This is a genomic window from Parabacteroides sp. AF17-28 (genome assembly GCF_003479205.1).
In the GTDB taxonomy this organism is placed as follows: domain Bacteria; phylum Bacteroidota; class Bacteroidia; order Bacteroidales; family Tannerellaceae; genus Parabacteroides; species Parabacteroides acidifaciens.
Window position 1 is genome coordinate 1 of record NZ_QUGV01000003.1, and the last position, 57,671, is coordinate 57,671.

Sequence of the window (57,671 nt, forward strand, 5' to 3'; positions counted from 1 at the left end):
CGACTTTGTACAACGATGGAAAAGGTTTAAAAATATAGTTCACAACTGACAAATAATGAAACAAACGGGGAGCCTTGTTTCACAACAAAACTCCCCTGTAAAAAGGAAAAATTGAGGGTGGCTGTATGAATAGCCGTACAAATGTAAACATTAAAGATCAAAGGTTATGGTTATATACAATAAAACAGGTCAAATTATACTTGATATTCCGTTAGATGATAATAGTTATCGTTACCGGGCTATCCGGCAGGGAGATAAGGTTTACCTTTATTTCTCCTTAACCCAGCACATTGAGATTCCGATCTATAGTTATATCGACTTCCAGGGACAACGATACACTCTATGGAAACCGGAGAACCTGACCAAACACGGGGAACGTAACTTGGAATATAATGTCGAGTTCGGTGGCTGGTGGGAACTTCTGAACCGGACGAAATACAAGCTGTTATCAGCGAAACCTCATAAATTGAAGTTTCCCCTTACTGCCAAGCCACGTCTGTTTATGCAACTGCTGGTAGATAATTTAAACCTGCATGATTCCGGATGGACGTTGGGAACTTGTATGGAAGCCTCAGAAAAGGCCCTGGCCTTTAACCATGAGACCTGTATGGAGGTTCTCAACCGGATGGCTGACGAATGGAACACTGAATTTGAATTTGTCGGCAAAACTGTAAATTTTGGAAAAGTCGAACGTTTCAGAGATGACCCGCTCCCGTTGTCATACGGCAAAGGTAACGGCTTTAAAACAGGTGTGGCTCGCCAGAACCAAGGCGAAAAGGTTCCTGTCTCCATCCTGTATGTCCAGGGAGGAGACCGTAACATAGATGTTTCGGCCTACGGTAGTTCAACCCTGTTATTACCAAAAGGGCAGGAAATAGAATACGAAGGGAGAAGATATAAAACGGATGCGGATGGGATGTTTATCACCCGTGCGGATCGTGAACTGACGACATACAACGAAGACGGTTATGACGCCGCAAACATCTATCCGTCCCGTGTGGGTACGATCAGCGAAGTGATCGCTGTCGACGCTACCAAGAACTTCTACGACTTCAAAGATAATACAATCCCGGATGCGCTTGATTATTCCCAATGCCGGATCGCCGGAGAAAAAGCGACGATCATCTTCCAGAGCGGGATCATGACCGGAAAGGAATTTGACCTCGAACAGACAGATGATGCTCTGACCGGTTATATTCACGCTGAACGAAGATTTAAGATCCGCCCGCAGGAAATCGACGGCACGATCATGCCAAACGACACGTTCAAGCCTGCTGTCGGTGACACATACGCGATCTTCCATATCTCTTTGCCGTCCGCCTATGTATGTGACAATACGACTCAAACAGGGGCGTCTTGGGATATGTTCCGCGAGGCGGTCAAATACCTGTATGAGCATGAAGAAGAGTGTTTCACATTCACCGGTGAACTGGATGGCATCTGGGCAAAAAAGAAATGGCTGGAGATCGGTGGCAGGCTGCAACCGGGCAGCTATATCCTGTTTAGCGATACGCAGTTCCAACCGGACGGCCTGCCGATCCGGATTACCGGGGTAAAGGATTACATCAACAATCCGCATGGCCCGGAGCTGGAACTGTCAAACACACCCGTCGCCGGTTTCCTTTCTTCCGACCTGGGCAAACTGGAAGGGAACGAAGTAAAAGATGAAGAACGGCATAATGAAGCGTTGTCTTTCACCAAACGTCGTTGGCGCGATGCCGTCGAAGCTTTGTCTATGTTAGAAGCCGCCATATCCGGATTCAGTGCCTCCATCAACCCGATCACGATCCAGACAATGGCGATGCTGGTCGGTGACGAAAGCCTTCAATTCCGATTTATAAACAGCAAGACAAACCCGTCAGAAATTATCCCGGATTTCAAATACAACCAACAAACGAAAGTATTCACTATCCCGACAACCATCTTACAACACATGACGTTAGGAGTTGATAAACTGTCTTCCTCTCATGCCGCATCTGAATATAAGTATTGGAACATGTCGGCCTATATATCGCCGCCCTTGGACGAAATAACCGCCATGTACCTGTATTCAAAATGTAGTAAATCAGGTACAACCGGTACATTCTTATTGAGTAAACCCCCTTATAAGATGGACCCCGGAGATGGTTACTATTATTTCCTGACCGGGGCATTGTCAAGCGAGTATGAAAACGAACGTAGTTTTGTCACGGTATACGGATTCACCGAGATACTGCCGGGACGCATAACGGTAGGCATGATCGTGAGTCCGGACGGACAGACCTATTTCAATGTCGCCCAGGGCGAATTTGGTGGAAAGTTTGTGTTCAAGTCTGCATCAGGCTATAACAACATTACAGACAAACCGGACCTCTCTATCTACGGTACCAAAGATTTACTCAATTCCATTAAGGATAATCTCCAGAACCAGATTGATGGAAAGATAGATACCTACTACCAATCGTCGAATCCCTGGAATAGTTGGCCTTCAGGAACGGAGCCGGAACACGTTGGAGATATGTGGTACAATACATCGACCGGAGTGCTGCAAACCTACATTGGTCCGTCTTCCAACATTTGGCGTGAAATCGTCGATCCGGCAGCAGTCGAAGCCGCTAAGGCAGCTGCCACCGCCGCCGACGTGAAAGCCGACAGTAAACGCCGCGTATTTACTGCAACCCCATATCCGCCATATGATGTAGGTGACCAATGGATCACATACGGGACAAAAAACAGCAGCATGTTTATTTGCAAGACATCCCGATCAGCCGGTTCAAGCTACAATCCTTCGGACTGGCAGAAAGCCGATATCGATGGCAATACGCAAGTCACAATCGACCGTGGAATTGTCACCGCTTCCGGATTCCTGACGTTCGGATCGACCGCCGGGATGCGTGCCGATGGGACGATCCGGCTATGGTGTGGCGGGACGAAAGACAACCCGACGTTCCAAGTCTCTAACGCCGGAGAGGTGATGGCAAAAACGGCCATCCGCCTGCAGAACAACATGGCCGGGCTTACCGGCGTAGGCACAGCCGCCACCTCTGTCCGTTTCTGGGCTGGCAGTTCAACCCCTGAGAGCGCCCCTTTCCGGGTTACGCAAAACGGCATGGCTTACATGTCAGGTGGCAAGATCGGACGTTTTTCAGTCGAAGGTATTGACAGTAATAGCCGAGGAGGCCGTTTAATTTGGAATCAGGCTGATTATTTTGGTGGCGTATCTCGTTCGTTAAAACTCGGGTATAGCAAAGATTACGAAGGTGTTGTTGACGTGTATTTCAATCCGGCAACAGACGGAAAGTTTGGGGTAAAGGCTGTTGGAGCGACTCTTGGGTCTGCTGCAATATATGGATCCAGCAAGTCCTCTCCGGCTTATCCAAGCTCTTTGGATAGCTGGGCCGGTTATTTCGACGGTTCCGCGTTCGCCTCAAAAATATGGTCTGACCAATATGTTGCAAAAAGTGCAAAAGGGCGTATGCTGTCGGGGCTTGATGGTGCTATCCGATTTGATAACAGTGACACATGGCTTGTATTCGCAAAAGGTTTATGCGTTGGTGCACGAAAGATGCGAGAATATGATCCAAACGCTGATACATAACAATTAAAACATTTAAAGTTTGCGTATGAAACTGACATTAAAAGACAGGGCATTGATCCTGAACACCGTGTTACCACAGTTTGACACGAGAAAAAACATGGAACTGAAAGTCTCGATCGATCGTAAGATTACCATTTCGGAGGTTGATCAGAAACGAATTGTCGTTAAAGACTTAGGAGGTAGCCAGATCAACATAGGTTTTACAGATGCAGCGGCCATAACGGAAACAACAGATATAGACTTGACAGATGAAGAACTGTCATATCTCAAAGAGCGAGTTGACTTCATCGACCGCAACGGGATGTTCTCCGAGTTCACGATGCCGACATATATCAAAATTTTGGACGAACCGCTATCGGAAGAACCTGCTTTGTAGTAAAAGCTGTTATCAATAAAACGGCGCTTAAACACCATATAGAGGATGTTTAAGCGCCAAATTATTTTTATACTTTTGGAATAAAAAAATTGTACTCTTGGTTTTGCCAATTATATCTGAATGAATTACAACGTCCGAACGGACTGTTCTATCATGCTTCCGATGTCCCTTATTTTTGGGCCAGAGGCAATGGATGGATGGCTGCCGGCATGGCAGAGTTGTTACTGTCTACTCCGAAAGACAATCCGAATCGTGCCCGGATTCTGGAAGGATACCGGTTGATGATGAAAAATCTGAAAGATTACCAGAGTGAAAGTGGCATGTGGAACCAATTGGTTGATAAAGCAGATTGTTGGCCGGAAACATCCGGTTCGGCCATGTTTACATACGCTATGATTATGGGCGTGAAAAAAGGTTGGCTGGATGCTGCGGAATATGGACCGGTGGCCCGGAAAGCCTGGATTGCTTTAGTCCCCTATATCAATAAGGATGGCGATGTGGAAGAGGTTTGCGTAGGAACGAACAAGCAGAATGATCTCCAATATTATTACGATCGTCCCCGCGTTGCAGGTGATTTTCACGGACAGGCTCCGATGTTGTGGTGTACATATGCTTTGTTATGTGAGTAAAAAATTATCCCTCTTCCGTTTTTCCGAACTGCAACCCGAGGAAGAGCGCGCCCGGTACCAGGATAATTCCGGCTGAAACCAGCAGGGCAATCCGGAGCGAGTACATATCATTCAGCCAACCGATAAAGGGGGCGATAGCAGCGAACATCAGGCGGATAATGAAGTTACGGATGGAAAGCACTGTCGCTCTCATGTCGGAAAAGGTCATCTGGTTGATGTAGCCTTTCAGGATCGGAGTGGCGAAACCGCGGAAAACGTAGAAGACGAGCAGGATGGCAAGTCCGGCGTAAGTCAGGTTGAAAGCCAGCGAAACATAACCGCCTACGATCACGACAAGGATCAGGATTCCCATCTTGCGCGGCCCGAAATAGCGGTCTACCCGGTCTGACCAGAGGGCAGCCAGACCGACTGTCAGGTTCAGGACCGTCCAGATGATGCCATACCAGGATATAGGGGTTTTCAGGAACATCAATATCGGCTGCACGAACCAGGCCATTGTCAGTGTTGCCGCCCCGATGATTCCGGAAAACATGATGTTGTAGCAAAGTTTTTTATTTGTGACCAACGAATATTTAATGATTCGCATAATCTCATTGACCGGATTTTGAATCTTGTTCGAACGGTTGACCTCCCTCAGTGCAAATGCCGCCGGAATACCCGTAAAAGCAATAACGGCCTGTGCGTAAAAAGGAAAACGAAGCGAATAAGCAGCTAACAGCCCGCCGAATATGCCGGCAACGGCCTCTGCAAAATTGCCGATCATCGTGATGCGTCCTTCATACCGGAGATATAAGTTCTCTTTTTTATATTGGGCGGTCGTATCGTACAACAAAGCCGAATCGGCACCGTTCACCAATGTTTGTCCGGTCCCCAACAGTAATTCGGCAAAAAGAAATGCGGTGAAAGTGGAGGTAAAGGAATAGCATAAGTACCCGAAAAAGAAAAGGATACACCCCAATATCAAACATTTGCGCCGTCCCCATACGTCAGCCAGGTAACCGGAAGGAATCTCTAACGCCACAGCCGCTACCGAATAGACACTTTTCAGAATAAACACATCCTGCAACCCTAATCCATGTTTTTCATAGAAAAGCACGATGATAGGCATGACCAATGTAAACCATTTGGAGAGTTTAATCAGATAGAGCGCCAGTATATTCCGTTTCATGCCTGCAAAGGTACGAAATGCAAATTAAAACAAAATACAATAACCCCCATTTCGTCCGTTTTTCTATTTCGTCCGAAATCTTGATCCATTTTGGATTGACTTTTTTCATGGTTTTGCCCTTTTTGTCTGACAACAGATGAAAAGAGGTGCCGAGGTTGTTCCGAAAAGCATGCAATTTGATTGCCGGAAACCGGAAAGGCTGTCAAAGTGATAAAGCTTAACTCCCGGAGAATCGAATATTTGAAAATAAAACGGACGGCGTCCCAAATATCGCAAGGAAATTCAGGTGCTTTTTTGCCCTAAAGACGGTCCTCTTTTCCATTACGACCGTCCAAATCGCCATTACGACCGTCCTAATCTTCGCGAGGTGCCGAGTGCACTACACATTAGCACGGTCACAATGGCAAAGAGGACGGTCATAATTGTTGAAAACGCTCAAAAAAGGCGGAAAAGTCCCTTTTTGAGGTCAAAAAAGCGGATTAACATTTATTTTGTTTCGGATGCCTTTTGATCTTGAAAAATACGTTTTATACAATAACCCCCCCTGCACGGGTGAGGGTGTGTCAAAACTGCCCTGTTCCCGCGCTTGACGCGGGATCGCATTAAAACCGACCGTATAAACAACTGATTGATAAGGCCTGTTCTTTTGCGGCCTCGCGTCAAGCGCGGGGACAAGGGTGTTTTGACACACCGCCACTGTCTAATTATTAGACAGTGGTGTACAAATATTAGACAGAATGGAAATTAAGACTTGTGTATAAGTACTTGTGTGTTAGCTACTTGTATCTTTTGGCATGTTTTTTGATTATTCTTCAATAGATATGGAATTAATGTCAAATCGATAAAAACAAACTGATATGAAAAACCTGAATATCGCATTGCGTTCCCTTTTCAAAAAAGGCAGGAGTAACGGGATCAAGATTTTATCATTGGGGGTAGGGTTAGCAATGGGCTTGGTGCTGATCGCCAAAGTCTGTTTCGAGCTTTCCTATGATGATTTTTATCCGGATAGCGAGTGCATCTACCAGATACGGGAGAATATGGAAGCGGGTGAAAAGAAAATGGACGATATGGACTTCGTCAGTGGAGGTGTTGCCCCGGGAATGAAGCTTGAGATTCCGGGGGTGGTCGCCGCAACCCGTTGTACTTTTTGGGTGGGTAATTCGGTGTTTTTCATGTCTGATAAGAATAAATATAAAGCCGATTTCCTGTTGGCGGATGAATGTTTCTTCGATGTCCTGCCGCGTAAAGTGTTAACGGGAGATGCGAAACAGATTCTATCAAGGCCGTTGTATGTACTTGTTTCCGAAAGTCTGGCCGAGAGGATAGGAGAGGGAAAGGATGTAACCGGAATGTCGTTCGAGCTGGCTTCTTTTCCCGGCCGGGTTATCACGATTGGCGGTGTGTTTGAAGATGTTCCTGAGAATTCACATTTAAGGTATGATGTCCTTCTGTCGTTATGCTCTATTAAGGATCTTATGGGGTGGACGCATGAAAATGGCTGGTTTGGCGGTGATAGTTATCATGGGTATATTAAGGTTCAACCGGAAGCCGATCAGGAGGCATTGGAGGCTGAAATGGCCAAGATGCTGGATCGTCATGTCCCTCCCGAAAAGTTGAAAGAGATGGGGATGACTTATCGTTTATCCTTAAAACCCCTTAAAGAAGTCTATGCAACTTCTTCGGCCGTAAAGGGTATGGCGGTCATGTTGTCTTTGATCGCTTTCTCTATTTTGTTTGCGGCTTTGATGAATTACATCCTGCTGATGGTTTCTTCGTTGGTTGTCCGTTCTAAAGAAGTTGCCATTCATAAATGCTACGGGGCTTCCGGTAAAAACATATCGGGGATGATCTTTTCCGAAACATTTGTGAACCTGTTTGCTTCCGTTCTACTTTCAGCCTTGCTGATACTTGCCCTTCGTGAAATGGTGGAGGAATTGTTGAAGGCATCTTTGGGAGCTTTGTTTACATGGCAGACAATATTGTTGTTGGCGGGTGTATGCCTACTGGTATTCTTGTTTGCCGGTCTGTTTCCCTCTTATTTGTTTTCCCGCGTACCGGTGGCGGTCGCTTTCCGTTCCTATACCGAATCGCGCCGTCTTTGGAAAAAAGGACTGCTGTTTATCCAGTTTGTTGCAGTCGGTTTTCTGGTTACGTTGCTGGCAATTATCGGTTTGCAGTACCAGAAGATGGTGACGGACAATCCCGGATACTCATACGACCGGGTTGTCTATACCTCTCTTTTCGGAGTAGAGAGTTCTGCCATCCGGATGGTTATGGATGAATTGGGGAAGTTGCCGGAAGTAGAAGCTGTTGCAGTTTCAAGCTCACTACCGGTTCGAGGTGGTGATGGAGGAAATATGATTTATCGGAACGGTTCTGACGATGTTGTTTTACATATTAATGACCTGGGACGTATGGATGCAGATTACATTTCGCTGATGGATATAAAAGTGATTGAGGGAAAGGCCTTTGACCGTTCTTATTCCGATTCGGCGCGTATCGTGATGGTCAGCCGGATGACAGCTGAAAAACTGGCGTTGACCTTAGGATGGAAAGACGGTGTGGTCGGTAAGAAACTTTATATAAGCGGACATGGCAAACCAAATGACTTTGAGATTATCGGGGTTTATGATGAAGTGCGTGTCGGAGCGATCAGATCTGAAATCATGCCGCCGACGGTCTGGTTCTATTCAAGTCGTCCGGGGAGTATCGTTTCAATGAAATTACATGGAGATATTACAGTTGAGAATATGAAACTCATAGAGAAAACCATTCAGAAGCTTCTTCCGGATAAAGATATTTCGGTAAACTCTTACGAAGTCAGTATCATCAATATGTATTCGGCTTCCCGGCTGTTCCGTAATTCCGTTATGCTGGGCGGCTTGGTTACTTTCCTGATCACTCTTGTCGGGCTGATCGGATATATTGCGGACGAAACGACCCGCCGCCGTAAAGAGATAGCGATCCGCAAGGTGAATGGTGCGACAGTCGTGAACATCATGGCTATTATTTCCAAAGATATACTCTATATGGCTATCCCGGCCGTGCTCTTAGGAGTCATGAGTTCTTATTGGATGGGGGAAAACTGGTTGCAACAGTTCTCCGAAAAGATACCGTTAAGCGTCTTTATCTTTGCGGGTTCTGCATTGGCAATCTGGCTGGTTGTCCTGGTTATGGTCGTAGCGCGTACCTGGAGTATTGCGAATGAGGACCCGGTGAAGAGTTTGAAGTCGGAATAGTATATATAAAAGGATAATAGATATGAGAAATTTGAATATAGCCATTCGCTCGCTTTTCAAGGGAGGAAGGCATAACATGATGAAGATTGTATCGCTGAGCGTAGGCTTGTCGGTGGCTTTGGTCTTAATTGCCAAAATCTATTTTGAACAGTCGTACGATACTTTCTACCCGGATGCAGACCGGACTTATCAGATTTATGAAAATTATAGCCAAGATGGCAAGGAGTCGGATTATTATAATGTAAGCGGCGCTGTAGCCCCCGGTATGCTATATGAGGTACCCGGTGTGGAGGCTGCTACCCGCCTTACTTATATCGGAGGGGATGAATCTTTGTTTTCAACCTCTGATAAAGAACGTTATTCGGCTCGTTTTATCATGATGGCGGATAGTAATGTGTTTGATCTGTTTCCGCGTCCTATCCTGTCCGGAAATCCGAAAAAAATATTGGCTAAACCCTGGTATGCGATGATTTCCCGCTCTTTGGCGGAAAAGATGGGCGGAATCGAGAAGGTCGAGGGGCTGACGATTATTCCCGATAATAATCCGGGAACGAAAGTGACGATCGGAGGCGTGTTCGAGGATATACCGGAGAACGCCAACCTGCGTTACGATATGTTGGTTTCCATGACTGGAATGGATAAGGAGAGTTTGGAGAACTGGTTGGGTAACGATCGCTATAAAGGGTATGTACGCCTGGTGTCGGGCGTCACTGCCGAAAGTCTTACGCCGGCCATACATGATATGGCGCTTCGCCATCAGAATGCGGAGGATATGAAGAGGTGGGGAATGGAACTGACCTATACATTGAAACCGATTCTCGATTTGCATAAGAAATCAGGCGAGGTGAAAAGCATGGTTATGATGCTGGCTATCCTGGCCTTAGCCTTGTTATTTACGGCTGTAATGAATTATATTCTGATTGCTATTTCTTCGATTGTGAACCGGACGAAAGAGATTGCCGTACATAAATCGTATGGGGCTTCGGAAGGGAATATCCACAATATGATGATGTCTGAAACACTGGTACACATGGTTTGTTCGATCGTGTTAGCGGTCTTTCTGATTTTCCTGGGCCGAGATATGATACACGAATTGCTGGATGTTTCTGTCGAAGGATTGTTGTTCTCGAAAGGAGCGTTGATCCTGCTGGCGGTATGTGTGGTTGTTTTTCTCGTGACGGGGTTTGTACCGGGAGCTTTGTTTGCACGTATTCCGGTGGCAGCCGCTTTCCGTAATTTCCGTGAAAGCCGCCGTGTCTGGAAACTCGGCCTGTTGTTCCTACAGTTTATTGCAGCCGGTTTTTTGGTCACGCTGCTTATCATTGTGGGGAGGCAGCACATGTTTATGGTGAACAGTAATCCCGGCTATTCTTATGACCGCCTGGCCTATTGCAGCATATCGGCGATCGACTCGACGACTCGTTACAAGGTGTTGGACGAATTGATGCGCATCCCGGAAGTGGAGGCGGTGACGACATCGACCATATTGCCTTTTTGGGATAGTCTGGCCGGTAATAATATTGCTTTGCCCGAATCTGATAAAGAGCTCTTTAATATCGCAGACCAGTATTGGTCCGGCAATGGTTTTCTGAAACTGATGGAGATTCCTGTCATCGAAGGACGTTCGTTTACGGAGAATATCCCGAAATCGGATGAAGTGATGGTTAACCGCGCTTTTGTCGAAAAGATGAAAGAGTTTACGGACTGGTCTGACGGTCCGGTCGGCAAATCCATTTATATTTCGGAACATGCCAATTATGATTCTAAGTTTTATACGATTTGCGGGGTGTATGAAAATTACCGTATCGGCTCACTTATCAGCCAGGACGATCGGCCTTCCGTATTGTTCTACCGGCAGCGGCCCCTGGATTACCTGCTGGTAAAATTCCATCAGATAACCCCGGATGCCGTTGCAAAAGTAAATGACAAGTTAGAGGAACTTATCCCGGATAAGGATATGAAGCTTTCGGTTTATTCGGTCTCGATGGTAGAGCAGTACAGCAGTTCCCGGAAGTTCAGGGATCAGGTCCTGATCGGCGGCATTATCACGTTGCTTATCTCCATGATCGGATTGATCGGTTATACGAACGACGAGGTGAACCGTCGCCGTAAAGAGTTGGCTATCCGGAAGGTGAACGGGGCTACATTGAAAGATATACTGACTATGTTCCTGACCGATATTTTATGGCTCGCCCTGCCTGCTATCGTGTTAGGATGTATCATTACCTATTATGTCGCGGAACGCTGGCAAGAGCAGTTTATAGAAAAGATACCGCTCAGTCTCTGGATGTTTGTTTCCGGCGGGTTGTTTGTCTGCCTGGTTGTTATCGTGTGTATTGTCTATCGAACTTGGAATGCGGCGAACGATGATCCGGTGAATAGCCTGAAGTCGGAATAGTGTCAAATATTTATACACCATTGTCAAATAATTGGACACTATTCGGGGATTAACTTATTTGTATGTGTCTGTGTTTTAGTGTGTTGTTCGTTTTGGCACGTTTTTTGAACCTGTATGTTCAGAAAATAATAAAATACAAGATATGAGAAACTGGAACATAGCAATACGTTCGCTTTTTAAGAAAGGGCGGAGTAATGGGATTAAGATTTTGTCATTAGGTGTCGGGCTGGCAATGGGGCTTGTCCTTATATCCAAAGTCTGTTTTGAAAGTTCTTACGATAAGTTCTATCCCGGCAGTGACCGTATTTACCGGTTGCATGAGAATGTCATCCGGGAGAATGAATATAAGACCTATCCGCAGGTAAGCGGCGGTGTCGCTCCCGGTATGCAGGCCGAGATTCCGGAAGTCGAGAAGGCTACCCGCCTGACATATATCGGAGGCGACAAGGAGATATTCAGGACGGAAGACAAGAACCGTTATTCGGCGCGTTACGTCGTAATGGGCGATACGAACGTCTTCGATTTGCTTCCCCGTCCGATCCTGATCGGTGATCCGAAAACGACGCTGGCGCGTCCGGGCTATGTGATGATTTCACGCCGTATAGCCGATTTGCTTGGTGGTGTAGAGAAGTCGATGGGACAGAAGTTCGAGTTTGAATCCAGTCCGGGACAGACCTATACGATCGGCGGCGTGTTTGAGGATGTTCCTGAAAACTCCCACTTACGTTTTGAGATTGTCGCTTCCCTGGAAGGCATGAATAAGTGGAGCCGGGAAAACTGGCTGGGGAATGACCGCTATTTGGGATATGTGAAGCTCTATCCCGGGACGGACCCGGAAAGCCTGACGAACGCTATCCGTGAGATGCAGGGGCGGCACTGTGACCTGGAAGAGGTGAAAAAGGCCGGAGTCGACTTGACTTACACGCTGGTTCCGTTGATGGATATGCATAGCAATAGCAGTGAAGTAAAGAGTATGAATTCCCTGTTGCTCCTGCTTGCTTTCGTTCTTATCCTGACGTCTGCCATGAATTATGTCCTGATTGTGATCTCTACGCTGATAAACCGGACGAAGGAGGTGGCTGTCCATAAATGTTATGGCGCCTCCGACAAAAATCTGTTCGGTATGATTATGTCGGAGACCTGCCTGCATATGCTGATATCCCTTCTGCTTGCGGCTTTCCTTGTTATCCTGTTCAGAGGAAAGGTTGAAGAATTGTTGGGAGCTTCTTTAGGGGCTTTATTTTCTTCGCAAACGGTCTTGGTTTTGGTAGGCATTTGTGTGATGATCTTCTTTATTACCGCGTTGATTCCGACATATATATTCCTGCGTATTCCGGTTGCCGCCGCATTCCGTAATTTCAAAGAGTCGCGTCGCTACTGGAAGCTCTGCCTGTTGTTTATACAGTTTGTGGCGACTGCTTATCTGGTAGCGTTGTTGTCTGTCATCAATAAGCAATACGATTATATGGTGAACGTCAGCCCTGGATATGCTTACGACAAATTGGTCTATTGCGATACGCAGGGTGCGGAAGAATCGGTTCGCAACACAGTGATTGAAGAGCTGCGTAAGATGCCTGAAGTTGATAAAGTTTCAGCATGCTACGATTTGCCGATTTCGGGTATGTCCGGAAATAATGTCTTGCTCCCCGGTGATGATCGCGAGTTGTTCAACATCGCCGATATGTATTGGGTAAAGGATGATTACTTCTCTTTGATGGAGATTCCGATCGTCGATGGCGAAGTGTTCCGCTCGGATGGCTCGGCTAAAGACAAAGTGATGGTCAGCCGCTCTTTTGTAAAGAAAATGGAGACGGTGGCAGGTTGGACGGGTAGCGCTGTCGGAAAAAACATCGTCGTAACGGAGCACAGCCAGAACGGAGAACCGCTTACAATTTGCGGTGTGTTTGAAGATGTATGCATCGGTAGTACCGGCAATCCGGATTTACGCCCGACAGTGTTATTCTATGACAAGTATGCACCGAAAATCCTGATTAAATTCCATGAAATGTCACCCGAAAACATAAAGAAAGCGCAGGGCGTGCTGGAAAGCATCATGCCGGACCGCAGTGTCAATGTGACTGCCTATTATATGGATATGATAGACCTGTACAAAGATTCCCGTACGTTCCGCGATTCTGTTTTGATCGGAGGTATCGTGACCTTGATCATCGCATTGATCGGTTTATTGGGATATACCAGCGATGAAACGAACCGCCGCGGACGCGAGATCGCAATCCGTAAGGTGAACGGGGCTTCGGCATGGAGCATCTTGAAAATGATTTCCAAAGATATTTCTTATATTGCGATACCGGCTATCGTGATCGGTATAACGATCGCCTATTTTTCCGGAACCGGCTGGCTGAAACAATTTTCCGGAAAGGCATCTCTCGGATTCTTCATGTTCCTGGCGGGGGCGATGTTTGTCTATCTGTTGATCGTCGTCAGTGTCCTTTGCCGTGCATGGCTTGTTGCAAATTCGAATCCGGTGGACAGTCTTAAATCGGAATAATTAGAGAAAAGAGATGTTACGTTTGCCCGATACGGGTGTCTTGTTTATAGAAATATATTATATCATGAAACAATTATTTTATACAGTCAGCTATTTGAAAAAAGCCTGGGGTAATAATCTGATTAAGATTTTCACCTTGACGTTAGGCTTAACGATCGGTTTGGTTTTGTTTGCCCGTATCGCATTCGATTTGAGTTATGATAAATTCTTGCCGGAGGCGGAGAATATTTATCAGGTACAAACGGTTTATACGACAGGCGTAGGGTCGGCCGAGGCTAAATCGAACGATTATGCTTTCACCTTCCAGCCGGTGGCTCCGACGATGCCACTCGAAATACCGGGAGCTATTGCCGGGACCTCTCTTCTCGAAAGTGGCGAGCGGGTTATTTTTGAAGGTGAAGACCGTTATTCCGTTAAGACGATCTATGCTGATACGATGTTTTTCAAAACGCTTCCTTATAAGATTCTTTCCGGTAGCGAGATGGGATTGAAGACGGGTGGGAATGTATTCCTTTCGGAATCGCTTGCCCAACGAATCTTTAAAGGAGAGGACCCGATAGGGAAGACGTTATTCAATGATAAAGCCCATAAGGAAACTCTGACTGTGGTCGGGACATTTGAAAATGTGCCGGAAAACTCGCACCTCGATTTCAATCTGATTTATTCGATTGCCCGGAATAGCCGGAATAGTTGGGACGGGGGAGACGGTTATAGAGGGTATGTCCGCATGCAGGCAGGTGTCGATATAAATGCGATCAATGAAGAAGCCATACCTGAGATGTTGGCACGCCATATGGACCGCGAGTCAATGAAAAAGGGCGGCTATGCTTTTGATTGCTACCTGAAGCCTATCACGACTCTGCATACGGACAATAAGGAAACGAAGCTGACTTTGCTCGTCCTTTCGCTTTTAGCAACGCTGATACTGGTGGCTGTCTCGCTGAACTATGTGATGATGTCTATTTCGTCATTGGCTACCCGCGCCCGTACGATGGCGATCTATAAAAGTAACGGAGCCAGTTCCGGGAATATCTTTATGATGAATCTGTCCGAAACGGTAATCCTGATCCTGCTCTCGTTGGTTTGTACGGCTCTGCTGGTTTTGGTTTCGGGAGATTTGATAACGGAACTGACAGGAGTGACGCTGGGTTCGCTTTTTTCCGGACGGCAATTGCTGGTATCGTTAGGATTGGTCTTCCTGGTAGTCTTGCTTTCAGGTGTTGTGCCGGCGCGTATCTTTTCGGCTATTCCTGTGACACAGGCGTTTCGTTTTTATAACTACAGCAAGCGCGGATGGAAACAGGGATTGTTAGGCGTGCAGATTGCTTGTGCGGCCTTTATGCTGACTTTCCTGGCGATCATCCTGCTGCAATATAATAAGGTCTTGAATAAGGACCTCGGCTATCATCCGGATAATATTGTCTATTGTGATCTTGACAGCATCCCGTCCGAGCGTCAGCAGATGGTAAGAACGGAGCTGATGCGTTCTCCGGAAATAGAGAATATTACGTTTGCCAGTTATCTGATCTGCAATTTTTTCAGCGGTACGCCTATGATCGATCCGGAAACACAGGAGGCGTTGGCTACACTGCGCTTCCAATTTGCAGATTCCAGCTATGTGAGCACATTAGGGTTGAACCTCGTGCAGGGTTCGAATATCCCCTCTTTTATGGCCGAACCGACTCCGGCTCTGGTTAACCGGAAATTCCTCGAACTTCTACGCTGGGATGACAATGCGATCGGGAAAGTCTATAAATGCAAAGGATTGTTCGATATTGTGATTGCCGGCGTGCTCGATGATTTCATAGTCGGTTCCATATTCGTTCCGCAGACACCGGTGATCATTGTCGGTATCGGAAGTGACTGGAACTCTTTATCCATAAACGTACGCCTTCGTGAGATGTCGCCCGAGTCTTTTTCGATGCTTGAAAACCGTCTTCGGGAATTGCTTCCGGAGCAGGATATCGTCTTGACCACCTATCGCGACAAGATACACGAGTCCTATCGCGACACCGAGCGGTTCCGTAATTCCGTAGCGGTGGCGGCCGTATTCATGTTGCTGATTACGCTGATGGGGCTTGTCGGATATGTCTCCGATGAGATACGCCGGCGGAGCAAGGAGATTGCTATCCGCAAGGTCAACGGGGCGACGGCGGTCGATGTGCTGAAATTGTTGTTGCATAATATCATTGTGATCGGTACGCCGGCGGTTATTATCGGCCTGATCGGAACTTATCTGGCTGGAGATAAGTGGCTGGAGAATTTCCCGGAAAAGATTTCGTTGAATGTCTTTATCTTTATATTGGGAGGCCTTGCCTTGCTGATTGTGATCGGGTTCTGCGTCGTCCTTCGCTCCTGGTATGTGGCGAACGAAAACCCGGTGAAGAGCATTAAGTCAGAATAATTTGCCAATTTGCCAATGTGGCGCTTCGCTAAATGTGCCAATGGAATAAAAAGACCTCATCTCAGTGAATCGTCTTTTATTTCATTGGCACATTGGCATATTAATAAATTGGCACATTATTCATGTTATGTTTGTCTAAGTCGCGTGTCTTATTAATAGAATGGAACAAGAACAGTTTAAAATAGAAGTCGTACCACTCAGGGGGAAGTTGTCGGGATGTGCCCGTCGCTTGCTGGACGATCCCGAAGATGTGGAAGATATCGTGCAGGAGGTTTTTCTCAAGCTGTGGTATATCCGTGAGGAACTGGAGCGTTATGATAGCGTGGAAGCGCTTGCCGTGCAGATCACCAAGCACCTTTGTCTGAACCGCCTCCGTTCCTTCCAGTACAGGCAGGAGAAGTTATCCGATTCGGCAATTATAACCGCAGACGATAATCCATACGTTTCGTTGGAACAGAAAGACAGTGTGAGCCATGTCATGAGCATTATGGAACAACTGCCCGGATTGCAACAGACGATACTCCGGATGAAACATGTCGATGGTTTCGAGGTGAAGGAGATTGCCGAGTTGACAGGCAGTACACCGGAAGCTGTCCGCGTGAACCTCTCGCGGGCACGTAAAAGAGTCAAGGAACTATTCTTAAAAATGTAACAGGATGAAATCAGACGAATATACATATATAGAAAATCTGTTGGAGCGTTTCTTCGAAGGGGAAACGTCCAATGTCGAAGAGCAGGAGCTATATGCCTTCTTCGCACGTCCGGATTTGCCGGAACATTTGAAGCCCTACAAACCTGTGTTCGGTTATTTTGAAACCGGAATCGCTCGCGAAGTGGAGGAGGAGAACTCCCCGAAACAGGTTCGTAAAGTCCCTTTTTACAAAAAGTGGTTATGGATAGGTACCGCTGTGGCCGCTTCTTTGTTGTTGTTCTTATTTTTGAACAAAGAGGATCGTAAGCAGGAAGATGATTTTAATCCGTACGCCGGAAGCTACATCATCCGCAACGGCGTAAAGACGGAAATACCGGAAAATGTGGCCAAGGATTTGGACAAGATGATCCGGCAAGCTGAGAAATCACATTATGAGAAGGAACGGATGGCATTGCAACCCGTACAACAGCACCGGCAAACCCTGCATGATATAAAAATGAAAGAACAAGAGGCGAAACAAATCGAATCCGACATAGAGATGTTGGAAGAGAGATATAAGGATAAATAATGATTTAATAACCATATAATAATAGAAAATATGAAAACAAGAAATCTTATTTTAACGGCTGTCCTGCTGATGGCGGGGAGCTGGGCCGGCGATTTATTGGCACAGACGAATTTGAATGCGCTGATGAAGAAGTGCGAGTCGAAGGATAAAGTGAACGTGGAAGTGATCTACGACAAAGATCGGAAGACAAAGAAACCCGTGAAGGAAGTGATCACGATCACTTTTTCGACGAAAGATAACCCGAAATTGCTGGATGAATTTATAAACGCTTTCCAGAAGGATAAAGAAGCGGCTTACAAAGTGATCGAATCGAAACAGAACGGAAGGGTGTTGCCCTCTTTTTACCGTTTTTCTTCCGGAACGAGCGACATATCCTATTCGTTGGATGATCTTAATCTCAAACCCGGATATAAGGATAATGAGTATCTGCTCAGGAACGGGAATATCCGGGTCACAAAGATCGAACGTTTCGAGTTCAAGGAAGAAAGCGAATGGGGATAAACCTCGAGCCATTTTTGTTCAAAGTGTCTAATATCTTTACACTACTGTCAAAAAATTAGACACTTTCGAAAAATATCAAATTCTTTATAGCGCTGTAAATAAATAATTTATGTACTTTGGCACGCTGTTTGCCTATAATTAGGCAAGAAGATGTAATAACAATAAAAACAGATACAGTCATGATTAAAATTGAAGGATTAAGTAAGTTTTTCCGCACTGAGGAAGTAGAAACAATCGCATTGAACGGCGTGTCGATGGAAGTGAAAGATGGTGAGTTTGTCGCAATCATGGGACCTTCCGGTTGCGGTAAGTCAACGTTGCTGAATATCTTAGGGTTGTTGGATAACCCGACATCGGGCGACTATTACCTGGCAGATAAAGAAGTCGGACACCTGAAGGAAAAAGAACGTACCCAGGTGCGTAAAGGGAATATCGGTTTCGTGTTCCAGAGTTTTAACCTGATCGATGAGCTGAATGTATTTGAAAACGTAGAGTTGCCGCTGACCTATCTGAAGGTCAAAGCCAGTGAGCGCAAGCAAATGGTAAACGATATCCTGAAAAGGATGAACATCAGCCATCGTGCCAGCCACTTCCCGCAGCAGCTCTCCGGAGGTCAGCAACAACGTGTAGCTATCGCACGTGCCGTCGTCTCCAATCCGAAGATCATCCTCGCCGATGAGCCGACCGGTAATCTGGATTCCAAGAACGGTGCGGAAGTGATGCAACTCCTGACCGAATTGAACAAGGAAGGCACTACCATTGTTATGGTAACGCACTCCAAACACGACGCGAGCTTTGCACACCGTGTGGTTAACCTCTTTGACGGTAGCATCGTTTCGTCGGTAAGTGAATTCATTTAATGTTTTGCAAGAATAACACATAGACACATTCAAATTGTTTTGTTGCAGATATATCCGGCTTGTGAAAGTCGGATATATTTTTAAAAAGGAGGAGTACGCATGAATAATATACTGAATTTTAAGTCTTTTCTGAAGTTCCTGAGTCGGAATATGGGATATACGGCAATCGATGTCTTCGGGCTTTCGGTGTCGCTGATGTTTGTGATCCTGATTACGGTATATACGTATCAAGAATTGGCGACGGACCGTTTCCAGGAGAATGGTGACCGGATTTGCGTGATTGGGAATGAGAAAGGCTTGGGAACAGCTATCCCTGTCCCTTACCGCTTGAAGGAACAGTTTCCGGAGATCGAGAAGGTTTGCCCGGTTGTTGTTCCGGGTAACTTCAGCAATATATTAGCCCTGTATGGCGATAATATGTTGCAAGTGGATATGATGTGTACCGACTCCACCTTCTTTGATTTCTTCTCTTTCAAACTTTTGAAAGGAAATCGTGAACTGGCATTGGAAGATCCTTATAGCGTGGTTCTCTCCGAGACTTTTGCCCGGAAGATGTTCGGTGGTGAAGAACCGATAGGTAAAAGTTTCCGGATCAGCGACTCGACAACGGTAATCGTGAGCGGAGTAATGGAAGACATACGCAGATCGGTGCTCCCTTCTTGCGACATACTGGCGCGTTTGGAACGTGCGAAAGAATTTAACGGAGGTCTATCGCTGACGAATGAAGGCAATGCCGGTTCTACAGCCGGTTTCTTAATGCTTCATAAGGGGGCGGATTTGGCTTCGAGGACTTCCGATATCTATGATTTCCTGAAAGAATCTTTCTGGCCTTATACGATCGATGTGTGGAAAGAGGTGAGGGTTATTCCTTTCAACGATATCTATTTTTCTTCATACGAATGGTCGGTGCTCCAGACCGGCGACCGTAATTTCGTGTTAGTGTTGATGTCTGTCGGCATCCTGATCTTGATCTTTGCCGTATTCAATTATATCAACCTGACTGTGGCGCAGGCCGGGCAGCGTGCTCGTGAGATGGCTACCCGCCGCCTGTTGGGGTCATCGCGCACGGAACTGTTCATACGGTTGATGATCGAGTCGACGATGCTGACGTTGTTTTCGTTTATCATCGGGTTGCTGTTAGCTGTGGCAGCGGTGCCTTATGTGAATGAATTGCTGGATACGAAGATCTATCTGGTCGATGCTTGTACGCCTGCCTGGATCGGTGTGGCGGTTGGGCTTATCCTGCTGATCGGAGTGCTGTCGGGGTTTTTGCCTGCTATGCTGATTTCGGCTTCGAAGCCGATCGACGTGGTACGCGGTACGTTCCGCAGGCAGACGAAGATGGTGTTCAGTAAAGTCTTCATCACTTTCCAGAATACGATTACGATCGCTACGCTGTCCGCAGCCTTGGTGATGGGATTGCAGATTTATCATATGATTGTCGCGCCGTTAGGCTATAATACTTCCAATATATTGGTCGTGGCGAATACTTTACGTTCGGATAGCGAAAAGGCTGCAGCGATCGACCGCATCCGGGAATTGCCTCATGTTAAGGCTGTCGGTTTCTCTAATGGGACTCCTTTCAGTGGAACGAACAACCTGACTGGGGTGTTTGAAGGGAAATCGCTTAGTTTTCAGCAAATGACACTCGATAGTGCGGCTTTTAAGATATTGGGGCTTCAGATTAAACATGATAATCAGGTCGCTTCGTCCAAGCCTTGGAGTTGGTATCTGACGGAACGCGCTTTCCGGGATATGGAGTTGCCGGAAAATGCGGAATATTTCGGGTTGAAGGATGACGAACCGGCTCAGATATTAGGTGTGTTGAAAGATTTCCACCTGCGGAATATCAATATGGAAAGTGCACCAGTCATGCTGCGCTTTCGTGATTTCAGCAAGCCGGACAGCCATCCCTGGAATGTTCTGATCGAGGTGGACGGAGAGCCCATGACGACTTATTCTGCCGTGCGCGAGATTTTTGAAGATGTGACGAAAGTTGATTTTGAGGGGAATTATCTCGAACAGAAGATCGAGAGTTCGTTTGATTCGCAGATACGTTTAGTCAAGATTGTGTTGCTCTTCGCCTGCGTTGCAATTCTGATTTCGATGTTGGGATTGTTGGCGATGTCGACCTATTTCATCCAGCAGCGTTCGCAGGAGGTTGCTGTCCGCAAGGTCTTCGGGTCTGACAACCGGGCGATCCTGAACCGTCTGGTAGGAACGTTCCTGATGTATGTGGTGATTGCGTTTGTGATTGCTGCGCCGATAAGCTGGTATATCATGGATAAATGGATTGCGGACTATTCTTACCGTATCACGCTTAGTCCGCTTATCTTTCTTGTGGCCGGTTTGTTTTGTCTGCTGATATCTTTCTTCGCGGTCTTCTACCAAAGCTGGCAGGCGGCGAATGCGAATCCGGTAGAGAGTGTGAAGGTTAGTTGAGTATTATGATCCATAATTCTAAGACATGAATAATATAGTAAATATCAAGTCTTTTCTGAAGTTTCTAAGTAAGAATAAAGCATATACGGCGATCGACGTCTTCGGACTCTCGGTATCGTTGATGTTTGTGATCCTGATTGCCGTGTATGTGGAACGGGAGCTGAATATAGACAAACAACAAGTTAATTATGACCGCATCTATGCGATCGGAAACGAGAACTTCCTGGGTACGGGTGTTCCTGTTCCTTACTGGCTGGAGGAGCGTTACCCCGAAATCGAACAGGTGTGCCCCGTCATCACCGACCAAGGAAAAGGGATGCAGGTCTTTTACGGTGAAAAGAAATATAAGGCGGATGTGGTCTATGCCGACTCCACCTTTTTCAGTATGTTTTCCTTTAAGGTCCTGGACGGCAATCGCGAGGAAGTTATGAAAAGCGCCTACGACGCGGTTGTCTCCGAGAGTTTTGCCAACAAAGCTTTCCCAGGCGAGAATCCTGTCGGCAAAAGTCTTCGGATCAGCGATTCGACCAGCGTCACTGTGACCGGTGTCATGGAGGATATCAACCGCTCCGTTATTCCTTATGCCGATGTCTTGTTACGTATCGAGCGTATAGCCGAGTTCAACAGCGGATTGACGAAGACCAGTGCCAACAACGCCGGCTCGGCTGTCGGTTTCATCCAGCTTAAACCCGGTGCCGACCTGAAGGCGCAGACCGATGACATCCTGGAGTTCCTGAAGGAACGTTTCTGGCTCTATGAGAGAGGATTTGCAAAAGACCTCTATATCGTTTCGATCCCCGAGATCTATTTCGGCAAGTGGAAATACTCGAATATGAACAGTGGCGACCGCAGTTTCTCGCTCGTCCTCATGTCCGTCGGTATCCTGATCCTGATCTTTGCCATTATCAACTATATCAACCTGACGGTTGCGCAGGCCAGCCAGCGTGCCCGCGAGATGGCTACGCGCCGCCTGCTGGGATCGCTCCGTAGCGATCTTTTTACCCGGCTGATGATGGAGGCTACACTTCTGACGGTCGTCTCGTTTGTGATCGGTCTGCTGTTGGCGATTGCGGCTTTGCCGTTTGCGAACGATCTGTTGCAGGTGCGCTTGACGCTCGACGTGCTATGGACGCCGCTTTGGGGTGGGGCGATTGTGGGCTTCATCCTGCTGACCGGTTTCCTGTCCGGGTTGCTACCTGCTATCCTGGTCTCGTCGGCTAAGCCGATCGATGTGGTTCGCGGCACGTTCCGCCGGCAGACGAAGATGGTATTCAGTAAGTTTTTCATTACATTCCAGAATATTATCACTATCGTTATGATTGCTGCATCGCTGACAATGTATCTTCAGATCAACCATTTGATCCACGCACCATTAGGGTATAACACGGAGAATATTATCCAGACGAATAACGTCTTCCGCTCGAGAAGCGAGATGGAGAAGGCGGAAGACATGCTCAGCCAGATCCCCTACGTCAAGGCCGTCGGCTACACAAACGGGACGCCTTCCGGCGGGACGAACAACATGAGCGGCGATTACGAGGGTAAATCGCTTAGTTTCCAGCAGATGCAAGTCGACAGCGCCGCTTTTCGGATCTTCGGCTTGGAGATTAAGACAGACAACCATGTGGCAAATTCCGACGGGGGCTGGTACCTGAACGAACTGGCGTTTAAACAGATGGACCTGCCGGAAGATGCTGCCACGTTCAAGATGTATGACCGGGAGACACCGATCCTGGGTGTAATCAAGGACTTCCATTTGTGGGACATCTCGCGGGAGAACTCTCCGTTGATGTTGCGCTTCAACCGGCATCATTCCGATTGGTGGCCGTGGAGCTACGTGATCGAAGTGCAGGGCGATCCGGTGAAGGCTTTTGCCGAGGTCCGCAAGGTCTTCGAGGAGGTTTCGGGTGTCAGCTTCGAGGGCGAGTTCATCGACCAGGACATACAGAGCCATTTTGAGACGCAGATTCGTTTGACTAAGATCGTGGTGATCTTTGCCTGTATCGCGATCCTGATTTCGTTGTTGGGGTTGCTGGCGATGTCGACCTATTTTATTCAGCAGCGTGCACAAGAGGTGGCAATCCGCAAGGTGTTCGGTTCGGACAACCGGTCGATTTTAAACCGCCTGGTGGGTACGTTCCTGATGTATGTCGGGATTGCGTTTGTGATTGCCACACCGGTCAGTTGGTACTTTATGAATCATTGGTTGGCAGACTATTCCTACCGCATCTCTCTGAACCCGCTTATATTCATTGCGGCAGGTCTGTTCTGTCTGCTGATCTCTTTCTTCTCGGTCTTTTTCCAGAGCTGGCGTGCGGCAAATGCGAATCCGATCGAGAGTGTGAAGGATAATTGATAATTAATAATAGAGAAATAAAAGAAGGGGGAGGAAATGAATAATCTGTTGAATTTTAAATCGTTTCTAAAGTTCTTGTCGAAGAATAAAGCCTATACGGCGATAGATGTCTTCGGATTGTCGGTTTCTTTGATGTTTGTAATCCTGATTGCGGTGTACACGGTACAGGAATTGTCGATCGACAACTTTCAGGAGAACAGGGAGCGGATCTATGTAATCGCCCATGAGAGCGGGGATGCGGTTGCCATCCCGATTGCTTACCGGTTGCAGGAGCGTTATCCGGAGATCGAGAGAGTTTGCCCTGTTGTCTTTAATAATATATCGGATTTGCAGGTTTTCTATGGAGACCGGAAACTGAAGGCAGAGGCTTGTTGTGCCGACTCCTCCTTTTTCAGCTTCTTTTCTTTCCGGCTGTTGGCCGGGAATAGCAAGCAGGTGTTGAATGACCAGTACGATGCTGTCCTCTCCGAGACTTTTGCCCGGAAAATGTTCGGATCGGAAGATCCGGTAGGGAAGAGCTTGCGGATCAGTGATTCGACTTCTGTGATTGTCACAGGTGTGATGGCCGATATACGCCGCTCGATCGTTCCCTATAAAGATATGGTGATTCGTTTGGAGCGTGCTCAGGAATTTAACGGCAGCCTGTCGATGACGAACGACGGAAACGCCGGATCGACAACCGGTTTCCTGATGATGCATGAAGGGGCGGACCTGCGTTTGCGGACAGATGACATTCTGGAGTATTTTAAGGAGTATTTCTGGCCCTATAAACTCGGCGTTTGGAAAGAGGTACGGATTATCCCGATGAAAGATATTTATTTCTCAGAGAAGCCCGGGTATTCGTCTCTCGAACATGGTGATAAGCTGTTTATCCTCGTCTTGATGTCTGTCGGCATCCTGATCCTGATTTTCGCTGTCTTTAACTATATCAACCTGACGGTAGCGCAGGCGGGGCAGCGGGCGAAGGAGATGGCTACGCGTCGCTTGTTAGGATCATCGCGTATGGAATTGTTCCTCCGGCTGATGATGGAGTCGACACTGATGACGCTCTTTTCATTCCTTTTCGGACTGTTGCTGGCAATGGCGGCAGTACCTTTTGCCAACAGTTTGTTAGATACGCGCATCGTCTTGTCGGATGCCTTTACGCCGGCCTATATCGGGGCGGCTGTGGTGCTGATCCTGCTGATCGGTGTCCTTTCGGGGTTGCTTCCGGCATTGTTGATTTCGGCATCGAAGCCGATCGACGTCGTACGCGGTACGTTCCGCAGGCGGACGAAGATGGTGTTTAGCAAGTGTTTCATCACGATCCAGAATATTATTACGATTGCAATCTTAGCGGCCGCACTTGTTATGGGACTCCAGATCAATCATATGATTGAGGCGCCGCTTGGCTATAACACGGCGAATATTCTGGCTGCGGATAACACGTGCCGTTCGGACAACGAGCGGGCGGCTGTATTGGACGGATTGCGCCAGTTGCCTTGTGTCAAGTCGGTCGGTATGTCGGAGGGAACGCCTTTCAACGGGGGAAATAACCTGACGGGTAAATACGAGGGCAAGTCGCTTAGCTTCCAGCAGTTGGTGGTCGACAGCGCGGCGTTCAATATGTTCGGATTGCAGATCAAGCAGGACAACCATGTCGCTTCGTCCGATAACTGGAGTTGGTATCTGACCGAAAGGGCTTTCAGGGATATGGAACTTCCGGAGGATGCCAAGGTATTCCATCTGAATGAGAATGCTGTTCCGATCTTAGGGGTGTTGAAGGATTTCCATCTGCACTCGGTCATTGACGAGAGTTCGCCTCTGATGCTCCGCTTCCGCGACTTCAACAAGCCTAATTCCTGGCCCTGGAATATATTGGTAGAGGTTCAGGGAAATCCTTATACGGCCTATCGGGAGGTGAGCGAGGTGTTCGAGCAGGTTACCAAGATCGATTTTGAAGGAAAATATATCGACCAGCAGATACAGGAGCGGTTCGAATCGCAGATTCGTATGGTCAAGATCGTAGTAATCTTCGCCTGTGTCGCAATCTTGATTTCATTACTGGGGTTGTTGGCGATGTCGACCTATTTTATCCAGCAGCGTTCGCAGGAGATCGCTATTCGTAAGGTGTTCGGTTCGGACGACCGGTCGATCCTGATTCGCCTGGTTGGTACGTTTCTGATGTATGTCGTGATTGCTTTTGTGATTGCTACGCCGGTGAGCTGGTATTTTATGAAGCAGTGGCTGTCGGACTACTCGTACCGCATCTCACTCAGTCCGCTGATCTTTATTGCAGCGGGGTTGTTCTGCCTGGTTATCTCTTTCTTCTCCGTTTTCTTCCAGAGCTGGCGTGCGGCAAATGCGAATCCGGTGGAGAGTGTGAAGGATAATTGATATAGATAGAAGGAAGCAAACGTCTGTAGGGGATAATTCCCGATATGCGACGTTTGCTTCCCGATTGTCGTCTTGTTATTTCTTTAATGCCTCCAACAATTTGTCGACAGCTTCGGCAGGTGTCGGTTCACTCTTTAATAATTGGATGAATTTGCTGCCGATAATGGCACCGGATGAGTTTGCTGCGGCTGCATCGAAGGTAGCTTTGTTCGAAATACCGAAACCGACGAGGCGCGGGTTTTGCAAGCCCATTCCGTTGATACGGCGGAAATAGGCCTGCTTCTGTTCGTTGAAGCTCTGTTGTGCTCCGGTGGTTGCAGCACTCGATACCATATAGATGAAACCATCGGTATGTTCGTCGATCAGACGGATGCGTTCTTCGGAAGTTTCCGGGGTGATCAGCATGATCATTTTTAGTTCATAACGTTCTGCGATGGCTTTGTAGTCCGCCATATAATCTGCGAAAGGCAGATCGGGGATAATCATCCCGTCTACGCCGGTTTCCACACATTTCCGGCAAAATGCTTCGAAACCGAATTGCATGATCGGATTCAGATAACCCATCAGGATGATCGGAATATGTACATCCCTGCGGATATCTTTTAGCTGGTCGAACAGGAGGCGCAGCGACATCCCGTTACGAAGTGCCTGCGTGGCAGCCTCCTGGATGACCGGGCCATCGGCCATAGGGTCTGAGAAGGGAATGCCCACTTCGACCATGTCTATTCCTTTTGCCTGTAACTCTTTTAATATCTTCGTCGTGTCGTCCAGTGCAGGATAACCGGCCGTGAAGTAGACGGAAAGGATTCCGTCCTTTTTTGTGTTGAATAAGTTTGTGATACGGTTCATATCTTTATGCTTGTTTAATATCATGGATAAATCGTTTTAATTTTTCTACGTCCTTCAGCCCCGGTTCGATCTCGAATCCGCTGTTTAGGTCGATTCCGGCCAGGCGGGGATGATGAAAACGGCGGATTGCCTCGGCGCTTTCCGGACGGAGTCCGCCGCTCAGCAGAAAAGGCGTTTCTCCTGTATAGGCTTCGAGGACAGACCAGTCGAACTGTTTGCCGGAACCGCCATAGTTGTCGCATTTGGTATCGAAGAGGAAGTAATCGACACGCCCTTCGTAGGCAGAAGTCCGTTCCAAATCGTCCGCCGTAGCAACGGAGAACGCCTTGATCAGCGAATAGCCACGCTTTTGGAGGGCATGGCAGTCCTCCGGAGTCTCGTTCCCATGCAATTGCAGATAATCGAGCCGGAAAAGTGCCGCTGTTTCTGTCAACTCTTCAAAAGAAGCATTGACAAAAACACCGACCTTTTTTAATTGACAATTGACAATTGACAATTGACAATTAGAATACCGCTTGTCGCAATTGTCCATTGTCCATTGTCCATTGTCCATTATTTTTCGCGGGCTTCCCGCGAAAAATATCAGTCCCATCCAGTCAATCCCCAGCCCTTCGACCTCCCGGATGTTTTCCGGATTGCGCATACCGCATACTTTGATGATCATGACAGCCCTCCTATGAATTGGGCGAGGGTTTCGCCCGGTTGTTCTGTCTTCATAAACGTTTCGCCGATCAGGAAGCCCCGGAATCCGGCTTTGCGAAGACTTGCGACGGTGTCTGTCGCTGAAATGCCGCTTTCCGATACCAGCAGAGGTGAGAGGTTTTTCTCCCGCGTAACCGTCTGCATCGCTTCTGCCAGACGGAAAGAGTTTTCGACATCGGTATGGAAAGTCCCGAGGTTGCGGTTGTTGACTCCTAACATATCGACAGAGGGGTTAAGGTGTTCTAATTCCGTTTCGCTGTGTATCTCGAGCAGTACCTCCATATTGAGAGTATGGGCCAGTTCCGCAAACGCAAGGCATTGTTCCGGGCTGAGACAGGCGGCGATCAGCAGGACAGCGTCGGCACCCATCACACGTGCCTGGTACAGCTGGTATTCATCGATGATGAAGTCTTTCCTAAGCAAAGGCAGGTTTACCAGGTTGCGAGCCTTACAAAGGTCACCAAGCGAACCTCCGAAGAAGTTCGAATCGGTCAGGACGGAGCAGGCCGAGGCGCCTCCCTTTTCGTAGGCGGGCAGCACACCGGCAACAGCGGCGTCGGGATGCAACCAGCCTTTGGAGGGGCTTTTGCGCTTAAACTCGGCAATAATACCGGACGGCGAAGCGGCAAGGGCTGCCCGCATGGAACGGGTAGGACGTTCAAGGCGTTCGCCGCCCAGTCCCAACAGGGTTTGCAGCTTGACGGCCTGTTTTTGCCGCTCCACTTCGATACGCTTATTAGCTACGATATCTTGTAATATATCTTTCATAATTATTTATTCAATTCGATAAACCTGTTGAACACATCCAACGCCTTGCCGCTCTCCAGCGATTCCCTTGCTTCGGAAATGCATTCTGCGATTCTCTTCTCCGGGCAGATCACCTGGATGGCGAAGGCCGAGTTGGCGATCACGCAGTTGGTTTGTGCCGGAGTTGCCCGGTTGTTCAGGACGTCATCGAAGATACGGGCGGCATCGGCAACTGTTTCCCCGCCGTCCAGTTCGGCTTCTGTGGCACGTTGGAAACCTAACATCTCCGGTGTGTAGAGCTTCTCTTTTTCCGGCATGGCGACCTTGAACTCCGATGTCAGCGAGATTTCATCGTATCCGTCGAGGCTGTGTACCACCGCGAAACGTGTTCCGCTTTCCTGATAGGTGTAGCTGTAGAGCCTCAGTAACGGCAAGTTGTACACCCCAAGTAACTGGTAGGCCGGCATCACCGGATTGACTAACGGACCGAGCATATTGAAGAAGCTGCGTACACCGAGGCTTTTCCTGACAGGGGCAACCGCCTTCAAGGCCGGATTGAACAGCGGCGCATGGAGGTAGGCGATGTGGCAGGCCTCCATCGAGCGACGCAACCGGTCGACGTCGTTGGTGAACTTTACGCCATGCTGTTCCATCACATTACTGGCGCCGCTGACCGAAGTCGCCCCGTAGTTTCCGTGCTTCACGACATTGTATCCGGCACCGGCGACGACAAAGCAGGAGGTCGTACTGATGTTGAACGTATTCTTCCCGTCGCCCCCTGTACCGACGATATCGATCGGCTTGAACTCCGACAAGTCGACCGGGACGCGCATCTCGAGCAGGGCTTCGCGGAAACCCGTCAGTTCCTCCACCGAAATGTTACGCATCAGGTAGACCGTTATCAGGCTGGCAATCTGGGAGTCGTTATATTTGCCTTCCGCCATATTCTGAAGGATCGTCCGCGCCTCGTCCCGTCCCAGATACTGGTGCTCGAACAATCTGTATAATATATCTTTCATCTTTTATAGTCTAACTTTTAATTTTCAATTCTCAATTTTCAATTCCCAGGACCCAGTTCCGGATAATCGTCTTCCCCTTCGGCGTCAGCACCGATTCCGGGTGGAACTGGATGCCGCAGACATCGTATTCGCGGTGGCGGAGCGCCATGATCTGCCCTTCCTCCATATCTTCCGCCGTAATCTCCAAGCAGTCGGGGAAGTTCTCTTTGGAGACAGCCCACGAATGGTAGCGTCCGGCACGGAAACCGGGCTCCAGTCCGGCAAACAGCGGATCTTTCGCCTTGATACGGATGTCGGAACAAACCCCGTGGTGCACATCCGTCAGGTTGATAAGTGTCGCTCCGAAGGCTTGGCCGATGGCTTGCTCTCCGAGACATACTCCCAATATACTCTTGGTCGGCGCGTAGCGGCGGATAAGTGGCAGAAGGATGCCTGCCTCCTCCGGGATGCCGGGGCCGGGCGACAGGAGGATCTTGTCGAAACGGTCTACTTCGTCCAGTGTTATTTTATCGTTGCGATGTACTTCTACATCTGCTCCCAATTCCTTTAATATATGTAACAGGTTGTAGGTAAAGGAATCATAATTATCAAATAGTAATACTTTCATCTTTCAATTAATTAATTTCGTTGCCAGATCGATCGCCTTCTTCAAGGCGCCCAGTTTGTTGTTCACTTCTTGCAGTTCCCTCTCGTCGTTGCTCTTGGCGACAATGCCGGCTCCGGCCTGGTAGTAGAGAACGTTGCCGCGGCTGACGAATGTACGGATCGTGATCGCCTGGTTCAGATCTCCGTCGAAGCCGATAAAGCCGATGCAGCCGCCGTAGGCTCCGCGGTTGTGCTTTTCTATCTCCGTGATGAGCTGCATGGCGCGTACCTTCGGCGCTCCGCTCAGCGTGCCGGCGGGGAAGGTGTCGATATAGGTCTTTACCGGGTTACTGTCTCGGTCGATCTCCCCGCTGACGCGTGAGACTAAGTGAATCACATGGCTGTAGTACTGCACTTCTTTGTAGAAGTCCACCTGTACGTTATGTGCGTTACGCGACAGGTCGTTGCGTGCCAGGTCGACCAGCATGACGTGCTCGGCGTTCTCTTTCGGGTCGGCCAGGAGAGCCTCGGTGCGCTGTTTGTCTAATGCGACGTCGCCGGTGCGGAAAGCAGTCCCCGCGATCGGGTCGATGCTGGCGTGCCCGTCTGCTACTTTGCAGTGTGTTTCGGGCGAGGAACCGAAGATGCGGAAGCCTCCGAAGTCGAAATAAAAGAGGTAAGGGGAAGGATTCACGCTGCGGAGCGCCCGGTAAACCTTGAAGTCGTCACCCTTGAATGGCTGTTCGAAACGGCGGCTCAGGACAATCTGAAAGACGTCTCCCCGGAGGCAGTGGCGGATTCCCTCGCGGACCATAGCCTTGTATTCCTCTCCCGTGATGGGCGATGTTTCAGGACCGGCAGCCTGGAAGTTATAGGAAGCGTAGTTGCGGTTTTCGATCAGTGTCTCGATCTCCTGCAGGTTGGAGTTTTCGCCCGGTTGCAGCAGCTCGACAAGCGTCAGTTCGTTTTTGAAGTGGTTGAACACGAGGATATACTTATATAGTATGTATAGCATATCGGGCGCGTCGTTCTCTTCGTGGTGTGCTTCGAGCACCGGGATGTTCTCGAAGTAGCGGACCGCGTCGAAAGCCGTGTATCCGAACAGTCCGCATACTTTCCTGTCCTGTCCTTTGATCGAGAAGCGGGCGAGGAAGGCGTTCATGGCGTCTGCCACATTGAACTGTTCCGTTAGCGGTGTGACCTCGCTTTTTCCGTCGGGGAAGGTTGCCGTGCATTCTCCATTATTGATACCGATACTTGCCAGCGGGCAGAGGGCGATGTATGAAAGGCTGTTTTCATTTCCGTGGAAGTCGGAGCTTTCCAGCAGGGCCGATTCCGGATAGATGTCTCGCACCTTCAGATAGATGCTGACGGGCGTGTGAAGGTCGCCGAGAACTTTTTTGCTTATTGTCTTGAATGTATAATTCATATATCCAGTTACTTTTTGTTCTTATAGTTGATGTATGTTTCCATATCCTTGTCCCCACGTCCCGAAACGGTCAGTACGACGACATCTTCCGGTTTGAAGTTGACCTTCGAGAGTGCTCCCAGCGCATGTGCGCTTTCCAACGCCGGGATGATGCCTTCGATGCTTGTCAGTTCGAATGCTGCCTCTAAGGCTTCGTCGTCGTTGACGGCAAGGATCGTTGCGCGGTGTGTCTCCGACAGGTTTGCGTGGATCGGTCCGATACCCGGATAATCCAGCCCGGCGGAGATGGAATAAGGTTCTTCGATCTGTCCGTCTTCGCTCTGCATCACCAGCGTGCGGGCACCGTGTATGATTCCCTTTTTACCCAGTTGGATCGTGGCGGCACTCTGTCCGGTCGTGATTCCTAAGCCGCCGGCTTCGGCGAGGACGATCTTTACCCGTTCGTCGTCGATAAAATGGTAGATTGTTCCGGCAGCGTTGCTTCCCCCGCCGACACAAGCGATCAGGTAATCGGGATAGTCGCGTCCTTCCTGCTCCAGCAATTGCTTTTTGATCTCTTCGCTGATCACGGATTGCAGGCGTGCCACCATATCCGGATAAGGATGCGGTCCGACGGTGGAACCGATGATGTAATACGTGTCGGAAGGGTGGCAGCACCAGTCGCGGATCGCCTCGTTGGTCGCGTCTTTCAGTGTCATATTGCCCGAAGTGACAGGTACAACCGTTGCCCCGAGCATTTCCATCTTCTGCACGTTGGCGTGCTGGCGTTCCACATCCGTCTTGCCCATGTAAACGATACATTCCATGTTCATCAGCGCACAAACAGTAGCCGTCGCAACGCCGTGCTGTCCGGCTCCGGTCTCGGCGATGATACGTGTTTTTCCCATCCGGCGTGCCAGCAGGATCTGCCCGATCGTGTTATTGATCTTATGGGCGCCGGTATGGTTCAGATCTTCCCGTTTCAGGTAAATCTTGCAGCCGTACTTCTCACTTAGCCGTTTGGCCAGATAAAGAGGAGAGGGGCGGCCTACATAATTGCGGAGCAACAGGTTGAACTCTTGCTTGAAGCTGTCGCTTTCCAGCACTTCCAGATACTTCTTTTGCAGGTCTTCCACACATTGGTGAAGTATTTCGGGGATATATGCCCCGCCGAACTCACCATAATAACCATTTTCATCAACTTGATACGTCTTCATTGTTCTTCTATACTTATTATTTTTCTATTCTTGATTTCTTTATTGCCTTAAACTAAAAAAGGCCTGCCGCAAGTGCGACAGACCTTTTATTATATCTCGGTAGTATATACATGAGGACTGGTTCCTTACGACCTTGTGAGTTGTACGGAGTGCCACCACCAATATGTATTTACTAAAATAGTTCTCATTTCTTTTTTTGTTATTACGGCAGCAAATATAGATATTCTCTGACAAACTGCAAATGATTTAGTGGATTTTTTGAAAAAATATTGTGATATATATGATTCTTGCTTTGTATGGAAAGCATATTTATCACGGAATATGCTTTCCATAGAGTGCAAAGCGGGTTTAAAAAAGCAGATTGCACTATAAAAGTGCAGAAAAGTGGCGATTCCTGCACTTTTATAGTGCAATTTTTTCCAGACAATGGAAGTAGACATTCCGCAGTATGCCAATATGAATACATCTACAGGACGAAAACTGAAGCAATTATTGGTGGTGGTGGCACGGAGTGTTCCTTTTAAGCCTGTCATGCAGAAACTGGCTGATTTTTTGATCGGAGATAAGACCTTTGAAGTGGGAGGAAAAGGAAAGGGGCAAAAACAAATAGCCGATGCGAAGGATTTATCGTGAAAGATAATATTGAAGCAGGATATGGTAATACGATTCCTCTTTGGAGTTTTGGACTGAATTATTAGTCTGGATTGAAAAACTATTAACATTCTTTTAGCCAAACCCAATAGTGAGTATCCTCGCTTTCCCTGTCTTTATCTTTGAAATCAATCATAAAAAGGGAAAGCATGGCAGCTGAACACGATCATATTGATAAGACACTGGATAAGCTTGTCGCCTCGACACGCTCGCCACGGGGGCGTTATTCCGCTTCGGAGAGCTGGAAGGTGTTGGAAAAACGTATTTCTCCTCCGGCAAGGAAGTTCAGGTTTTATCGGTTGGCGGGGGCTGTTGCGGCTTCGGTGCTTCTTTGCCTGGGCGGTTGGTTCGGGTACGATCATCTGCGGCCGGTGTCTATGCAGACCGCTTCGGCTGGTGCGGGAATATCGGTCGTAACGCTGCCGGACCGGACGAAAGTGACATTGAACCGCTATTCATCTTTGACCTATCCCGACCGCTTTAAAGGGGAAAAGAGGGAAGTCCGATTGCAAGGCGAAGCCTATTTTGAAGTGGAGAAAGACGCCGGGCGTCCGTTTATAGTAAAGGCGGAACCTGTTGATGTGCAGGTGTTGGGGACGCATTTCAATGTGGAAGCCTATCCCGGGGATGCAGATGTGAAAACGACTTTGCTGGAAGGTTCCGTTGCCGTCAGTGTGCCGGAAACAGGGAGCAGGATTGTGTTGTCGCCGGGAGAAAGTGCGGTCTATAACCGAGAAAGCCGGACATTGCAGGAGATAGAACCGGAAGAAAATGATATCACGGTCGACTGGCGCGATGGCCATTTCCGGTTCGATTACCTTCCTTTGCAGGAGATTGTGCGGGAGCTTTCGAATGCCTTTCAAGTAAAAATCAGGATTACAGATGAAGCAATAAAGAATTTCCGTATCAGGGCTCATTTTACGGAAGGCGAAAGTCTGGACCAGATGCTCGATCTGCTTCAGTCCGCCGGTAATTTCAGCTATACAAAAACAAACGATACGATCTTGATCCGTTCTAAACTTAACTAAGTTATGCATTATTACCTATATTGTCTCCGCCGGTTTACCCGGTTTATTCTTCTATTATGGATAGTCTTCCGGATCGCGCCGCTTGCCGCACAGGACAAGGCGGCGCGTCTGGACTTCCATATCCGGCAAGCGACGCTGGAAACCTTTGTCAGCCAATTGGAAAAAGCCACTGGTTTTTCTTTTATCTATGGCGAAAAGATACAACTGAAACAGCCTGTCACGCTCGATCTCCGGCAGCAAACAGTCGGGGAAATCCTGCAGAAAGCATTCGAGCACGAGCCGGTCACCTTTAAAATATCCGGTACTCATATTCTGCTCCACGAACGTCCGGAATCCCGGAAATATACGATCAGCGGATATGTGACCGATGCCGTGTCGTCCGAAACATTAATCGGGGCTAATATCCTGGAATCCCGCCGGCGTGTGGGAACGACCACCAATCCGTTCGGATATTACAGCATCACCCTGCCGGAAGGGGAAACGGAACTTTTCTTTTCTTATTTAGGATATGAGACGAGGCATGAACACTTCTTTCTCGGAAGTGATACATTGATGAATGTACGGCTGGCAACAAACAACCAGTTGGCAGAAGTGGTCGTCTTGTCCGACAAGAAAGAGACGGGTATTCATGCTACGGCCATGAGCGCACTGGAAATCCCGATGACGCAGATCCGGAATACGCCTGCAATCTTAGGAGAAGCCGATATTCTGAAAACAATCCAGCTGATGCCCGGCGTACAGGCAGGGACGGAAGGTTTCAGCGGACTTTATGTGCGTGGAGGCGGGCCGGACCAGAACTTGATTCTGTTGGATGGCATTCCGATCTATAATGCCGACCATATGCTGGGTGTTTTCTCTATCTTTACGCCCGAAGCCATGAAAAAGGTAACGCTTTTCAAAGGCTCTTTCCCGGCGCGTTACGGCGGACGCCTGTCTTCTATCGTGGATATCCGGACGAACGACGGCGATATGCAGAATTATCACGGAACGGTCAGTGTCGGACTGCTGACCAGCAAACTGCATCTGGAAGGACCGATCATAAAAGACAAAACCTCGTTCTGCCTGACCGGACGGCGCACTTATCTCGACCTGGTGGCAAGGCCTTTCCTGCCGGATGATAAGAAGTACAATTACTATTTCTATGATATCAATGCCAAGGTGAACCATAAATTCTCCGACCGCAGCCGCCTGTTCCTTAGTTTCTATAAAGGGAAAGATCATTACGACTACAAGCAAGACAAGGAATACGACGGCTACGACGGTGCCCCGCGCATGTATTTCTACAACAGCCGGATCGATTTCAACTGGGGAAATACGATTGCTGCCGGACGTTGGAATTATGTGTTTAATAATAAACTGTTCAGCAATACCACTGTAGCCTACAACCATTACCAGATGGTGATGGCCGACAGCTACCGGAAAGAGATTACCGGCGCGGACGAAGACGGCAACGTGACGTCAGACTATAATGAGTCGTATGTCTATAACTCCGATTACCGTTCAGGCATACACGATTGGAGTTTCCAGACGGATTTCGATTACACGCCGGCCCCCAACCACCATATCAAGTTCGGAGGCTCTTACCTTTTTCATACGTTCCGTCCCGAAATCACGACTTCCCGTGTGCGGGAGAATGAAAACGGACAGGCGGCACAGGATACGGTCTACAACGACTCGTCGAACAGTTTCCTGCACGGCCATGAATGTGCGCTTTATGCCGAAGACAATATCGACATCGCCGACCGTCTGAGCCTGAACGCCGGCGTTCATCTTTCACTGTTCTATACGGAGGGAAAAGGTTATCTTTCGGCGCAGCCCCGCTTCTCGGCCCGTTATCGTTTTGAACATGGTTTTGCGGCAAAGGCCTCTTTTACGCAGATGGAACAATATGTGCATTTGCTGTCATCTTCGCCTATTGCCCTGCCGACCGACCTGTGGGTGCCTGTCACCAAGAATATCCGTCCCATGCGCTCTTACCAGTATGCCGCCGGCGGATATTATACCGGTCTGAAAGGTTGGGAGTTCTCGCTCGAAGGTTATTATAAGGATATGCACAACGTATTGGAATACCAGGATGGCGCCTCCTTTTTCGGGACATCCGGCGGATGGCAGGAAAAGGTCGAGATGGGACGCGGCCGCTCTTTCGGACTGGAAATACTGGCACAGAAAACCATCGGCAAAACGACCGGGTGGCTGGGATACACGATCGCTAAAAGTGACCGCCTGTTCAAGGACGGGACGGTCAACAACGGTGAGCGCTTTCCGTATAAATACGACCGCCGCCACAATATCAATTTCTGTCTGAACCATGCGTTCAGCAAGAAGACTGATGTCGGCATCACTTGGATCTTCAATACCGGCGGGACGGCTACGGTAGCCGAAAAGCAGACCGGGACGGAGTGGGGCAATTTGATCGATTACATTTCCCATCGCAACAATTACCGCCTTCCCGTCAGCCACAGGCTGAACCTGAGCATCAATTTTCATAAGAAACTACACCGGGGTACGCAAACCTGGAACATCTCGATCTATAATGCCTATAATGCCATGACCCCGAATCTTGTCTATAAGGAAGAGGAATATATCGGACAACAGCATATCGGGCCGGACGGAAATCCCGAGACAATCTGGAAGCGGAAAACGAGGTTGATTAAGCAAACTTTGTTACCTTGCGTTCCTTCGGTTACCTATACATTCAGATTTTGAGTAAAGAATATATTATGGGAAAATATCTATCTATATTATTCATTGTACTGTCGGCTTTATTCTCCGCCTGTGAGAACGAGCTACCCTATCAGGAACGGCCGCAAGAACCGCAACTGTTGATGAACGCCTTTCTGGAAGTCGGAAAAGAAGAAAATGAAGTTAAATTGTTTATGATAAAACCCAATATAGATGCGACTACATCTGTCACGAATGGTTCTGTCATTGTATATGTCAACGGTGAAAAGACGGAAACGGTCGAAGTAGACCCCTATTCGAATTGGGGTCTTTGTACGCTGAAAAGCCAGTTCCGCCCGGGTGACCGTGTGCGTCTCGAAGCGACAGCCGAAGACGGGGAATATCAGGCTAATGCCGAAGTGGAGTTCCCTCTGCCGATCGAAGAAATGATCCGGGTAGATACTTTGCATACGCAACTTAAAGGTTTGTACGGCATGCAGGATTGTATGCGATACCGGATTGCCATTCACGACCGCCCGGGGGAGAAGAATTATTATCGCCTGATTATCCAGGAGAATACCTATCGGACTTCTTTGGAAGATGGAGTGACGTATGGTCCGTCTGTTTCCGAACCGGGCATTATCAACCAGGAAGATATCGTACTCACCGACGGTCATCTTACGACAGCGGATGACGATGAGTTCGGCATTCTCGACATGACGATACGGAATGTCCGGAATATATTTACCGATAGCCGCTTTACGAATGGTCCCTACACATTAAATGTTTATACCTCTTATCCTTATTTTCATGATTGGGGCAGTGAAGACTATAAAAAGCATATCCGGTTTGATGTTGTTGTCCGTCTCCAAAGCATAACCGAAGCGCAGTATCGCTATATGCGTGCCATGAACTGCCTGGACTCGGATGATTATAACGAGACGTTCATGGAGCCTGTCATCGTTCCCCAAAATGTTTCGGGCGGCCTGGGCTTTGTCGGAGCCTCTTCCGAACAACAGGTGACATTACGGATGCTCGACCGTCCGCCTTTATGGTAAAATAGCATTTGTAATAACATATTTCTTTCTATTTTCAGGCTGTTTCATCTTGGCATATATAACAAACAGACCTCGTAGGGGCGGTTCGCGAACCGCCCTTCGTGTCAACAAATATATCCTGTCGCTATCCGGGCAGTTCGCGAACTGCCCTTACGAAGCCTGCTCTTTTGATTCAAATATTCTTATATTTGGACCTTCTGCGAATTGAGAAATATACAATAACCCCCTGTTTCGACTGTTTTTCTATTTCGTCCGAAATCCTGATCGATTTTGGATTGACTCTTTTCACGGTTTTGCTCTCTCCGGCTGACATTAGCTGAAACGAGGTGCACAGACTATTCTAAAAAGCGTACAATTTGATTATCGAGAACCGGAAATACCGTCAAAGTGAAAAACCTTAACTCCCGGAGAATCGATTATTGGCGAACAAAGGCGGACAGCGTTCCAAATATCCCAAGGAAATTTTAGGGGCTTGTTGCTGTGAGGTGCGCAGAAAATAGCCTTGAAGTAACGCTTCATCGTTCTGAAGGTTGACTTCGTGCTATATGAAGTCCGACTTCAGAGCAACAAAGTTCCGGATTAGAGCGATAAAGTCCCTCTTCATGGCGATAAGGTGCCTGATCATAGAAAAAAGCTCCTTTTTGACAGTTGAAAAGTGGGTTGACATTTATTTTATTCGGGGTGTCTTTTGAGACTAAAAAACACGTTTTATACAATAAGCCCTCTACCGTAGGCTCTCTTTTGCCGTTTCGTTTCAACGAACGGTTTTAGAGCTTAGAGGCGAAGCCTCTTCCTCTGTGGACTTAAGTCCCTTTAATAGGATTACTTGTAGGTATTTGAAAGGGGGTTCAAACCCACAGAGGAATCCGGCAAAGCCGGGAATTTGTCAACCCGTTGATTGAAATCAACGGCAAAAAAGAGCTTGCGGCAGGGGGGGCTTATTGTATAAAACGGATTTTTTAGTTCCAAAAGACATCCGAAACAAAACAAATGTTAATCCACTTTTTTGACCTCAAAAAGGGACTTTTTCGCCTTTTTTGAGTGTTCCCAGCCATTACGACCGTCCTCTTTGCCACCACGACCGTGCTAATGTGTAGTGCACTCGGCACCTCGCGAAGATTAGCACGGTCGTAATGGAGATTAGGACGGTCGTAATTGGAAAGAGGACCGTCTTTAGGGCAAAAAAGCACCTGAATTTCCTTGGGATATTTGGAACGCCGTCCGTTTTATTTTGCTACAGGCGATTCTCCGAGAGTTAAGGTTTATCACTTTGTCGGCGTTTCCGGCTTTCGGCAATCAAATTGTATGCTTTCCGGAACAGGCTGCGCACCTCGTTTTTCCTATTGTCAGAAAGAGGAGCTTAAACCGCAAAAAGAGTCAATTCAAAATCGATCAAGATTTCGGATGAAATAGAAAAAACGCCCCAATAGGGGGTTATTGTAATATTCATTAGATTTGCAGGAGGTCCAAAACTAAGGAAAAGTGAGCTATCCCGTTCCCGCGCTCCGACGCGGGATCGGGATAGCTCAAATCTGTCAAATAATGAATTTATTTATCCCAAATGATTATCTGGTGAGACATTGTCAAGTCATAGTTCTGATTTGTAAACCTTTTCCCATACCGCTTTGTTCTTTTCCCGAAACCGTGTAAAAAACGTCGTGTATGTTTTTTATGGTTTATGCCAAAATGGCATGAATTGCTTCTGGTATCTATTTTGTAGGAATATAGGTGAAGGTTAAAAATAAAAAGAAGAAAGAAAGGAGTATAACTATATGAACTTAAACAATTTTACAATTAAAGCACAAGAGGCCGTTCAGCAGGCTGTACAGCTGACTACCCAAAATGGGCAGCAAGCTATCGAAGCCGTTCATTTGCTGAAAGGTGTCATTATGACGGGCGAGAGTGTGACCAATTTCATCTTTCAGAAACTGGGTGTGAACATCCAGAATCTGAACCGCGTGTTGGATGCACAGATCAGTTCGCTGCCGAAAGTTTCCGGTGGGGAACCTTACCTGTCGAGTGAAGCAAATGCCGTTTTGCAGAAAGCAATCGACTATTCATCCAAGATGGGGGACCAGTATGTTTCGCTGGAACCGATCATTTTGGCTTTGTTTACGGAAAAGAGTACCGCTTCGCAGATACTGAAAGATGCCGGTGTAACGGAAAACGAATTGCGCCAGGCTATCGAGGAACTGCGGAAAGGCAATAAAGTGACCAGCCAGTCGGCCGAAGATACGTACGATGCGTTGGGCAAATATGCCATCAACTTGAACGAACGTGCCCGTAGCGGCAAGTTAGACCCGGTGATCGGACGCGACGACGAAATCCGCCGTGTGCTCCAGATCCTGAGCCGCCGTACCAAAAACAACCCGATCCTGATCGGTGAACCGGGTGTCGGTAAAACGGCGATTGCCGAAGGGCTTGCACACCGTATCGTGCGTGGCGACGTACCGGAGAACTTGAAATCAAAACAGATATTCTCGTTGGATATGGGTGCGCTGATTGCCGGTGCCAAATATAAAGGCGAGTTTGAGGAACGTTTGAAAGCCGTAGTCAACGAGGTGACCCAGTCGGATGGTGAGATCATTCTGTTTATAGACGAGATCCATACGCTGGTAGGTGCCGGAAAGGGCGAGGGTGCGATGGACGCCGCCAATATCCTGAAACCGGCTTTGGCCCGTGGTGAACTGCGTTCGATCGGTGCGACGACACTCGACGAATATCAGAAGTATTTTGAAAAGGATAAGGCGCTCGAACGTCGTTTCCAGATTGTCCTGGTGGACGAACCGAACGAGCTGGATGCCATTTCCATCCTGCGTGGTTTGAAAGAGAAATATGAGAACCATCATAAGGTGCGTATCAAAGATGATGCGATCATCGCAGCCGTCCAGTTGTCGACGCGCTACATCACCGACCGTTTCCTGCCTGACAAGGCGATCGACCTGATGGATGAAGCCGCCGCCCGTCTGCGTTTGCAGATCGACTCGGTGCCGGAATCCTTAGATGAAGTTTCCCGCCGTATCAAACAGCTGGAAATCGAACGTGAAGCGATCAAGCGTGAAAACGATAAAGGAAAGCTGGAACAGCTCAATAAGGAAATTGCCGACCTGAAGGACGAAGAAACGAAACAGAAGGCCCAATGGCAAAGCGAAAAAGAGCAGATCAACAAGATTCAGCAGAACAAGATAGACATCGAGAACCTGAAGTTTGAAGCCGATAAGGCCGAACGTGAAGGCGACTACGGTAAAGTGGCCGAAATCCGTTACGGAAAGATCAAACAGAAGGAAGAAGAGATCAGCGAAGTTCAGGAAAAGCTGAAGACGATGCAGGGAGCTGCCGCCATGATTAAGGAAGAGGTCGACAGCGAGGATATTGCCGATGTGGTGTCCCGTTGGACCGGAATCCCTGTCAGTAAGATGATGCAGAGCGAAAAGGAAAAACTGCTCCATCTGGAATCCGAACTGCATACACGTGTGATCGGACAGGAAGAGGCGATCAGTGCCATTGCGGATGCTGTGCGCCGTAGCCGTGCCGGATTGCAGGACCCGAAGCGGCCGATCGGTTCGTTTATCTTCCTCGGTACGACCGGTGTGGGTAAGACGGAGCTTGCCAAGGCGTTGGCGGAATATCTGTTCGATGATGAGAATATGATGACCCGTATCGATATGAGCGAGTATCAGGAGAAATTCAGCGCGACCCGTCTGATCGGTGCGCCTCCGGGATATGTCGGTTACGATGAGGGCGGCCAGCTGACGGAAGCGATCCGTCGTAAACCGTATTCCGTTGTCCTGTTCGACGAGATCGAAAAGGCTCACCCGGATGTCTTCAATATCCTTTTGCAGGTATTGGACGACGGCCGTCTGACCGACAACAAAGGGCGTGTCGTCAACTTCAAGAACACGATCATCATCATGACCAGCAATATGGGTTCATCCCTGATCCGTGAAAACTTCGAGAAGATGACGCCGGAAACACACGACCGGGTGGTGGACGAAACGAAGATCCAGGTGTTGGAATTGTTGAAAAAGACAATCCGTCCCGAATTCCTGAACCGTATCGACGACATCATCATGTTTACGCCGCTTAACGAAGAAGAGATCCGCCGGATCGTGACTTTGCAATTGAATGGTGTGAAGAAGATGCTGGCCCAGAACGGTATCGCTCTGGACTTTACGGATGCTGCCCTGGCTTTCATCTCCGATAAAGGCTTCGATCCGCAGTTTGGCGCCCGTCCTGTGAAGCGTGTGATCCAGAAGTATGTATTGAACGAACTGTCTAAAGAACTGTTGGGCGGCAAAATCAATAAAGACCACGCGATCACGATAGACAGCGACGGCAACGGCCTGGTATTTAAAAACTGATCAGGTATTGGTTTGATTGATATATAAGCAAGAGGCTCTGCTCCTTAATTGGGGCGGGGCTTTTTTTATGATAAAAAGTTGTCTCTTTTTTGGCAGGTAATGACCTTTTTATACTTTTGCACCTTGAAGTTCATAGCAAAACGAATACAAAGAAAACGTGAAGGATAAAATAGTTGTACTTGTTATTTTGGGGAGTTTAATCGTGTCGATGTTTATAGGATGTCAGCAGTCTCCTCCCCAATATATTCCCCAGGTAGTAGATTCGGTCAATAACGATAAAGATCGGATGGGGTTGAATGGGAAAGTCAAAACGCTGGATATTTATTATTATCGTCCGGAAAAAGTATCATCTATCTTCTCCGTGAAATTCAAAAAAGGTGGGAAATGGGAAGAGGACGGAATACATCACTGCCATTTACGCTTCAATATCGATGGCAATCTTGTTCAATATAACGAATACGATAAGCAAGAAAATGCTGTTCGAAAGACCGATTATACCTATGAGGCGTGGGGATATACACATACACTCAGCTCTCCGGGAACTAACGGTACGATTGTCCGCAAATATAATACAGACGGGAAGCTGCTGGAAGTTGTGTATGATAATCTCTATGGGGAGATAAATACTTATGACGACAGAGGAAATCTTATCCGGACGAAACAGATCGACGGAACGGTTCACAAACCGGCGATGATCGAATATGATTATAACGAACACGATTTATTGGTCGAGAAGAGAGAGTTTTATAATATAGGAGAGTTATCGGGCAAGACAGTCTATGAGTACGGTGCAAATGATTTGTTGGCTCAGACTCAGGTCTATGATTTGTTGAGTCGTGATATGCCGGAAACGCATTTTATCTATGAATACGGCGACAGTAACCGTGTTGTGGAAGAATATAGGATTGACGGTGAAGGCAATAAAGAGTTGGAATCTTGGTGTAAACGTGAATACTATCCAAATGGTAAACTGAAAGCTGTTGTCCGCAATGGTTTCTTGGAGGAAAAATATGACGAACAGGGGCGGTCGATTGATGAGCGGCCTGGATTTGAAATACTCTACAAAGACTTTCAGGACTATGGCTATGATACGCATGGCAACTGGATTGAAACAAAGAACTTCAAAGATTATGTTGATTTCGGCACAGGACTCGGTCGTATATTGAAACCTTATGTTGAGCGTGTCTTTACTTATTACGAAGAATAAAAACTTAAAATAAAACAATATGTACACACGCTCAGATAACAGTAGATAACACTGGTTAACCCTAAATGGAGTGCTATACGCTTACCGGTTCGTCGTTAATCTCTATTTTTGCTCTTAAAATAACAAATAGAGATTATGATAAGACTTAAATCTATTCTTTTGATAGTATTCGCCAGCCTTTCTGCGAGTGCTTTTTCACAAACTGATTCATCGTTGCCTGCAGAGGTGCAGCGGTTGGATGGATATGGAAATGCGGTCGAGTTGTGGGAGTTGTATAAGGATTCGGCCGCTGTGATGGATGAGGCTACCCGGCTGCGGGCAGGAATATCATTATATTATTATCTGAACCGTCCGGATGAAATGCTCCGGTGTGTGGATTCGCTTTTGACGTTGTATCCCGAGACGTGTACGGAAAATGAGATATTGTCCTGCAATTATGTGAAGATGGAGAAACTCTTGGAAAAGGGTTCTTATAAGGAATTGAATGCCTGGTGGAAACAGTTTTCCCGAGATGAAAACCTTTGCCGGAAGATGGGCGAAACGATCGGTTTCCCTTACCGGACGGAAGTGATTGAGGGCTTGGCTGATGTACCGGATTTCCGGATGGAATTTCCGGGTTCGGAGTGTACGGTGCCGGTGAGTTGCACGTATCCGCTGGTTTTATCGGTGAATGTCGATGGAACGGAACTGTCAGAGACTATTTTTGATACCGGAGCGCCAAATACATTCCTTACGATTGAAGCTGCCCGCAAGTGTGGAGTCCGCTTATTGGGCGATACGGTTGCCGTGCAGAGTATGTTCGGCGTGTCGCAGGCGACAACGGGATTGGTGAAAACTCTCCGGGTAGGGGATATCACATTCTATAATACGGTGGTTCATGTCTCTTTGCTTGAAAACGATCCGATATTTTCAGGGCATGATGCTATTCTGGGGGTGAAAGAATTGCGGAATGTGTCGACTGTCGAATTTGAATTGGGAACGTTGAGGATAAAGAAAGCTGAACGGAAGGAAATGCTGAACCCGAATTTCAGCTTCTCGGAGGGCGGACAGTTGTTCCTGCTTTCGCCGGAGCGAAACTATCTGCTGGATACCGGCGGGCAAAGCAGTTTCTCTAACACAACGGATCCGGCTTCCACAAAAATAATGGAGGTGTACGGCTATCCTGTGCACTTCCAAAATACATATACTGAAAATCCCGATTCACTCAGATCTGCACTATTGGGATTACCCTTTTTCCAAGGCTTTGAAACGTGTGTACTCGATTTCGAACGGATGCGCTTTTCCGGTGAGAATTATCATTTACGCGGCAGTTATTCGGATTATATCAACAGTAATAATATGTTGGGTCTGGACACCTGGATCGAATGGCTGGATAAGACTACGGACGAAATGGGACGGTGGCTGACACATAGCTACCGGGGATTGTTGAAAAATGATTATAATGCGACAATCCTTTATACGGACAGCCTGTTGAATAAATATCAGCAGGAACTTGGCGGAAGTGTGTTTTTTGTGCTCAACTTGCGGGCGGCGGCATTGGCTTATATGGGATTTTATAAGGAGGCTGGCGAATTGATGAAAATATGTCTTCAGGCGATGCCGGATATGGCTGGCAGCTATAATAAGTGTATAGCATTGGAGCCTTTCGGCGGCCAACAACTCGATTGGAAGAAAGAGGTGGTAGTGCTCAATGCCACTAAAGGAGAAAAGGGCTTTATGATTCCGGCCCGGGTTGCCGGTGGTTCTTATCGTATATGCTTTGCACCGGATAAGGCTGTTTCAACGATATCGAAAGCCGAAGCGGTGAAGTTGAATATGAATGTGATCGAGTTTGAAGATCCGTTGTCGAGAGGAGGCAAGACACGTATGGCAATAGCTCCGGAACTCATATTAGGAGATTTGGTTATCCGGAATGCACAGTTTGAAATCAGTGACGAAGAGGGGCTTGTCTTGGGTAATAGCGTGCTCCGTCTTATTCCTCAGTTTGCGATTCTGAATAATCGGATCATGCTTTATCAGCATCCGCAACAGTATGAGGGGGCTGAAGAATTGCCGCTTTTGCTTTCTAACTATGTGCTTTGTTTCCGCGAATCGGAAAAGAGCGAGAAAGGCTATTCCATCGGGGCAGCAGTCCCTTACGCCGAACAAATTACGCTGCAGGATGTCTGTAAGCCGGATGTAAAGGCGGTGTTCGATCTCGAACGGATGAAATTGATATTGACATCAGATTAAAAGGTGCCGGAAAAGATATATCTTTGTACAAGATACGAGAGAAACAATGTACAAATCGATACAGGTACTAAAGCAGTTTTGGGGCTATGACAGTTTCCGGCCGGGGCAGGCGGAGGTTATCGACAGTATTCTGTCGGGGCACGACACGCTTGCCTTGATGCCGACCGGTGGGGGTAAATCAATTACTTTCCAGGTCCCGGCTCTGTCTAAGCCGGGCATTTGCCTTGTGATCAGTCCGCTTGTCGCTTTGATGAAGGATCAGGTAAAGAACCTTCAGAAGCGCGGGATATTGTCGGTTTTTATAAGTTCGGAAATGCCCCGTTGGGAGATTTTGCAGCAGCTGGACAATTGCATCTTGGGTGATTATAAGTTCCTGTATATTTCCCCTGAACGTATCTCTTCCGATCTGTTTCAGGAAAAGCTGAAACCGTTATCCGCAAAGGTAAATCTGTTGGTTGTGGATGAAGCGCATTGTATCTCGCAATGGGGGAATGACTTCCGCCGGGATTACCGTTTGATTGCCGATATCCGTGATGCTATCCCTCGTGTTCCGGTGATTGCCGTGACGGCATCCGCTACGGCTGCGGTGGTTGCCGATATCTGTGAACAACTCCATTTTCGTAAAGGCTACCGGGTGTTCAAGACCTCTTTTGAACGGAAGAACCTTTCTTTCGTTGTCCGCAAGACGGATAATAAGCTGAATGAACTTTGCCATATCCTGTCGTCTGTGCAAGGTTCGGCTGTTGTCTATAGCCGGACCCGCAGGGGTGTGGAAGAATATGCCGGTAAATTGAGGGCGGCAGGTATCTCGGCCGAATACTTCCATGCCGGGTTGGATCCGGTTATCAAGACGGAACGGCAGACCGACTGGCTGAAAGGGAATACCCGCGTGCTGGTGGCCACTAATGCTTTCGGGATGGGTATCGATAAGGGAGATGTGCGCTTGGTGATCCATACGGAGTTCCCGGATTCGATGGAAGCCTATTATCAGGAAGCCGGACGAGCCGGACGTGACGGGAACCGGGCGTATGCGGTGGCCTTGTTGGGCCCGCAGGATATTACGGATATAAAAAGACGTCCCTCCAATGCTTTTCCTACAATCGAATATATCAAACGGGTTTATGAGGCCTTGTGCAACCGTTTCCAGATTGCGGAAGGTGACGGGGAAGGCGTGTCTGTTTACCTGAATGAACCGGAGTTCCTGCGTGACTGGCATTTTGACAAAGGGCGTCTGCGCTCTTCACTCGAAATATTATCTCTGTCCGGTTATCTCGATTTTGAGCCATATCCGAATACGCATCCTTATCTCAGGTATGACCAGCCACGTTGGACGATGGACCGTTTTCTGAATGAAGACTCTCCGGCCGCCAAGATCGCCATTGAGGTTTTACGCAATTACGAGGGGCTTTTCTCGGCAGGCGTATTTGTCAGTGTGGATATGTTGGCAAGAAAGACCGGATTCCAGCCCCGGGAGGTAGCCAAAATCTTAGGCTATCTGCGGAATATCGGTTTCTATTATCTTCCATCCAAGAAGGAACCCCGGATTACCTTCAAGATGATCCGTGTCCCTCTGGAGCGTTTGGTAATCACAACCGCATCCTACGAAAACCGCCTTTCCGCATTTAAAATGCGAATTGAAAAAGTCGCAGAATACCTGCAAACGACCGGTTGCCGCCAAGAGTTTATATCCGAATACTTCGGCATGGAAGGGACGCGGTGCGGGTGTTGCGATAATTGTTTGCGGAAAGAGTAAACCTGTGGAGGTGATAAAAAATACATCCGGTAAGGCTGTCGTCTCAATTATTCCAATATCTTTGCAGTATCTATTAACCAATAAATAAAAATAGTTATGAGTGACAAGGACGATTTGATTTACGATGAAGATGATTCTGTAGCATTTATCCAGAACTATCTTCCACAGGAATTGAAAGGTAAATTCAGCAATGACGATATTAACTACATTGTAGACCTGATTTATGAATTTTATGAGTCAAAGGGTTTTCTGGATGAGAATACCGATGATAATGCGGAAATTGATATTGATGAAGACGAATTGATCGGGTTTGTTGTAAAGAATGCGCAAAAAGACGGTGTCGGCAAGTTTGAAGAAGAAGATATAACTTTTATTGTACAAGGAGAGCTTGAATATTGCGATTCCATCAACATGTTCGATTAATAGACTGTTGTATAAATACAAGATAGTTTATAAAAGAATAAGAAGATGAGAAATTTTAAGTTGTTATCAGTTTTGCTGCTTTGTATGGCAGTTGTTTTTACGAGTTGTGGAACCTGGAACAATACGGCTAAAGGAACAGCCATCGGAGTAGGTGGAGGTGCTGCTGTAGGTGCCGGTGTCGGTGCTCTGGCAGGCAATACAGCATTGGGATCGATTATCGGTGCTGCGGTTGGTGGTACAGCCGGTGCTTTGATCGGTAAGAAGATGGATAAACAGAAGAAAGAACTGGAAGCTACGCTGCCGGAAGAAGCAACTGTCGAAACCATCAATGACGGTGAAGCCCTGCGGGTGACGTTCGATTCCGGAATCCTGTTTGCTACCAACTCGAGTACGGTCAGCGCTGCTTCTAAAAGCGCCTTGCGTAATTTAGCTACCAGCCTGAACGCAAACCCGGACACGGATATTAAGATTATCGGTCATACGGACAATACGGGAAAGGTCGATTATAACCAGACCCTGTCGGAAAAACGTGCAAAGAGCGTATTCGATTATCTGATGGAAGACCAGGGTGTAAGCAGCAAGCGTATGACATACGAAGGCAAAGGTATCCACGAGCCGGTTGCCGATAACAGCACTCCGGAAGGACGTGCTCTGAACCGTCGTGTAGAAATTATCATACTTCCGAACCAGAAAATGGTAGAGGAAGCCCAACAGGGAACATTGAGATAAGGCTAACTACCTTTATAAGAGAGATGGTGCATATCCACATTAGTTGGATTTGCACCATCTTTTTTTTATGCTTACATCTGTTTTAACGGTCGTTTATAACCGTTCCTAAATCTTCAGACAAGTTAATTAACACTCCGGGGGCGGGGGGAGAGCAAACCTTTTTTAGTTGATGTTGTTTAAATAGTAACTTATATATAAGTGCACAAATAATAGTATAAACTGTTTTAAACGTTGAATGAGATGAAAAAGATTCTTCCTTTTTTCTTATTGGTTCTTTTGCTGGCGTCTTGCCAGAAAGACCCGGACATGTCTAAACTAAGCGATGATTTCGTAGTATTTACTGATCACAGTAAGGATGCTAATTTCGGATCGTTTACATCTTTCTACATCCCGGATAGTGTAATGGTAATCGGTAGCAGTGAAAAGCCGGAATTTTGGAGTGCTACTGAAGCGGACGATATCGTCACTACTTTAGTCAATGGCATGGAAGGCCGTGGTTTTACACGTGCCGCAGATAAAGAATCAGCAGACCTGGGTTTGCAGGTTTCTTTCGTGAAAAATGTCAATTATTTTACTAACTATCATGACAATCCTTACTGGTGGTGGGGATATCCCGGATATAACTGGTGGTATGGTTACTGGGGTAACTGGACCGGTGCATGGAATGGATGGTATTATCCGTATCCTGTTGTCTACAGCTATAGCGTAGGTTCCCTGTTGGTTGAACTGGTCGACCTGAAAGCGCCGACTCCAAAAGCTACCGATGCAAAACTTCCGGTTCTTTGGACTGCTTACATGACTGGTCTGCTGTCTGGTTCCGACAAAGTAAATATCGCACTTTCAACTCGTGCTATCGAGCAGGCTTTTGTACAGTCACCGTACTTAAAGAAATAATTAAACGCGAATTAAAAGAAAATTTGAGTCTTATGAAAAAGATAACTAAATCAATAAAATTAATCGCTTTACTTGTCGCCTGTTTAGCGATTCCATCTCTGGCTGGCGCCCAGGTTGTAAAGAACATGTATTTTAATGTCGACTGGCAGCTCAATTCTCCGTTCAGCCAGACATTCTCTGATAAGACAAGTGGTTGGGGTGCACATGCAGAAGCCGGTTATTATCTCGTCCCTAATTTCTCGGTAGGTGCGTTTATCTCTTATCACACTAACAATAAATATATCGATCGTCAGACATTGCCGGTAAGTTCGACTTCTGCCATCACTTCCGATCAGCAGCACTCTATCTTCCAGTTGCCTTTTGGTGCAGCTTTCCGTTATAACGTTGCTCCCGAAAGCCAGTTCCAGCCTTATGCAGGCTTACAGTTAGGGGCAAGCTACAGTGAAATGTCGACTTATATGAATGTAATGAAAGTATACGACCGTAACTGGGGTTTCTATGTATCTCCCGAAATCGGTATGAATATGTATTTTACTCCTCAGAAACAGATCGGTTTACATATTGCTGCCTACTATAATTATGCAACCAATAAAGGAGACGTCCTGAGTTATTCGATCGATGGGTTGAATAACTGGGGTATCCGGTTAGGTCTTGCATTTTAATAAGAAGAGTTGTTCTTTTAAGTGTTTTATGTAGTTTATGGGGAACGGGAGGTTGCCATTTGTGGCACCTTCCGTTTTTTTGTATTATAGAATCTGCAGCTTAAGGCCGAACGAGAGACTCATGTAGTCTTTGGGTTTCAGGCTTTTGTTGCCGATCTTATTTATCAGGTACAAATCGCAGGTACTGAGTTCATAAAAGAAAGAGATGGATTTGTGCCAGCTTTTGTTTTCATTCAGCTTCAACGTGAACCGTTCGCCGGCGAAGATATGCGTACGGATGCGGGTTGAAAACCAGTAATAGCCTTTTGGGTATTTATCCGGTTGCCTTCCCCAGAAGTCACGGTCGAACAATGTATTGATATAAAACCCGCAAGCGAGAGGCTCGAAAGAGAGCTTGTCGGAGAGAGGAATATTCCAAGGGTAATAGTTCTGTTTGAGTGTCATTGTTATCATTGCGTGACGGTCCGAATAGCGGGGGACGAGTCCCAGAAGGACATCCGTTTCCCAATGGTTACGATAATAATTCCAACCTGTGCCGAGTGAGATCAACCCCATTGAACCGGCATATTGGATCTTACTGTAATGGGGGATAAGTTTTTCCCATCTGGATATATATTTTTCTACACGCTTTGTGTAACGTGCTTCATCTTCGCTGCTTTCCTGTGCCTGTAATGTGCCGATTAGGAGAAGGAATAGCGTCATCCATTTAAAAATCGATAACTTCATACGTGTAGCTGTCTGGTGTCAAGGTGAATAATATGTAATTGCGTTTGGCTGTATTGCTGCAACCATAGTAGATGATCCCGTCATCGAACAGATCATCCATCTGCAATTGATGGTTGTGGGCATTCAAGCAGAACATCAAGGATGGAAATTGCCGGATGTAAAGCTGGAATACGTCTTTTATATTGTTGTCGAACTGGTCGCTTCCGGGACGGGCATGCATGGCTACGACCGTACGGCTGTATTGCCGGGTACTGTCTTCCAACTCCTCTTTCAGGAAACCGAAATCGGGTACAGGATGCGAGTAGTCATATTCGATTGCATTGGTGTTGAGGCAGACAAACTTGACATCCCGGGCAATAAAAGAGAAGTTCTCATTGCCGAAGAGCTTTTCATAAACCTGGTCGCCATTTCCGATTATATCATGATTCCCGATCAACCCTACATACGGAATATCGAGTTTGGAAAGGATATCGACAGCCCATTCGTATTCCTTTTTCATTCCGAATTCGGTGTAGTCTCCTCCGTGAATGATGAAGTCTATGCTGTCTTTTTTCCTGTTGATGTGTTTTACGAAATCATTTGTTTCGTCATAACTGCGCTGCGTGTCGCCCATCAGGACGAACCGGATCGTGTCCTTGTCTTTTGTGGCAGCTTCAATAAGCGGGATATTTTGTTCGTTGATATTACGCTCGGAGATCGTAAGTCGTCCGTCATATGGGTGATAGTCGATCAGGTCACACGCAGACAGTAGTATGCAAAGGCATAATGGTAAAGCTTGTTTAAACATGACATCATTGCTTTTATCTCCAAGCAAAGTTAGGTTGTTCCGCCGCGAGAAAAAAGGTCAAGATGTAATGGATGATGGTTTATAATGTGCCAATCATAAGAAAAAGTGAATCAATAATATTGTCATGGAACACAGATGACACAGATTGGGCAGATGACCACAGATCTATTTATTAAAAAAACAAATCTGCGGTCATCCGTTTTATCGGTGTTATCCGTGTTCCATGATAATACAAACAGGTTCAGTTCTGGCAAATATTGAGCCCTTGATAGTATTGGAATGCTATTTGATATAGTTATAATACCGGTTGAAGAAGTTTTTGAACCAGCCGGTTTTCATCAAGCCTTTTTCGAAGATCAGGATGCCCAGGAGGGCGCAACAGATGCCTAATGTTACATCTATAATATAATGATGTGATGAATAGACGGCTGTTCCCCAGATGCCAAGCATGATGATGGCAAAGAGGATGATCACGAATTTATTGCATTTGTTAATGATCGCATAACAAAGTGCTACCACCATATAAGCAGCATGCAGCGACGGAACAGCGGCAAAAACATTCGCATTGCGGCCATAGATGGAGTCAAAAATGGAAAGCCCTGTCAACGCGTCGAACCTGCCGAGCCCGGCAACGTTACCGGGAGTATTCAGAATCGGTTCGAAACCGTAGTTTATAGCATACCAAGGCGGAGCGGCCGGGTGAATATAATATCCGGCAAAACCGATCAGGTTGACGAATAGGAATACCATCGAGTAGCGCAGATACAAGCTTCGGTCGCCTTTCAGATAAAGCCACAGTCCGAATGCTATCGGGACCGGAACCCAACAGAGATAGAATATACCGGCGAAGAAGTCGGCTATCTGGCAATTATGAATCGCAAAATATTCACAAGGTATTAATATGTTTCCGTTGTCATTTATCCCGAAAAGGCTCTTTTCCAGGTTGTACAAACCTTCCACATCGATCGGATTCGCTTCGTAGTTCGGAAAAACGCGCATCCAGTCGTACGAAATGCCGAAAAGGGCAAACGGCAGCAAGGCAACAGCCAATTTGCGGGTTGTCTTGCCGGCAAAAAAGAGGAACAGGTACAAACCGGCTATGAGTATATGCTCCGAACGCAGTCCGATACATACGGCTGTCAGCAGAAGGAACAGGATCATCAGGCCAATAACTGTTACAGTCTCTTTCTTAGACGGAAGTATAAAGGCTTTATTCATTCGTTGTCTTTATTTATCAGTAGTTTACGGCAATGGTTCAGACGAGCGAATGCTGTCAGGTTAGAGAATATCGCAACAATCAGCAAAGGTATTACGAATACCATGATCGGTTCGAATGTCTCGCTGTTTTCCATCATGGGAGCGAAGATACCGCAGCAGAGCGCACCCAGTCCGGTCAATACTACGCGTTCAGGCCGCTGCATGAATCCCACCTTGCAATCGAGTCCCAACCCTTCGGCACGGGCACGTACATAGCTCACCATCAGCGAACCGATGAGGGCGATAAAGGCAACGATCGAGCTGATCACATATCCCTGGTTGATCAGGTAAAAGCAGATACCGAAGAAAACAGTCAGTTCGCTGTACCGGTCGAGAACCGAATCGTATAAAGCCCCGAAAGTGGAACTCATTTTCCCGATTCGTGCCACCTGGCCGTCCATCATGTCGAACAGTCCGGCAAACAGGATGATGCCGCCACCCCAGCCGATATAATAGAAATCTTCCCGTTCTCCCTTCATGCCGGCATAAAGGAATATACAAGCCGCTACAATATTCAGGATTAATCCTGTCGTTGTAATAAAATTGGGAGTGATCCCAATTTTGATCATTCCGTGCACAAGCGGATTGATGATCTTATAGATCATCTGCTGTAGCCAATCTCTTAAAACTTTGAATTTCATATCTTATTATTTTTGTTTTTATTTTGTGTCCGCTCTTTGAAACCGGCCTTTGATTCTACAATTCTTGTAGACAAAAACGCGTTGCATATTGTAATTCCAAAGAAATCCGACAAGCAGGGAAACAACCGCTTTTGAGAAGACGAACAAATCGTCGATATAGTGCTTCAGAGTCTCTCTGACCCAAGGATTCTGGCTGATTGTCTCTGTCATTAAATAGATGCCCCAGGTATTCAGTAAAATACTGCCGATCCAGACCAGCAGATATTTTATCATGATGTGCCATTTCTTGCATTCTTTGGATTTGAATGTCCATCTGTAATTGATTATGCAATTCACGATTCCGCCGCAAACAGAGCCGATGAAAGTTGCATATACATAATAGACACCGAATAATTTGACTAATAAAATGGTGACTAAAAAGTCCGTTGCACTGGCAATCTGCGAAGAAAATTGGGCTCGTATGAACATGAATATCCCGCCTTTCTCCGAAAAAGCCTTTGCACTTTTTTTTATCCAATCAACCATCTTGCACCGATTAGCAGGATGAGGCTGTATATACCGGCCAGAATATCATCCATCATTACTCCAACTCCTCCCTTGAGGCTCTCCATTTTGCGTATGCCCAACGGTTTGAAAATGTCGAACAGGCGGAAAAGCACAAAAGCCGCAAATGCATAGCCACGATCTCCTGCCGGAGCCGCCAACAGCGGAATCCACACGCCTACCATCTCGTCTACTACGACCCGTGAGGGATCTTTTCCCCAGATTGGTTCGACTGCGTTTGCCGAACAAATCCCGGCAATCGTAAAGACAATAATCAGTAAAGCGGTTATGATAAGCAACCAAATAGGAGAGACGGTGCAGGACAATGCCAGCCAGATTAAAGTGGCCAACAGCGCACCCGCCGTACCAGGGGCAAACGGAGAAAAACCGGAACCAAAGCCTGTTGCTATGATAATATGAATAAGAGGGACTTTCTTCATCCTGTCTGTAAAATATGTGCAAAGTTATAAAAATAATACAACTTTCTCCTTATCCGGGAGAAAGTTGTATCGTGAATTCCATGTGATGGAATTTTAGTTTCATAGGCATGGAACAAAAGTTTCATAGGCATGGAACAAAAGTTTCATCCCTATGAAACTAAATTTATATACCTTGAATTTTTAATCCAGATAGTTAGGAGCCTTTTCGCCGATCATGTCGCGCAATGTCTGTTTAACCATTCTCCACTGCTGGAAGAGGTCGTGTACAGGCTGGTGCTCGAAGTCGTGCATCGGGCTCTTGCAGAAGAATGACAACCAAGTCTGGATGCCACACATGCCTGCGCGCAGGGCCAAGTCGCTGAACAACACGAGGTCGAGAGCGATAGGAGCGGCCAGGATGGAGTCGCGGCAAAGGAAGTTTACCTTGATTTCCATCGGATAGCCCATCCATCCGAAGATGTCGATGTTATCCCAAGCTTCTTTATTGTCCTTGCGGGGAGGATAGTAGTTGATGCGTACCTTATGATATACATCGCCATACAGGTCCGGGTATTTTTCCGGTTCGAAGATATTGTCGATAACAGACAGCTTGCTGACTTCTTTTGTCTTGAAGTTTGCAGGATCGTCCAGCACTTCGCCGTCGCGGTTTCCTAAGATATTGGTGGAGAACCAACCGCTGACACCCAACATACGGGTTTTGAACATCGGTGCCAAAACTGTCTTCATCAATGTCTGGCCGCTCTTGAAGTCCTTACCGGAGATAGGCACATTCATCTTTTTGGAGAATTCCCACATGGCAGGAGTGTCTACGCACAGGTTCGGAGCACCCATGATAAACGGAGCGCCTTCTGCGATGGCTGCGTAAGCGTAGCACATACTTGGAGAGACAGCTTCCGTATTGTTTTCCTTCATGGCTTTTTCCAATGCGGCGAGCGACATGTGTTCGTCTGACAGTGGAATGTAGATTTCCGTACTTGCAGCCCACAAGACAGAGATGCGTTCGCAATTATTAGCCGCTTTGAAATCGCGGATATCCTGGCGAAGCTGTTCAACCATGTCCCAGCGGGTAGCCGCTTTTTTAATATGTGTACCGTTCAGACGTTTTGCCCAGTTATGATCGAATGCGGCAGGCATCGGCTTGATAGCCTCCAGTTCGTCTTTCACGCCATTCAGGTCTTTTTCTTTCAAAACTTCTGCGTACATGGCTGCTTCATATGCGTTATCGGGGAAAATATCCCATCCGCCGAAAACGATATCATTCAGGTCGGTTAAAGGTACAATATCTTTAATCGCCTTTTCTTCTCCGTTTTCCAAACGCATTGTGGCTAATTGCGAAATAGAGCCGATAGGCTTTGCTAATCCTTTACGTGCAGCCAACGTACCTGTGATCATTGTAGTGGCTACTGCACCACCTACACCAACAACAAGAATGCCAAGTTTTCCATTGGCTTCTTTAACTTCGATTTTTTCCATGTCAAATTAAGTTCAAAAATGATTGGGCAAAATTAGCCTTTCTGTTTGAGACCGGAAAGGCCAGATATAGGGTTAATTGGTCAAAAATACTATAAAATAGGCCTGTTTCGCATATTGACGGATTTGAGAAGTTGAAAAATAAGCTATGATGTGAATGGAAAAACATTTTTTTGAACGCTCATGAATTTATTTTTCATTTTTATGATGTTATTTCGATTTTAATGCTTTCCTTTGTACCGACAAGCAAAACTGTTTGTATAGTTCTTTATCTCCGACGTGATATTCATTCAGAATAGAATTTTGTAGACATGGATCTTTCCTTACGTTTTATTGTTTCAATTTTTTTTATTAATTATTTTATATTAGTTTTTGTATGAATATTTACATTGGTAACCTGAACTATCGGGTTAGAGAATCAGACTTGCAACAGATTTTGGAAGAGTACGGTACAGTAGACTCAGTTAAATTGATCATTGACCGTGACACTCGTCGTTCTAAAGGTTTTGCTTTCGCAGAACTTCCTAACGAAAACGAAGCAAAAAATGCTATCGAAGAATTAAACGGCGCAGAATATGAAGGCCGTCAGATGGTAGTAAAAGAAGCTACACCGAGACGCTAAGTAAGCCGATTAAAGCATAAAGTAACGGGGATATAGACAAGATTCTATATCCCCGTTCTTCGTTTATTCCTATTTAATTGTTACGTTTGCATTCAAAATTTGCGATTAATGAAAAGTTATTTGAATAACGGATATTTTCGTTCAGTCTTTTTCTTCTTGCTGTTTGCAGCAGGGATTTCAGCAGTCCATCCCCTCGAAGCCCAGATACCTGAGCGTGTTTTTAAAACGGATTACCGGATTGATCCGGAAAAGAACAGGGAACTTTCTGTCGAAATAGATAACCTAAGCTTTTTCAAAGATGATGAATATTCAGGGGCATTTATGAAAGGCTATACTTTGCCCGGGCTTTGGTTGCAGGCGAAGGCGGTCTATTATCCGTTGGAGATGTTGAAACTGGAAGTAGGTGTGCATTTCCTGCGCTTTTGGGGCGCAAACCGTTATCCGAATATGGCCTATCAGGATATTGCCCGCTGGAAAGGAGACCAATATCAGAAAGGTTTCCATGTCCTTCCCTGGTTTCGGGCGCAAGTTGCTCTGTCCGATCATGTGGATATCATTTTAGGTGACTTGTATGGAGCGGCTAACCATAATCTGATAGAACCGTTATATAGTCCTGAGCTGAATATGATGGCAGATCCGGAGATGGGTTTGCAGTTGCTCTATAACTCCCGCCGGTTCGATCTGGATATGTGGGTGAACTGGGAAAGCTTTATTTTCAGGGAAGATTTTCACCAGGAGGCTTTCACGGTCGGTTTATCCACCCGTTTCAAATTTAACGATCCGGAATCCCGTTTCCATTTCTATGCGCCTTTGCAGGGAATGGTACAACATCGGGGAGGAGAGATCGACACGATTTTCAGTAACTCCGTCCAAACCCTGATGAACGGGGCTATCGGTGTAGGTGGCGTTTGGAACACGGGACACAAGATATTCAAAAATGT

41 protein-coding genes and 2 pseudogenes (1 of these 43 running past the window's edge) are annotated in these 57,671 nt (G+C 47.1%); 28 read left to right on the forward strand and 15 right to left on the reverse strand.

What is annotated here, in order from left to right; translation table 11 throughout:
* Positions 1 to 166: 166 nt before the first annotated feature.
* From DWW90_RS02500 to DWW90_RS02510, 3 genes and pseudogenes are all read left to right on the forward strand, one after another.
* Positions 167 to 3,577, forward strand: coding sequence for a hypothetical protein (locus tag DWW90_RS02500; RefSeq protein WP_122343877.1), 3,411 nt, complete (start codon positions 167 to 169; stop codon positions 3,575 to 3,577).
* Positions 3,578 to 3,602: 25 nt separating this feature from the next.
* Complete coding sequence (locus DWW90_RS02505) at positions 3,603 to 3,953, forward strand: hypothetical protein (protein ID WP_122343878.1); 351 nt, start codon at positions 3,603 to 3,605, stop codon at positions 3,951 to 3,953.
* 110 nt (positions 3,954 to 4,063) lie between these two features.
* Positions 4,064 to 4,582, forward strand: a pseudogene (locus DWW90_RS02510) (glycoside hydrolase family 88 protein); the annotation flags it as partial.
* Positions 4,583 to 4,586: 4 nt separating this feature from the next.
* Here the strand turns inward: DWW90_RS02510 and DWW90_RS02515 are convergent.
* Positions 4,587 to 5,750, reverse strand: coding sequence for an MFS transporter (locus tag DWW90_RS02515; protein WP_122343879.1), 1,164 nt, complete (start codon positions 5,748 to 5,750; stop codon positions 4,587 to 4,589).
* A gap of 857 nt (positions 5,751 to 6,607) precedes the next feature.
* Here DWW90_RS02515 and DWW90_RS02520 point away from each other — a divergent pair.
* From DWW90_RS02520 to DWW90_RS02570, 11 genes are all read left to right on the forward strand, one after another.
* On the forward strand, positions 6,608 to 8,992 hold the full coding sequence (locus DWW90_RS02520) for an FtsX-like permease family protein (RefSeq protein WP_122343880.1): 2,385 nt from the start codon (positions 6,608 to 6,610) through the stop codon (positions 8,990 to 8,992).
* Positions 8,993 to 9,014: 22 nt separating this feature from the next.
* Complete coding sequence (locus tag DWW90_RS02525; protein ID WP_122343881.1) at positions 9,015 to 11,390, forward strand: FtsX-like permease family protein; 2,376 nt, start codon at positions 9,015 to 9,017, stop codon at positions 11,388 to 11,390.
* Between the two features lie 142 nt (positions 11,391 to 11,532).
* Complete coding sequence (locus tag DWW90_RS02530; protein WP_122343882.1) at positions 11,533 to 13,899, forward strand: ABC transporter permease; 2,367 nt, start codon at positions 11,533 to 11,535, stop codon at positions 13,897 to 13,899.
* Positions 13,900 to 13,963: 64 nt separating this feature from the next.
* Entirely contained in the window at positions 13,964 to 16,303 is a 2,340-nt protein-coding gene (locus DWW90_RS02535) for an ABC transporter permease (RefSeq protein WP_158582802.1), read from the forward strand.
* Between the two features lie 160 nt (positions 16,304 to 16,463).
* Positions 16,464 to 16,955, forward strand: a complete 492-nt coding sequence (locus DWW90_RS02540; protein WP_115500095.1) for an RNA polymerase sigma factor — start codon at positions 16,464 to 16,466, stop codon at positions 16,953 to 16,955.
* A 4-nt stretch (positions 16,956 to 16,959) separates the two neighbouring features.
* Positions 16,960 to 17,523: a hypothetical protein gene (locus tag DWW90_RS02545; protein WP_122343884.1), complete on the forward strand. Its 564-nt coding sequence runs from the start codon at positions 16,960 to 16,962 to the stop codon at positions 17,521 to 17,523.
* Between the two features lie 30 nt (positions 17,524 to 17,553).
* Complete coding sequence (locus DWW90_RS02550) at positions 17,554 to 18,024, forward strand: DUF5024 domain-containing protein (protein WP_122343885.1); 471 nt, start codon at positions 17,554 to 17,556, stop codon at positions 18,022 to 18,024.
* A gap of 179 nt (positions 18,025 to 18,203) precedes the next feature.
* Entirely contained in the window at positions 18,204 to 18,884 is a 681-nt protein-coding gene (locus DWW90_RS02555) for an ABC transporter ATP-binding protein (protein WP_115500098.1), read from the forward strand.
* A gap of 99 nt (positions 18,885 to 18,983) precedes the next feature.
* The gene (locus tag DWW90_RS02560) at positions 18,984 to 21,326 is read left to right on the forward strand and encodes an ABC transporter permease (RefSeq protein ID WP_122343886.1); all 2,343 of its coding nucleotides are present in this window, start codon (positions 18,984 to 18,986) and stop codon (positions 21,324 to 21,326) included.
* Between the two features lie 25 nt (positions 21,327 to 21,351).
* Positions 21,352 to 23,682, forward strand: coding sequence for an FtsX-like permease family protein (locus DWW90_RS02565; protein ID WP_122343887.1), 2,331 nt, complete (start codon positions 21,352 to 21,354; stop codon positions 23,680 to 23,682).
* Between the two features lie 36 nt (positions 23,683 to 23,718).
* Positions 23,719 to 26,058 carry an ABC transporter permease gene (locus DWW90_RS02570; RefSeq protein ID WP_122343888.1) on the forward strand — a complete coding sequence of 780 codons (2,340 nt, stop codon included), beginning with the start codon at positions 23,719 to 23,721 and terminating at the stop codon, positions 26,056 to 26,058.
* A 75-nt stretch (positions 26,059 to 26,133) separates the two neighbouring features.
* Here DWW90_RS02570 and trpA read toward each other — a convergent pair whose 3' ends face one another.
* The 7 genes from trpA to trpB are packed head-to-tail and all read right to left on the reverse strand — an operon-like array spanning position 26,134 to position 32,585.
* Positions 26,134 to 26,907, reverse strand: coding sequence for a tryptophan synthase subunit alpha (gene trpA / locus DWW90_RS02575; protein WP_122344013.1), 774 nt, complete (start codon positions 26,905 to 26,907; stop codon positions 26,134 to 26,136).
* A 4-nt stretch (positions 26,908 to 26,911) separates the two neighbouring features.
* Complete coding sequence (locus DWW90_RS02580; protein ID WP_122343889.1) at positions 26,912 to 27,571, reverse strand: phosphoribosylanthranilate isomerase; 660 nt, start codon at positions 27,569 to 27,571, stop codon at positions 26,912 to 26,914.
* Positions 27,568 to 28,377 carry an indole-3-glycerol phosphate synthase TrpC gene (gene trpC, locus DWW90_RS02585; protein ID WP_122343890.1) on the reverse strand — a complete coding sequence of 270 codons (810 nt, stop codon included), beginning with the start codon at positions 28,375 to 28,377 and terminating at the stop codon, positions 27,568 to 27,570. Before trpC ends, DWW90_RS02580 begins: the two co-directional genes overlap by 4 nt.
* A gap of 2 nt (positions 28,378 to 28,379) precedes the next feature.
* Positions 28,380 to 29,375, reverse strand: coding sequence for an anthranilate phosphoribosyltransferase (gene trpD, locus DWW90_RS02590; RefSeq protein ID WP_122331260.1), 996 nt, complete (start codon positions 29,373 to 29,375; stop codon positions 28,380 to 28,382).
* A gap of 31 nt (positions 29,376 to 29,406) precedes the next feature.
* Positions 29,407 to 29,982 carry an aminodeoxychorismate/anthranilate synthase component II gene (locus tag DWW90_RS02595; protein ID WP_122343891.1) on the reverse strand — a complete coding sequence of 192 codons (576 nt, stop codon included), beginning with the start codon at positions 29,980 to 29,982 and terminating at the stop codon, positions 29,407 to 29,409.
* A 3-nt stretch (positions 29,983 to 29,985) separates the two neighbouring features.
* Entirely contained in the window at positions 29,986 to 31,389 is a 1,404-nt protein-coding gene (locus DWW90_RS02600; RefSeq protein WP_122331259.1) for an anthranilate synthase component I family protein, read from the reverse strand.
* 8 nt (positions 31,390 to 31,397) lie between these two features.
* Positions 31,398 to 32,585: a tryptophan synthase subunit beta gene (trpB, locus tag DWW90_RS02605; RefSeq protein WP_122343892.1), complete on the reverse strand. Its 1,188-nt coding sequence runs from the start codon at positions 32,583 to 32,585 to the stop codon at positions 31,398 to 31,400.
* 420 nt (positions 32,586 to 33,005) lie between these two features.
* Between trpB and DWW90_RS02615 the strand changes: the two are divergent.
* The 12 genes and pseudogenes from DWW90_RS02615 to DWW90_RS02670 all read left to right on the forward strand — a co-directional run.
* Positions 33,006 to 33,283 (forward strand): annotated as a pseudogene (locus DWW90_RS02615) (hypothetical protein); the annotation flags it as partial.
* Between the two features lie 102 nt (positions 33,284 to 33,385).
* Positions 33,386 to 34,264, forward strand: a complete 879-nt coding sequence (locus tag DWW90_RS02620; protein WP_122343893.1) for a FecR family protein — start codon at positions 33,386 to 33,388, stop codon at positions 34,262 to 34,264.
* 3 nt (positions 34,265 to 34,267) lie between these two features.
* Positions 34,268 to 36,970, forward strand: coding sequence for a TonB-dependent receptor (locus DWW90_RS02625; RefSeq protein WP_122343894.1), 2,703 nt, complete (start codon positions 34,268 to 34,270; stop codon positions 36,968 to 36,970).
* A gap of 14 nt (positions 36,971 to 36,984) precedes the next feature.
* Positions 36,985 to 37,983 carry a DUF4249 domain-containing protein gene (locus tag DWW90_RS02630; RefSeq protein WP_122344015.1) on the forward strand — a complete coding sequence of 333 codons (999 nt, stop codon included), beginning with the start codon at positions 36,985 to 36,987 and terminating at the stop codon, positions 37,981 to 37,983.
* Between the two features lie 1,772 nt (positions 37,984 to 39,755).
* Positions 39,756 to 42,344 (forward strand): ATP-dependent chaperone ClpB, encoded by a 2,589-nt coding sequence (clpB, locus tag DWW90_RS02635; protein ID WP_122343895.1) that lies wholly within the window; start codon positions 39,756 to 39,758, stop codon positions 42,342 to 42,344.
* A 208-nt stretch (positions 42,345 to 42,552) separates the two neighbouring features.
* A complete protein-coding gene (locus tag DWW90_RS02640; RefSeq protein WP_233547635.1) occupies positions 42,553 to 43,551 on the forward strand; it encodes a hypothetical protein in 999 nt (332 codons plus the stop codon).
* Positions 43,552 to 43,686: 135 nt separating this feature from the next.
* Positions 43,687 to 45,783 carry a retropepsin-like aspartic protease gene (locus tag DWW90_RS02645; RefSeq protein ID WP_122343897.1) on the forward strand — a complete coding sequence of 699 codons (2,097 nt, stop codon included), beginning with the start codon at positions 43,687 to 43,689 and terminating at the stop codon, positions 45,781 to 45,783.
* A 46-nt stretch (positions 45,784 to 45,829) separates the two neighbouring features.
* Complete coding sequence (locus DWW90_RS02650) at positions 45,830 to 47,536, forward strand: ATP-dependent DNA helicase RecQ (RefSeq protein WP_122343898.1); 1,707 nt, start codon at positions 45,830 to 45,832, stop codon at positions 47,534 to 47,536.
* A 96-nt stretch (positions 47,537 to 47,632) separates the two neighbouring features.
* Positions 47,633 to 47,959, forward strand: a complete 327-nt coding sequence (locus DWW90_RS02655) for a hypothetical protein (protein ID WP_115499176.1) — start codon at positions 47,633 to 47,635, stop codon at positions 47,957 to 47,959.
* Positions 47,960 to 48,004: 45 nt separating this feature from the next.
* The gene (locus DWW90_RS02660; RefSeq protein ID WP_122343899.1) at positions 48,005 to 48,688 is read left to right on the forward strand and encodes an OmpA family protein; all 684 of its coding nucleotides are present in this window, start codon (positions 48,005 to 48,007) and stop codon (positions 48,686 to 48,688) included.
* A gap of 240 nt (positions 48,689 to 48,928) precedes the next feature.
* Positions 48,929 to 49,582, forward strand: coding sequence for a DUF4136 domain-containing protein (locus tag DWW90_RS02665; RefSeq protein ID WP_115499167.1), 654 nt, complete (start codon positions 48,929 to 48,931; stop codon positions 49,580 to 49,582).
* A 32-nt stretch (positions 49,583 to 49,614) separates the two neighbouring features.
* Complete coding sequence (locus DWW90_RS02670; RefSeq protein ID WP_115499166.1) at positions 49,615 to 50,244, forward strand: outer membrane beta-barrel protein; 630 nt, start codon at positions 49,615 to 49,617, stop codon at positions 50,242 to 50,244.
* 84 nt (positions 50,245 to 50,328) lie between these two features.
* On the opposite strand, the gene DWW90_RS02675 is transcribed toward DWW90_RS02670, so the two are convergent.
* The 7 genes from DWW90_RS02675 to DWW90_RS02705 all read right to left on the reverse strand — a co-directional run bounded on the left by DWW90_RS02675 (position 50,329) and on the right by DWW90_RS02705 (position 56,111).
* On the reverse strand, positions 50,329 to 50,970 hold the full coding sequence (locus DWW90_RS02675; protein WP_199662162.1) for a hypothetical protein: 642 nt from the start codon (positions 50,968 to 50,970) through the stop codon (positions 50,329 to 50,331).
* The gene (locus DWW90_RS02680) at positions 50,951 to 51,757 is read right to left on the reverse strand and encodes a metallophosphoesterase (RefSeq protein ID WP_122343900.1); all 807 of its coding nucleotides are present in this window, start codon (positions 51,755 to 51,757) and stop codon (positions 50,951 to 50,953) included. The genes DWW90_RS02675 and DWW90_RS02680 overlap by 20 nt, the downstream gene beginning before the upstream one ends.
* Before the next feature lie 282 nt (positions 51,758 to 52,039).
* A complete protein-coding gene (locus DWW90_RS02685; RefSeq protein ID WP_122343901.1) occupies positions 52,040 to 52,975 on the reverse strand; it encodes a phosphatase PAP2 family protein in 936 nt (311 codons plus the stop codon).
* Entirely contained in the window at positions 52,972 to 53,655 is a 684-nt protein-coding gene (locus DWW90_RS02690; RefSeq protein WP_122343902.1) for a CDP-alcohol phosphatidyltransferase family protein, read from the reverse strand. The genes DWW90_RS02685 and DWW90_RS02690 overlap by 4 nt, the downstream gene beginning before the upstream one ends.
* 18 nt (positions 53,656 to 53,673) lie before the next feature.
* Positions 53,674 to 54,180: a GtrA family protein gene (locus tag DWW90_RS02695; protein WP_122343903.1), complete on the reverse strand. Its 507-nt coding sequence runs from the start codon at positions 54,178 to 54,180 to the stop codon at positions 53,674 to 53,676.
* The gene (locus DWW90_RS02700) at positions 54,165 to 54,638 is read right to left on the reverse strand and encodes a phosphatidylglycerophosphatase A (RefSeq protein ID WP_122332446.1); all 474 of its coding nucleotides are present in this window, start codon (positions 54,636 to 54,638) and stop codon (positions 54,165 to 54,167) included. Before DWW90_RS02700 ends, DWW90_RS02695 begins: the two co-directional genes overlap by 16 nt.
* A 180-nt stretch (positions 54,639 to 54,818) precedes the next feature.
* A complete protein-coding gene (locus DWW90_RS02705; protein WP_115499161.1) occupies positions 54,819 to 56,111 on the reverse strand; it encodes an inositol-3-phosphate synthase in 1,293 nt (430 codons plus the stop codon).
* 373 nt (positions 56,112 to 56,484) lie between these two features.
* Between DWW90_RS02705 and DWW90_RS02710 the strand changes: the two genes are divergently transcribed.
* A complete protein-coding gene (locus tag DWW90_RS02710) occupies positions 56,485 to 56,730 on the forward strand; it encodes an RNA-binding protein (protein ID WP_115499160.1) in 246 nt (81 codons plus the stop codon).
* A 108-nt stretch (positions 56,731 to 56,838) separates the two neighbouring features.
* Positions 56,839 to 57,671, forward strand: partial view of a hypothetical protein gene (locus DWW90_RS02715; protein WP_122343904.1) — the 5' portion only. 418 nt of this gene lie beyond the right edge of the window; 833 of the gene's 1,251 nt are visible here — the first part of the coding sequence; it begins with the start codon at positions 56,839 to 56,841; its stop codon lies beyond the right edge, outside the window.

Coding starts and splice junctions, on each gene's coding strand:
- DWW90_RS02500 (WP_122343877.1), top strand. CDS start 167: ATGGTTATATACAATAAAACAGGTCAAATTATACTTGATATTCCGTTA.
- DWW90_RS02505 (WP_122343878.1), top strand. CDS start 3,603: ATGAAACTGACATTAAAAGACAGGGCATTGATCCTGAACACCGTGTTA.
- DWW90_RS02515 (WP_122343879.1), bottom strand. CDS start 5,750: ATGAAACGGAATATACTGGCGCTCTATCTGATTAAACTCTCCAAATGG.
- DWW90_RS02520 (WP_122343880.1), top strand. CDS start 6,608: ATGAAAAACCTGAATATCGCATTGCGTTCCCTTTTCAAAAAAGGCAGG.
- DWW90_RS02525 (WP_122343881.1), top strand. CDS start 9,015: ATGAGAAATTTGAATATAGCCATTCGCTCGCTTTTCAAGGGAGGAAGG.
- DWW90_RS02530 (WP_122343882.1), top strand. CDS start 11,533: ATGAGAAACTGGAACATAGCAATACGTTCGCTTTTTAAGAAAGGGCGG.
- DWW90_RS02535 (WP_158582802.1), top strand. CDS start 13,964: ATGAAACAATTATTTTATACAGTCAGCTATTTGAAAAAAGCCTGGGGT.
- DWW90_RS02540 (WP_115500095.1), top strand. CDS start 16,464: ATGGAACAAGAACAGTTTAAAATAGAAGTCGTACCACTCAGGGGGAAG.
- DWW90_RS02545 (WP_122343884.1), top strand. CDS start 16,960: ATGAAATCAGACGAATATACATATATAGAAAATCTGTTGGAGCGTTTC.
- DWW90_RS02550 (WP_122343885.1), top strand. CDS start 17,554: ATGAAAACAAGAAATCTTATTTTAACGGCTGTCCTGCTGATGGCGGGG.
- DWW90_RS02555 (WP_115500098.1), top strand. CDS start 18,204: ATGATTAAAATTGAAGGATTAAGTAAGTTTTTCCGCACTGAGGAAGTA.
- DWW90_RS02560 (WP_122343886.1), top strand. CDS start 18,984: ATGAATAATATACTGAATTTTAAGTCTTTTCTGAAGTTCCTGAGTCGG.
- DWW90_RS02565 (WP_122343887.1), top strand. CDS start 21,352: ATGAATAATATAGTAAATATCAAGTCTTTTCTGAAGTTTCTAAGTAAG.
- DWW90_RS02570 (WP_122343888.1), top strand. CDS start 23,719: ATGAATAATCTGTTGAATTTTAAATCGTTTCTAAAGTTCTTGTCGAAG.
- trpA (WP_122344013.1), bottom strand. CDS start 26,907: ATGAACCGTATCACAAACTTATTCAACACAAAAAAGGACGGAATCCTT.
- DWW90_RS02580 (WP_122343889.1), bottom strand. CDS start 27,571: ATGATCATCAAAGTATGCGGTATGCGCAATCCGGAAAACATCCGGGAG.
- trpC (WP_122343890.1), bottom strand. CDS start 28,377: ATGAAAGATATATTACAAGATATCGTAGCTAATAAGCGTATCGAAGTG.
- trpD (WP_122331260.1), bottom strand. CDS start 29,375: ATGAAAGATATATTATACAGATTGTTCGAGCACCAGTATCTGGGACGG.
- DWW90_RS02595 (WP_122343891.1), bottom strand. CDS start 29,982: ATGAAAGTATTACTATTTGATAATTATGATTCCTTTACCTACAACCTG.
- DWW90_RS02600 (WP_122331259.1), bottom strand. CDS start 31,389: ATGAATTATACATTCAAGACAATAAGCAAAAAAGTTCTCGGCGACCTT.
- trpB (WP_122343892.1), bottom strand. CDS start 32,585: ATGAAGACGTATCAAGTTGATGAAAATGGTTATTATGGTGAGTTCGGC.
- DWW90_RS02620 (WP_122343893.1), top strand. CDS start 33,386: ATGGCAGCTGAACACGATCATATTGATAAGACACTGGATAAGCTTGTC.
- DWW90_RS02625 (WP_122343894.1), top strand. CDS start 34,268: ATGCATTATTACCTATATTGTCTCCGCCGGTTTACCCGGTTTATTCTT.
- DWW90_RS02630 (WP_122344015.1), top strand. CDS start 36,985: ATGGGAAAATATCTATCTATATTATTCATTGTACTGTCGGCTTTATTC.
- clpB (WP_122343895.1), top strand. CDS start 39,756: ATGAACTTAAACAATTTTACAATTAAAGCACAAGAGGCCGTTCAGCAG.
- DWW90_RS02640 (WP_233547635.1), top strand. CDS start 42,553: ATGTTTATAGGATGTCAGCAGTCTCCTCCCCAATATATTCCCCAGGTA.
- DWW90_RS02645 (WP_122343897.1), top strand. CDS start 43,687: ATGATAAGACTTAAATCTATTCTTTTGATAGTATTCGCCAGCCTTTCT.
- DWW90_RS02650 (WP_122343898.1), top strand. CDS start 45,830: ATGTACAAATCGATACAGGTACTAAAGCAGTTTTGGGGCTATGACAGT.
- DWW90_RS02655 (WP_115499176.1), top strand. CDS start 47,633: ATGAGTGACAAGGACGATTTGATTTACGATGAAGATGATTCTGTAGCA.
- DWW90_RS02660 (WP_122343899.1), top strand. CDS start 48,005: ATGAGAAATTTTAAGTTGTTATCAGTTTTGCTGCTTTGTATGGCAGTT.
- DWW90_RS02665 (WP_115499167.1), top strand. CDS start 48,929: ATGAAAAAGATTCTTCCTTTTTTCTTATTGGTTCTTTTGCTGGCGTCT.
- DWW90_RS02670 (WP_115499166.1), top strand. CDS start 49,615: ATGAAAAAGATAACTAAATCAATAAAATTAATCGCTTTACTTGTCGCC.
- DWW90_RS02675 (WP_199662162.1), bottom strand. CDS start 50,970: ATGAAGTTATCGATTTTTAAATGGATGACGCTATTCCTTCTCCTAATC.
- DWW90_RS02680 (WP_122343900.1), bottom strand. CDS start 51,757: ATGTTTAAACAAGCTTTACCATTATGCCTTTGCATACTACTGTCTGCG.
- DWW90_RS02685 (WP_122343901.1), bottom strand. CDS start 52,975: ATGAATAAAGCCTTTATACTTCCGTCTAAGAAAGAGACTGTAACAGTT.
- DWW90_RS02690 (WP_122343902.1), bottom strand. CDS start 53,655: ATGAAATTCAAAGTTTTAAGAGATTGGCTACAGCAGATGATCTATAAG.
- DWW90_RS02695 (WP_122343903.1), bottom strand. CDS start 54,180: ATGGTTGATTGGATAAAAAAAAGTGCAAAGGCTTTTTCGGAGAAAGGC.
- DWW90_RS02700 (WP_122332446.1), bottom strand. CDS start 54,638: ATGAAGAAAGTCCCTCTTATTCATATTATCATAGCAACAGGCTTTGGT.
- DWW90_RS02705 (WP_115499161.1), bottom strand. CDS start 56,111: ATGGAAAAAATCGAAGTTAAAGAAGCCAATGGAAAACTTGGCATTCTT.
- DWW90_RS02710 (WP_115499160.1), top strand. CDS start 56,485: ATGAATATTTACATTGGTAACCTGAACTATCGGGTTAGAGAATCAGAC.